Here is a 50,449-nt window from a genome sequence, read left to right as displayed (position 1 = left end):
CCCCGGCTCGTCGAGGCGCTACGGGCTGCCGAGGCTCCGATCGGTCCGCTGTCCTACGTCGCCACCGTCGACGACGTGATCGTGGGCCACGTCCTGCTGAGCGCCTGCCGGCTCGACGCACCCCACCGACTGGTGGACGTGCTCACCCTGTCGCCGCTCGGGGTGCTCCCTGACCACCAGAATCGCGGCATCGGTACGCACCTCGTCGCGCACGCCCTCGCGGCCGCCGACGCCCACGGAATACCGCTCGTCTTCCTCGAGGGGTCGCCGGACTTCTACGGTCCCCGGGGTTTCGAAAGAGCCGACACGGTGGGATTTCGTCCGCCGTCGCTGCGAATTCCGCCGCCAGCGTTCCAGGTCGCCCGGTTGCGGTCGTACGAGCCGGAGATGACCGGCACGTTCGTCTACTCGCAGACATTCTGGGACCTCGACTGCGTGGGGCTCCGCGACGGTTGAGACCGTCGTCTGCGACCGACGTCCGGTAGCTTTCTCGGGCGGCGGGGTCGGCAGTGGGGTCAGGAAAGGGCGTACGGATGGGGACGTGCACGACGTTCAGCATCATCGGCGGCGGAGGTTTCCGGGCACAGTATTTCCTCCGGATCGCCCGCGCCCTTCCCGAAACGTTTCGGGTGGCCGGGATGGTCGTCCGTGACGAGGCGTGCGGGCGGGCCATGCAGCAGGAGTGGGGTGTCGCGACCTATCGGAGCCTGGAATCCCTTCTGGCGCAGGAAGAACCGAGTTTCGTCGTTGTCTCCGTGAGCCCGGCCGCCTGCGCCGACTATCTCCGGCAGTTGGCGGCACTCGCCATCCCCGCCCTCGCCGAGACGCCACCCGCCCCGGACCTCGCCGGCCTGGTCCGGCTCCACGAGGACCTGACTACGGCGGGCGCCAAGGTGCAGGTCGCCGAGCAGTACCAGTTCCACCCGCTCAACCAGGCCCGGCTGGCGCTCATCGCCGAAGGCCGGCTTGGCCCCGTCACCCAGGCCACCATCTCGATCTCCCACCTCTACCACGCGGCCAGCCTCATGCGGGTCATGCTGGGCGTGGGTTTTGCCGACGCGGAGATCCGCGGGATGCGGTTCGTCTCCGACTGGGTGGCCGGACCGAACCGGAGCGGGCCGCCGACGGAGGACGTCCTCGTATCCTCCGAACGCGACCTGGCCTGGCTCGACTTCGGCGACCGGCTCGGGATCTACGACTTCACCGGCAACCAGCACCGCTCCTGGATCCGGTCGAACCACCTCTCGGTCCGGGGCCAGCGCGGCGAGATCTTCGACGAGCGGGTCCGCATCCAGGATCCCTCGTGTACGCAGCTGGACTACTCGCTCACGCGGGTCAACAAGGGCGAGTGGGAGAACCAGGAGGGCTACTTTCTGGCCGGGATCACGGCCGGCGACCGTTGGGTGTACACGAACCCGTTCCAGCCGGGCCGGCTCTACGACGACGAGATCGCGATCGCGACCTGCCTGGCCAAGATGGGGGAGTACGTCGCGGGTGGACCGAGCTTCTACGGACTGCCCGAGGCGTCGCAGGACCACTATCTCGGCACGATGATCGAGCGGGCGGTGCGTACGGGTGAGGTCATCCGCACCACCCGCCAACCCTGGGCGACCGAGTAGCCGCGAGGCGCCTGATGGTGCCCTGGCGCCGGTGGTCCGGCCCCAGGCGTTCGGGCCCCGGATCGAAGATCATCTTCCGGAGCGCGCGATCGCGTGGAGCGCGAACGGTGCGCCCTCCTGGACCCCCTCGACACCTTCCACCAGACCCTCGCCGGGGAACTCGCCCACGTACTCCATGCCGAGACGTCCCATCACCGCACGCGACCGGGTGTTGTGGCGTTCGGTGAAAGCGACCACCTCGTCCGCGCCCAGCGTGTCGAACGCGTACCTCAGCCCGGCCCGACCCAGCTCCGTGGCAAGCCCTCGTCCCGACGCCGACGTGCAGATCGCCCAACCGAGCTCGAGCCGCTGTCGCGCCCACGCTCGCCCCCGGTGGCCCAGCGCCGTCTCGATCCGCCGCGTCACCTCGGCCTCGGACGCCATCCGCGACAGACCGCCCCTTCCCACCAGCTCACCGTCGCCGCCCAGTTCACCGGCGCCGCCCAGTTCACCGGCGCCCGTGCGGCGACCGGACCGTTCGTACGCCATCCACTTGCAGACGCCGTCGGCCTCCCACGCCTCGCCCATGCGGACCGCGCAGCGGCGGGCCTCGTCGGTGCTCCACCGGCCGGCGTACCAGAAGGCGACGTTGGCGTCGTCGTGGAGGCGTACCAGATCGTCGGTGTGGCCAGGTCCGACGGGCTCCAGCCGCAGCCGCTCGGTGAGCCGCATCCGGACCGCTTTGCCGACGATGTCGCGGAGGCGCCGGTCGTTGTCGGTACGCCCGACCATCATCAGGTCGAGGTTGTCCGGGCCGACCCAGGCGTACTCATCGTGTTTGCCCTCCTCCAGCCGGGGCGCGGACAGGTCGCCCGTTACCTGCACGAGATAGTCGAGCTCCCGGCGTACCACCCCGTCCCACTCCCATTCCCAGTCGGCGATCATCGCCTCGATGTGGGCGAGCTTCCAGCCGGTCTCTTCGTTGAGCTCTCTGGCAAGTGCCTGCTCGGGCGTCTCGCCGGCTTCGAGGTGGCCGCCGACGACATCCCAGATTCCGGGGAGTACGCGGCGGTGTGGGCTTCTGCGCTGCACAAAGATCCGGTGGTGGTCGTCGTGGATGAAGGCGCCGACACAATCCGGTTCGCGCATGACCGGCACGCTAGCCCACACCGCCGTACCGACCCCCACCGACGACGCGGTGATCCTGAAAGTTCCCGGAACACACAAGGCGAGGACTCGTGATTTGCCGCGGCGCGGGTTCGTCCGTGAGCCGGCTCACGTGCCGGTCCTCCGGCGTAGACGTCCCGCGCGCGGCACCTTAGGATCAGCCTGGCTCGCGTGGCCGGCAACTCGGCCGCTGCCTGGCAGTGGGTGCTGAGCATCAGGCCACGTCGAGGTCACGCTTTCGACAGATTCGGGGGGACGATGGGACGGCGATCGGCGAACCTACTTCTGTCGATCTCAGCCCTGCTCACTTTCACCGCCGCCTGCGGCGGTGCGCCGCAGACCGAGGAAAACTCCCCGCCGCCTGGCGAAGAGGAGCCGGGTTTCGAGATGCCGGCCGAGCCCAAGTTCTTCGACGAGTGCCGACTGCTGCTTCCCGAGGACTTCGACGACGCCCTCGACACCAAGCCTCACCAGGTCACCGCGCGATCGGTTCGCCAGACCGAGCGTGGGTGGAGCTCGACGTGCGGGTACATGACGGGTGACAGCCTCGGCGCCTACACCTCGAGTGTCGAGGTGACCACGGATACGACGTCCGCGGACTTCGAGGCGAGCCAGCAGACGCGACCGCGCAGTGGACTCGAGAAGTACCCCGACGCCAAGCCGCGCGAGGTCGCCCAGCTCGGTGACGACGCCTGGACGCAGACGACCTACGTACCAGTCGTCGGCCGCGACAACAGCCAGCGGCTGGCTCCACAGACGGTCGATGTGCACGTGCTGCAGGGCACTGTCGCGATCGTCGTACGCCTGCACGTCGCGAAGGACGCGAAGCCGGATGTCCCGGCGGCCATCGAGTTGGCACGGACGGCCCACTTCCGGTTGCCCGATCCGCTCCGGGTCGAGCCGAAGAAGATCGAGCAGCCGTGTACGAAGGTCGACCTGAAGCTCGCCGGCACCGTCCTCGGAGCCGAGGAGTTCAGCGGGCAGCGATCGGTGCGGACGAACGACCGGAAGTTCGCCTGCGACTTCACCGCGCGAGGTGTGGCGCTCTCGATCATCAGCGGTGACTCGTCGGAGGACTCGACGAACTTCGAGGCGAGCAAGGCCGGTGGTCAGGCGCTCGACGGGATCGGCGACCAGGCGTACTACTTCGGCTCACCCATGGACGGAACGTTCGTCAAGGTCGGAGACCAGGTGCTCTCGATCTTCGGTGTGAACGCCGACCAGGCGGCCGAGACGGGCACCGACGGCGCGGGCCCGGGTTCAGGTGGTGGCAACCAGTCCGGCACCCAGGACCCGACCGAGGACGAACTCGCGTTCCTCCGTTCAGTCGCCGACGCCCTGACCTGACCCACCAGCCCACGCCCTTCCACCGCACGCCCACGCCCTGCGCCTGCTGCGAGGGCTCGGACCCTGAGCAGCGCCGTCATGGTCACCGTGCCCCGGCCGTCGCCACCTGACCCGGCAGCAGAGCGCCGTTGCAGCCACCCGTCGACGGCTGGTCCCAGCCGACCACCAGCGTGTGGCCGAGGTCGTTCGCCCCGGTCGCCGCGTCCCAGACGCCAGCGTTGGCGAGCTGGATGGCGTACGCCGAGTGGTAGCTCATCCCCGGCACTCCCGGCAAAGGCGTGTCCGACCGTAGCCGGGGCTCGGGTGCCGGCAGGTTGAGCAGCAACCGATACTCGCCCGGCGGCACGGCGGCGCAGGCCTTCACCGCCACGTCGGCCGTCGTACCCGCCGCCCACTGCCGGGGATCGGTGTCCAGCCGGACGGCGTACGTCTTGTGCTCACCCTCCAGCACGAGCTTGACGTCCCGCGGGTTGTACGGTGCGGCCCAGCCGTCGTTGCGCAAGCCGAGGTTGACAGTGAACGCCCTCCCCGGTCGTACGCCCTCGGTGAACGAACCCTCGGTCAGCGCCAACCGGTAACCCAACCGCCGCTTGGTTTCCTCGATCCCGGCCTCGCCCCAACTGCCCAGCACATCGCGGTTGTAGTCGGTGTTGAGGTAGCTGTAGTGGTAGCGCGCCATCTCCGCCGACGCACTCGGCCACTCCGATCGCGGCGGGTTGACGTTGCAGGTCTCCCCGCCCATGGGGACGAAGTTCGTCTCCTGGCCGAGGTACTCCTGGTCGAGCGTGATCGGGTCGGACAGGAACGTCCCGAAGTCGTCCGGGCTGGCCAGGAAGCAGTCGTTGTGGTGACCGATCCGGGCGGCGGGCGAGCCGTCGAACGCCTCCTCCGCCGTCAGCGCACCCTCCACACCGCTCGGCCGGCTCAGTGCCTTCTGCTTCATCAGCATGGTGCGCACCTGGATCGTCCGGTCCTTCGGCAGCGCCTTCAGCAGCGCGAGGAAGACGTCGCGCCGGTTCGCCCAGTCCTCCTCGGTGACAGTGCCGGGATCGGTCGGGTCGGCGACGAAGTGGTCGGTGTAGTAGCCCTCACCCCACAGGCCGATGAACCCGCTCTGCACGGTCGCGATCACGTCGGCGTTCTCGCGCAACACGGGCGTGAGCTGGGCGATGTGCGACAGGACCCGTGCCTTGGGCGCGTCGCCGTACGGCGGTTGGTAGGGCCAGTCGTCCTTCGGCTGGGCGTACGCGAACCGCACGATCACCTTGACGCCCGCGTCACGTGCGGTGGCGAAGTCGGCGCGGAGCAGGTCGAGGTATGCCCGGTCGAGCGTGTCCACGTCCGCGAACTTCTCCAGGTAGATCACCCGCAGGATCTGGGTGATCTGTTCGTCCTGCCGCCAGGTGGCGAGGCGTGCGCTGTCGAGCGGCACGTAGCCGGACCCGTCGGCGCGGTAGTGGGTTTCGGTGTGGTGGTAGAAGCCGCGTTCGGGGTTGGCCAGGTTGGCGTCGCTGGGTTCGTACGCACGCACGACGCGGTTGTCGGCACTCTCCTTCGGGGCGGGGGCGTCGAGTGCCACCTGCGCGGCCGTGGCGGCTGGTGCGATCGACGCACAAACCATGGCCACCCCGCAGAGCACAGCCGGAACGGCGAGCAGCTTCCTCATGACGGGCTCCCTTCCCCTACCCGCTGCGGGTGACGTCCTCACCCGGCGGCGGATCCGAGCTGAACTGGTACCCCCGCCTCGATGCTCTGGTGGATCGCGGCCACGACGGTCGTCACGACGACCGCCTCGGCAACTGTGGGTACGTCGTCCGGCCGGCGCGCACCGGTCAGCAGGTCGACGAAACTGCGGGCGATCTCAGCGGCGACGCCGATGACGCGGCCATCATCCTCCAATGTGGCGTGGTGCAGCCACTGGTAGCGGGGGCCGGCCATGGACACACCCTCGTCGGCCCCGTCGATCTGCAGCGCCGCTCGCTCGCCGACGAGTTCGTACCGGAAGTCGAAAACGCTGGGATAGGACTCGGGCAGCATCCAGTGCGACTGGAGCGTGAGCGTGGTGTCGTCGGTGAACGTCACCAGGGCGTGGATTCCGTCGTACGTGTCGATCCCGGACGCCGCCATCACCCGGCGCAGGCCGGTGGCGTAGACCGTCTTCGGCCTCTTGCCCGACAGCCACAACGCCAGATCGACGGTGTGCGGCATCAGGAACCATCCGGGCGTGGTGCGTGCCGCCCACGACAGCATCGTCCGCGGCACGAACGTGGTGTCGTTGAGGTGCGCGCACTGGAACAGCACGTCGCCGACAGCGCCGGACCTCACTTGCTGGCGGGTGAGGACGAAGCGGGGGTTCCAGCGGTTCTCGAAGGCCACCATGGCCTTGGTACCCGTTTGCTGCACAGCCTCGTGGATCTGCTCGGCCTCGGCGACGTCGGTGGCGAGCGGCTTCTCGATCAGCAGGCCGACGCCCGTGCGGGCCGCCTCGACGGCGGCGTCGCGGTGGGCGAAGTCGGGTGTCGCCACGACGAGCCCCGCGAGACCGGGCGACGCGGCGAGCAGGGCCCGGTGATCCGGATGGGCCGCGGCTCCGAACTCTGCCGCGAACGCCTCACCCGCCGCCGAGTTCGCGTCGGCAACCGCGACGATGCGTACGTCCGGGATCTGGCGCAGCGCGCGGGCGAACAGCCGCCCGCGCAGGCCCGCGCCCACCACACCGATGTCGAGCACGTACGCATCGAAGCACGTTCCGCCGACGCCGGCCAGCCGCGAGCAGGTTCATCCTTCGGCGCAGCAGGCGTGCCGGCTCTCGTGCACGTCGTTGTCCGACAGGGACGCGGCGCTGCCGAGTTTTGGTACCCCCACGAGGGGATAGCTCACTCGCCGGTCGTGCCGTCGATGCGTTCCCGGATGAGGTCGGCATGGCCGTTGTGGCGGGCGTACTCCTGGATCACCTTGAGCAGGTTCCACCGCACCGCGCGGCCATTGCCGGGACTCGTCGCGTCGAACGATGCGACACCGGCGAGGAGATTGTCGACGCGCCGGCGCTCCTCGTGCCATCGGTCGAGGGACGGCCGTGTCATCGCCGGGGTGAGGCCGACGATGTCACCGTCCGGCGCGTCGTCCGTGCAGTAGATGAGTCGAAATGGCCCGTCGTCGGCGCCGCCGAGCGCGAAGGCGAGGTACGCATGCTCCATCTCGGTCATGTGGCGGACAAGGCCGAGCAGCGAAAGGTCCGATGGCGGCGCGGACGCGATCACCAAGTCGCCGTCGCCGAGACCGTCGCACTTGGCGGCCAACGCGTCCCGGTGAAACGCCAACCAGCCGACCAGCAGGTCGCGCTCGGCGACGTCGCCGGGTTCGGGCGCTCTCTCCACCCGCGTCACCCTAGATGGCCGGCTAGTCACGACCTCGGACTGGTGGCACCTGGTCGCCGTCGACCGCGACGTTCCACCAGCGGGGGTAGTCCCTAGCTCTTCGTCCGGTAGAGCCGCATGGTGATCGGTCCGAAGACCGCGACCAGCAGCACGCAGGCGAGGAACACCCAGCCGAGCTGGCCGGTCGTCACGGTCCCGTGCATGAGCCCGCGGGTCGCCGTCGCCAGATGGCTGATCGGGTTCACGTCGACGAACGCCTGCAGCCATCCCGGCATGGTCCGCGGATCGACGAAGATGTTGCTCCCGAACGTCAACGGGAACAGCACCATCATGCTCCAGCCCATCACGGAGTTCGGGGTGCGCAGGATGAGGCCGAGCGCGGCCCACACCCAGGCGAGGCTGAACGAGAACACCAACAGGAGCAGCACCGCCAGCACGACACCGGTGAGCCCCGCTCCCGGCCGGAACCCCATGACGACGCCGAGCACGACGACGACGATCGACGCGAGGGAGTAGCGCACCACGTCGCCCAGGAGGGCGCCGACCAATGCGGCGGGCCGCCAGATCGGCAGCGAACGGAACCGGTCGAACACCCCTTTGGAGATGTCGGTGTTCAGCGCGACGCCGGTGTACATCGTGATCATGGTGACCGTCTGCACGAGGATGCCGGGCAGGAAGTACTGCAGGTAGGCGTCGGTCGAGCCGGCCAGCGCCCCGCCGAACAGATACGTGAACATCAGCGTGAGCATGACCGGGAAGGCGGTGACGTCGAAGAGCTGCTCCGGCACGTGCTTGATCTTCAGCAGGGCACGCCAGCCGAACGTCAGCGAGACCGACACCGGGTGAGGCCGTGGCGGGCGACTCCCCGAGGACAGAGCGGTGCGAAGAGCGCCGGCGTCGGCGAGCTCGGAGGACGCGGGTGCGGTCGGCGTACTCATGCGGCGCCTCCTTCGGCAGCCCCCGCGGGTTGCCTGTCAGCGTCTCCCGGCTCGGCCGGATGGCCGGTCAGGGCCAGGAACACCTCGTCGAGGCTCGGCTGGCCGAGCGAGAAGTGTCCGACCGCCACACCCGACCGGGACAACTCGGCGAGCGCCTGTGCGACCCGCTCTCCCGCTTCGTTCCCGTCTGCACCTGTGCCGACCCGCGCCGACAGTGCGGAAGGGTCGGACTCCAGATGGGCTTGGGCGCCGAGTGCGGCCGACAGCACCCGCGCCGCCTCGGGTCGCTGGGAGGGGTCGAGCAGTCGCACGTGGACCGCTCCCGCACCGACCGAAGCCTTCAGTTCGCCACTCGTGCCCTCCGCGATGATCTTGCCGTGGTCGATGACGGCGATCCGGTCGGCGAGTTTGTCGGCCTCGTCGAGGTACTGCGTCGTCAGCAGCACGGTCGTGCCCTCGGCCACAAGCGCCCGCACGATGTCCCACACCTGGTTGCGGCTGCGTGGGTCGAGGCCGGTGGTCGGTTCGTCGAGGAAGATCAGGTCGGGGGTGATGACGATGCTCGCCGCGACGTCGATCCGGCGCCGCATGCCGCCGGAGTAGGTCTTCACCTGCTTGCCGGCCGACTCGGCGAGTCCGAACGCCTCGAGCAACTCGTTCGCCCGCTCCCTCGCGCGTGGCCGCGAATAGCCCAGCAGGCGCGCGAGCAGGATGAGATTCTCCATGCCGGTGAGATCCTCGTCGACCGAGGCGAACTGTCCGGTCAGGCTGACCCGGCTGCGCACGTCATCGGCTTCGCGCACGACGTCGTGGCCGAGGACCCGCGCGGTGCCGCCGTCGGGCGGGATCAGGGTGGCGAGCATCCGGATGGTCGTGGTCTTGCCGGCGCCGTTCGGACCGAGGAAGCCGTAGACCCCACCAGGGGGTACGGCGAGATCCACGCCGTCGACCGCCCGGGTCTCACCGAAAACCTTGACGAGCCCGGACGCCTCGATGGCGAGTTCGGACGGTGGTGCGTTCATGTCTCTCCTTGCGACACGCCCGGATCGGGCGCCCGTGCCAGGTCCAGAGAGCACTCCGGCCAGGCGTTCGGAACACTAATCGATGCTGCCGACATACTCGCCGGTGAGCGCATCCGCGCGCTCCCACGGCGACCAGTCGATCTCCCGCTCGTCGAGCTGGGCAGCGACGACCTCCAGCCCGGCATGCCACCCGGCCGCCGCGGGCGCCGCCATGGCGCGGTTGTCGAAGACGTTGGTGAACACCAGGCGGCATCCGCCCACACCGTCGGCGGTCAGCTCCCAGCGCAGGACCTCAGCGTCCCAGGTGTACTCCAGCAGGTGTGGTGGATCGACCCGGGTGATCTCGCCGGTCGCGGCCTGGTCCTCGGTCATGCCGTACCTGCGTACCTGCTCGGCGGTGGGCAGGAACCGGAGCGTCGCGCCCGGTCTCAGATCGAAGTCGACCACCGCCGGGAACCACGCGCGCAGGTGCTCGGCCTCGGTGATCGCCCGCCACACCTTCTCGGGTGGGTGGGCGTAGCGGCGTTCGAAGCGCAGTGCGTACCTTCCGTCGTCGGTGGTCGCCAACGTGCCCAGCATGGTGATCGGGTCCTTCCAGTACGTACGGCGTCGAGGGGACAGGCGCGGCGGGCGGGCCTCGGTTCAGTCGGCCATGCCGCGCAACTGGGCGGCGAGCTCGTCGATGCGCGAGCGCCAGGCGGCGAGCGCGCGGGACCGCTCGGTGACCAGATCCTCAGGCCCGGTCTGGGAGAGGATCAGGCGGGCACCGTGTCCGGTCCCGGTGGTCAGCTCCCACCGGACGGTCCCGGCCACGCCTGAAGGCCCCGCTGCACCGGATGGTCCTGTGGTGTCCGCGGGTGCGTCGTCGCCGTCGAAGTACCAGCTGTACTCCAGCACCGTCTGGCGCTCCACCGCGGTGACTGCGCCGGGACGGAAACCCGCCACCGTGAACTCACCAGGAACCGCGCCGCCCACCGCCAAGGCGTCTGCCCCGTCGCTGACGAGCAGCTTCCAGACCGACTCGGCCGGCTGGGTGACCTGGCGTTCGAACCGGACCCGCCAGCCACCGGGTGTGGCCTCCACCGTGCCCTCGTCCAGTCCGAACGCCGTGACGAGACTGTCGTGCAGCTCCGCTGACGGCCGTACATGGTGGATCGGCTGCCCGGCGAGCAGCAACTCCAGGGCGTCGAGGCACTGCCGCCACCCCGAGGCGAAGCTCGCCGCGCCAAAGCGGTCGTCGAAGGTGTGGGTGAAGACCAGCAGGCACCCGTCGTCATGCGGGCGCAGCTCCCAGCGCAGCAGGTCGTCGACCCAGGTGAACGCGAAGACGCGTGGTCGGTCGAGTTCGACGATGGTGCCGTCGACGCTGGGCCCCCCTTCGTCGCCCATGTCGAAGCTGACCTTCGCTCCCAGTTCGAGCTCCATCTCCACGGTCGCGGGGAACCACTGGCTCAGCTCGGCAGGTTCGGTGACCGCCCGCCAGACTTTCTCCGGCGGATGGCCGAGGCGGCGTTCGATCCGCAGCATCGGTCGACCGTCGACGGTGAGGAGCGTTTCGTTCATGAGAGGTCCTTCTCCTGCTGCGATCCTGGAACATCGTCGTCGCGTTCCTGGGGCGACACCGGAGTGTCGGGCATCGTGTCGAGGTGGCGTTCGAGAGCGTCGAGGCGGTCGGCCCACAGCCGCCGGTACGGCGCGAGCCAGGCATCGAGCTCGACGAGGGGCTCGGGCCGCAGTTCGTACCACCGGCGTTGGGCGTCCGGACGGACCCGGACCAGCCCCGCCTCGCGCAGCACCCGCAGGTGCTTGGAGGTTCCGGGCTGGGAGAGCCCGAGCTGGCCGGTGAGCTCACCCACCAACCGGGGACGCTCGAGCAGGAGGTCGAGGATCCGCCGCCGGGTGGGCTCGGCGAGAACGTCGAAGGGCGCGGACATGACGACGAACATACCACGACGGTTATATAGCTAGACGGGTACGTACGGCAGGAACGCCGTTCTGCGGGCGTGCCTACCCGGCCGCCACAGGCCGGGGCCCTTTGGACATGTCGAGGATGCAGAGCTGCGTCCCGAACGGATCGTCGAGCAGCGCGCACCAGCCGATCCTGATCTCGAACGGCGCGACGCGCAGTGCACACCCCTGCCCGACGAGCGCGTCGCAGGCGAGGCGTACGTCCTCGACGAGGTAATGGACGTTCAGCGGCCCCGGCACGCCTGGGTCGTCGTGCAGGACGAGTTCGGCATCGGTCTCGGGAAAGCCGAGGCCGACGGTCTGGTGCCCACCGTCGGCGTCGGACCAGAGCCGCCGCAGCCCCATGACCCCGACGTAGTAGTCCGCCGCGGCGCTCACGTCCTCGACGCGGACCATGACGCAGTCGATCTTCCTCAGCATGCTCGCCATTCTGTAACGACGGCGTCGGGCGCGCTCCGGGGTGCGGGGAGTTCCCACCCCGGTCGGTTACGATCCAGTTCCGTCCCCTTCATGTCCCGGTCACGGTGCTGTCGTGCCGCGCGAGGAGGCCCAGTGGTGGTCTACGGCCAGCTGCAGGACTCGGCCCGCCCGGTCGATGCTGCCGCGCCGAGGATCGCCGCGGTCATCGTGACCATGGGTACGCGGCCCGCCGAACTCACAGCCCTGTTGGAGTCCGTACGTACGCAGGAAGGTCCGCCGGTGCGGATCGTCGTCGTCGGAAACGGCACGCCACTGCCCGGCATGCCCCCAGGCGTCGAGGCGATCGAGCTACCGGAGAACCTCGGCCTGCTCGCGGGACGCAACATCGGACTCGCCGCACTGCGGACGCACGGGAACGTCGATGTCGTGATGTACCTCGACGACGACGGCCTTCTGCTCGATGCCCGCACGGCCGAGAAGCTGCGCGAGGCGTTCGCCCGCGATCCTGTGCTGGGGATCGTGGGGTTCCGGATCGCCGACGAGCAGGGCACGACACAGCGCCGCCACGTGCCACGGTTGCGGGCGCGAGATCCGCAGCGGGCATCGGAGGTGACCACGTTCCTCGGCGGCGGCAACGCGATCCGGATGGCCGTCGTCGACCAGACCGGCACCTGGCCGGAGGAGTTCTACTGGGCGCACGAGGAGACCGACGTCGCGTGGCGCGCCCTCGACGCCGGCTGGCGGATCGACTACCGGCCCGACATCGTGCTCCAGCACCCGAAGACCTCGCCGGCCCGGCACGGATCGACCTACTACCGGCTGACCGCGCGCAACCGGGTCTGGCTTGCCCGGCGCCATCTGCCGGCCGTCCTCGTCCCTATCTACCTCGGCACCTGGATCGTGGTGACGCTGCTCCGACGGCCGCCGTGGGCGGGGCTTCGGCAGTGGTGCGCCGGCTTCGTCGACGGTTGGCGGAGCTTCTCCGGCGTCCGGCGGCCGATGAGGTGGCGGACCGTCTGGCGCATGACCCGGCTCGGCCGCCCACCGGTTGTCTGACAGTCAGGGTCCTGCCATTCCAGGTCTGCTGACGGAACGGGTCAGATGGTCGTGAGGAAGGCACGCAGCTCGGCGGCGACGGCGCCCCGTGCCTCGACCCACGGACTGTGGCCCGCGTCGGGCACCACCGCGAGTCGGACGCGGGGGATCAGGTCGAGCAGCAGCCTGGTGTTGGCGAGCGGTCGCGGATCGGCTTCGCCGTGGAGGATCAGCGTGGGTGCGCGGACCGTCGGCGCGAGTGCCTCGACGTCCGGCAGGTCGGTGGCGAGCCCGCGGTTGGCCCGCCAGTTGATGTCGTACGGCGTGACTGCCTCGGCGCGCGCGGCGGCTTCCGCCGTGGCCGGATCGGCGTAGTCGGGCAACCAGCACAGCGTGCGGTAGTCCACCTCCTCCTCCCACGTACGCTCCCCGTCTTCGAGCTCGGCCAGCCGGGTGCGCTGCTCCGGGGTGAGCCGCCGGGCGGACTCGGCGCGACAGGGCTCGCGCCATGCCGAGCCCGGCCCGACGCCGCCGCAGTAGATGACCGCACGGGTCCGCTCCGGATGGGTCCAGGCGTAGGCGAGCGCCAGCGTGGCACCCCATGAATGACCGAAGACGATCCACTGCTCGTGTCCCCAGTACGCCCGCAACGCATCGAGGTCGGCGACCGCCCGGGCAAGGCGGTAGTCGTCCGGCCCGGTCGACCGTCCGCAGCCGCGTTGGTCGTAGCGGTGGACGACCTGAGTCGGGTCGATCAGGTCCGCGACCGGGGCAAGGTTGTCCCACAGTCCAGGTCCCCCATGACACAGAACCACCGCGGTCCCGGCCGAAGGATCTGTCGTCGCGCCTGTCGTACCGCCCGCCGGACCGCCTGCCCCAGCGTCTGCCGCACCGCCCGCCGGGCCGGTCGTCATGGTCCAGAGTCGCGCCCCATCGTCAACGGACACAAGGCTTTCGGTCACTTCGCCGGTTCCACGCACTCGCAGGAGCATCCCCGCGCAAGTCGTCCATTGACCTCGATCATGGCGTGGTCAGGGTAGTCGACGCCGCCTCCCGACCTGTCCCCACCGGCGACGATCGTCGTGGTGCCGGGTACGCGCGCGATCGAGTCGAGGTTGCCTTGCCCGCCAGCAGGGTCCTCGATCCGGGTCCACTCGGTGCCGTCCCAGTGCAGGAAATACGTCGTGGTGCCGTACTCCTCCTCGACGTCCTCGTCTCCGCCGGTCGCCCAGAGGCCGCCGCGGCCGTCGGTGGCGATACCGGTGAGCTCGCCCCGTCGGCCCGGTGTCGGGACGACATGCCAGGTCCCACCGTCGTAGTGCAGGGCCAGTGGGCTCCCGTTGAGAGTGCCCACTGCCCAGATGCTCGTCGTCGAGGCCGCGGTGGCGGCTGTCAACCTTGCCTTGCCGGGCAGGTCTGGCAGCGTCACCTGCTGCCAGGATCGCCCGTTCCAGTGCGCCGCGATCGGCGTTCCGGAGACCCATGCGTCCGGGGCGTCGTGGCCCACGGCCCAGATGTCGTCAGCCGATACCGGTGCCAGTGCGGTGAGCCGGCTGTGCTTGCCGAACGTGGGTGTGGGCACCGTATTCCATGCCTCGCCGTCCCAGTGGACGATGTACGGCCGGTAGGTCTGGCTGATCGGGACGCCGTCCTCGAGGAGTTCGGTGCCGTACTCACCGACGGCCCAGACGTCGTCTGGTGCGATCGATGCCACGTCATGGAACGTCGCGTCGTGAACCGTCTGCTGCGCCTGGCCTTGCCTCTCCGTCGGTCCCTGCCCTGGCGGCCCTGACTGCTCGGGTGGCCCTGACTGCTCGGGCGGCCCTGACTGCGGCGGCTCTGCAGGAAGCTCCACTTCGGTCCAGGACCCACCGTCCCAGTGGTACGCCAGGCTGTCCCGGTCGGACTCGGCTTCCCAGGTGTCCATGCCCATGACCCACACACTGTCCTCGCCGGCAGCCGAGATGGTGTGCGCCCAGAACTGCGCTGACGTGTCCTCCGTCCACCGCTCGCCGTCCCACCGCGCGACCCGCGAGCCGAGTCCGTTATCGACATCCCCTTCGCTTATCACCCAGACGTTGTCGAGCGTGGGCGCCGAGATGTCCACCCAGGTGCTCGAGCCCACCTCGGCCTCGTGTACCCGCCATCCCGGTAGGTCCGCCGGGGGCGCGGGTGGCTGGTCCTGGGTGACGCGGCGCTCGCCCGGACGGATCGGAGCAGACTCGTCCTCGGCATGCATGGCGTCGGCGGCGCCGGGGAAACCGTACGCGGCTGCCAGTGTGACGGCACCGATGACAGCCAGCCGAGTTACCTGCCGTTCAGCGCGCACACGCGACCCCTGGTCGTCGAAGAGTTGTCCACGGAAGACGATCAAGAAGAGCGGCGAGGTTGCACGACCTCGCCGCTGTTACATGATCGTGATCGAAGCCATCCCGCGAGGATGCCGGAACCCCAACGGACACGGGCATTCGGTCACTTTGCCGGCTCCCCTCATCCCGAGACGGTAGCGTCGTCGAGTCGGCTCGAAACGGCGAAACGATCGCCATCGCCAGAGGAGAAGGACGCCACAGATGGTTCGCAAGGCAGTCATCCCCGTTGCCGGGTTGGGCACCCGGCTGCTTCCCCTGACCAAGGCGCTGCCCAAGGAGATGCTGCCCATCCTCGACAAGCCAGTTCTGCAACACACCATCGAGGAACTCGTCGCTTCCGGCATCGACGACATCATCATCGTCACGTCGAGCCGCAAGGCACTGATCCACCAACATTTCGCGCCCGACGAGGACCTCGACGTACGCCTGCGTTCCGACGGCAAGTCCGACATCGCCGACACGCTGCACGCCGTGACCTCGATGGCCCGCATCACCTACCTCTACCAGCACGGCCCCTACGGCAACGGCACGCCGGTGCTCAACGCCGCCCGCATCGTCGGCGACGAACCCTTCATGGTGTTGTGGGCCGACGACGTGTTCACCGCGGCCGTCCCGCGTGCCCAGCAACTGATCGCGGCGTACGAACGGACCCGCGCACCGGTCCTGGGCCTGATGCCGATGGAGCCGCACGAGTCCCGCCGCTACGGCGTACCCATCGTCGACGACGAGCTCGGCGCGGGTCTGCTGCGGATCTCCGGCATCATCGAGAAGCCAGCGCCCGAGGAAGCGCCGTCGAACTACGCCGCCATCGGCGGATACGTCGTCACGCCCGGCATCGTTGCCGAGCTCGAAAGCCAGGTCGAGCGGCACCGCGACAATCCCGACGGCGAGATCTATCTGTCGGGCGCCATCCACGCCCACGCGTCGGAGAGTCCCGTCTTCGGACAGGTCATCGAGGGCACCTGGTGGGACACCGGTAACCCGCTGGGCTACCTGCGGGCGCAGTTCGCGGCCGCGCTCGACCACCCCGAATACGGTCCCGAGCTTCGCAAGCTCGCCAACGGTGGAGGAGCACCAGGCCCACGGTGACCGGCGGGTTCACGTACCCGGCTGGGCGCACAGGCGTTCGATCCCGAGGCTCGCGATGAGCAGCCGTTCCTTCGCGTTGCCGAGCAGTTGTGCGGTCCAGGACGTGAAGCCGCCGTCACCGAGCTGCAGCCGCTGCCCGTCCGGAAGGGTGCCGTGGAGGTGGAAGCAGGCGCCGGTGTAGTAGCCCCGACCGCCTTCACGCTCGTCGTCGAAGGCCACCGCTACGTCCGGAAACCGCTCGGCCAGCGGTGTCAGGACCTGCTCCTGCAGCACCGGCTTACGCAGACCGTCCGCCAACTCGGTGATCGTCAGACGTACGTCCGACAATGCGGGGCCGGCGTCCTGCGCCCGGGCCAGCAGACACAACAGTGCACCCAGCTCGTCGCGCAGGCTCGTCGTCTCGAACCGGAACGACCCTTCGTCCCGTCCGGCCGTCGTCAGCGCCAGCAGCCGGAAGTGCGGCCACATTGCGGGCCCGTCGAACAGCTGGCCCCGCACGAGTCGGTGCGACGCGCACAGGCGTACCCGTGAGATGTCCCGAGGACTGGAGCGGAGCAGGGCACGCCTGCGCAGGGCGCATTCGAGCGCGAGGGAGTTCGTGGCGTCGGCGACGACCTCGGTCGTACGACTGGTGGTGAGCACGTTGTTCTGGTCCACCGTCGCGAGCGCGGCCACCGTGCCCAGCGGACTCACCGGCGACAGCTCGATGGCCTCGTAGCCCGCCGAACGCAGCGACTCGAACGCCAGCCGGTCGAAGTCCGCCAGGGCCGCGGGATCGATGCCGGTAGGGCGGACGAACCGGTTGGTTTCGTACTGCCCCAGGACCTTCGCCGGGGCGATCCGCTCGACCCGGCGGCGGTGGACCTCCAGGAGCAGCGACGAGAGGTCTGTCGGGCTGAGCCGGTCGGCGAGGACCTCGACCAGACCCGGGATCCCCGCCGCACGTTCGATCCGCTCGATCAGTTTGGTGGCCATTCCCTCATCCTGGCGGACGGCGTACCTCGAAGGCGAAGCAGCCGAACTCCACCGCCCGGACATGCACGACCGCGACGTCCGGGTCGGCGAAGAGCTTGTCGAGGGCTTCCTCGGCACGCTCGACCTGCTCGGAGGTGTGGTCGTCCAGGATCTGACCGCCGAGGATCCGACCGTCGGGGGAGTACGCCCGGAAGACCCGGCGTTCGCCGCCCATCGCCACCGGGTAACCCGACTGGCTCGGTCCTGCGCACGGCACGGGATGGATGAAGACGGGGCCGGTCTCGTCGTACGGCCCTGGTTCGGCTCCGGCCTCGGCCGCCCACCGGCGGAGAGGGGCGTACGACACGAGCGCGATCTCCTCGCCGGGTCGGCTGCGGCCCAGGCAACACCGCAACGGATTGTTGCCGCTCTCGTCCACCAGCAGCCTCGGCGGCCGACTGGCGTCGTCACTCACCCGGATCTGGCCGAGGACGTCCGGATCGATGGCGCGGTAGTCATAACGGGAGGTTGGTTGCATGTCACCAGCGTGCCGGGCTGGTGGCGCCACAGCCGGCGGGAATCAGACCTGGCGTCCGCCGCGGCTCCGAGCCCTCACCGGACGCGCACGATGACGCGGAACCTGCCACCGGAGCCCGAGCGTACGGGCCGAAAAGACGAAACCCGCCACCGGGCCGCCGCAGAAGGGCGGCCCGATGGCGGGTCCGAGTGGATCAGAGTGGGCGAACCTGGCTCGCCTGAGGTCCCTTGGTCCCCTGCGTCACCTCGAACTCCACCCGCTGGTTTTCCTCCAGGGTGCGGAATCCTGAGGTCTCGCCGCCGACGATCTCTGAAAAGTGGACGAAGACATCCTTCGCGCCGTCGTCCGGGGTGATGAAGCCGTAACCCTTGTCTGGGTTGAACCACTTCACGGTGCCCTGCGTCATTTCGTACTTCTCCTGAACAGGTGTGGTGGAAGCGGGTCCGTGGTCTTACGGACCTGCTGGTCACTCTCGAGCGGCGGAGCGCCCACCATTCCTGGCAAGGCAAAGGCCCGCATCGACTTTCCGCGGGCGTGAAAGAACAGGGCCAACACGTACACAGAAACTTGCAACCACTACCCATGGTAGCCGCCTTGCGGCGGAAGTGGCGACGACACCAGGAAACGCGGCGTTGCGAATGCGGCGACGCGCTACCCTGCCCGGCGGTCCAGGCCGGGACCGGAGGCTTCCTCGGCTGGCCACGGCTGCGCTTCGTACAGCGTCGCGAGCTGCTCGGGAGGTGCCGTGTAGCCGTACTCCGAGGCCAGGTCCTCACCGGTGATCTCGCGCCACACGCCGTCAAGCGTCGAGAGCGTCGATGCTGCCCAGCGTGCGCGCCAGCAGGGCCACACGCCATGGCACACGATGCAGGTGCGCTTCTTGCTGTAGAGGACCGGGATGACGCCCCACTGCCAGCGCACACCGACGCCGAGGCTGTCTGCTTCGTGGACGCGGACCAGGATCCGCGCCGCGGCTACCAGATCCTCAAAATCCACGGCACGTTGCACACTCACGTTGTCCCGTGAGAGCTCGTGAATGGCGGCCATTGTCGACCGGTCTCCCTCCGTCGCTGCGGTGCGGTCGATGCGGCTTTGGGAGCTGTCCCCCTACGCCGCGGGTTGGGTTGACTGGCGTTACCTGCGGGGCTGATGGGTGAGAGCTCGTAGGAGGCGCTGCTTCGCCGAGAGCCAGGAGGACGCCCAGCGGGTTTCAGGGCACGGCCAGTCGAGCGCGCATGACACGCAGCAGGCGGGCTGGCGGTGGGATCGCGACACCGGCAGGCGGAACCAGCGGCCACCGAAACCCGTGGGCGCGTGGTCCGGCACATGCGTACGGTTCAGGAGGCCGGCATGCGCGGAGAGTTCTGTCTGGGACCACTCGACCCGCCCGATACCAGGCACATGCGTCACGATCAGGGGTCGGAGGGATCCCGACTGGGTGGCGCCGAGATCAACCGAGCTGCTCATCTGATGCTCCGTTTCCGAGGTCTGAGGATCCGGATCGCACATGCGCGTGTCAGGGGTCGAGCGAACAGCCGGCTGCCGTCGGCCGTTGCGTGCGGGGGCGACCGGTTGGCTCATGGCCCGCTCCGGCCGCGGTGTGGGCGGAGCGCCGCTCTGATCGGCCTGGAGTGAGACTCCGATTTCTGGCCGTAGAAAGCGGTTTCCTGGCTACGAACGAGAGTGGTCCCCAGGTGTTGTGGTGCGACTCCGCGACGGGTGAGCGGGTCAAGGCCTGGTCACGGCCGTGTCGTCGTTGCAACATGCGCCTCCGCCTTTCCCGTCTCGGAAGTTCACGTCTTGGAACTTCCTGTCTTGGAATCTGTGAATCACACATACCGAAGCGTATGGCACGAATCGTGTCCTTGACAATCACAAGCTGAGAAGGAATGTGACTAATTAGTAGTGGAGTCGTACGGCTGCGTTGCGTAGTCGACCTGAAGTGCTGACAGCGAAGGCCATGGAGCGGCGGGTTGCGTTGAGCAGGTTGGTCGACGCCCCGGTGATGTCGTCGTCTCGCGAGGGCGGATGGCGGCATACGCCGAGGTCACGGCACTGAAACGCCGGGAGCGCACCCCCATGGCGAGGGGTAGTGGCCGGCCCCGTCTCAGATGCGCTGTGTCCTCACCACTTCATTGTCCGTTGCCGGTCGTTGTATGGTGATCATCTGCCCGCTGAGACAGGGCGTAGAAACAGCGATCCCCCCGGATCTGCGCTCCGGGGGGATCTGCTTTGTGCGAGGGCGGATCTGCTCGACCTAGAGGTCGTAGCGACCAGCCTTCACGTCTTCTAGGAAGGCCGCGAACGTACCTCGGTCCACGACGTGTGCGCCTCGGTCGGGATGCACACTGTCGCGTACTGCCGCGACACCGGGCAGGTTGGCTGCGATCTCCACACAGCCTCCGTTGTTCGCACCACTGCGCTTGGCCTTCCGCCACTGAGCCTGAGACAGGTCGATCATGCTCACTCCAGCGTTTCCGCGAGTTGTTTTAGATGCGCCGTGGTCGCCGTTGGTTCCAACGCCGCGGCGCGGGCCTGGTTGAAAACCCGTACGTACGCGTCGATCTCTTTGGGCTTGCTCACCTCCTGGAGGGCGAAGTCGGTCTCGACGTAAGCCACGCTGGGCTCACCGCCGGGGAACTCGAAGATGTTGATGGGTCCACCCATCCCGGGATGCGGGCCGTCGGCGAACCGGAGCAGGCGAATCTCTATCCCTTCGCGGCGACTCATCTCCACCAGGTGATTGACCTGGGAACGTCGCTCGGCAGATGAGCCCCAGCGGTACATCAGGGATGCCTCGGTGATGGCCGCCACCAACTCGGGCGCGGTGCCGTCCGTCCGGTCGAAGATTTCCTGGCGCCGCAACCGCGCGCCCACGGCGCGGTTGCGCCACGCGGACGGTTGTGTGGTCAGCCGCATCTGCGCCTCCATGTACGCAGGCGTCTGCAGATAGGCCGGCAGGATCAGTGGGGTGTAGGTGCAGATGCGTGCGGCGTCGTCTTCGTAGCCGGGGAACTCGTTGGCCCAGACGTCGTTGTAGTCGCGCCACCACGCACGCTTGCGGGCCAGAGAGGCGAGGTCCTCGAGTTCCTTCGCCTCGTCCTCGTCGACGCCGTAGATCCGGAGCAGGTCGCGGATGTCGCTCATCTCCGGCCGGACCCACTGGTTGGATTCGAAGCGCCCAACCTTGCCGCGTCCCCAGTTCAGCCGGTCACAGACCTGGTTGGCGGTGTAGCCACTGGCGATTCTCAGCTCGGTGAGCCTGCGTGAGAGCCGGCGCTTCGCGATGGTGGCGCCGTAGGCGTCGCTCACCTAGGCCCTCCTTCGTTCGCGCCGGCTTCTACCTCTTGACAGGACGTCGCACGCATCATACTGCTCCCTTAACTTGTGAATCACAAGTGCGTCTGTCCAAGATCCCGACTCGCGGAGTGCGCGGATTGTCTTGTGCTAGCGTGCCTCAAAGTTGATCTCGCCGGAGGTGAACTCCGGCAATTCTGGCCACCAGTCGGTGCTGCACCGTGCCTTCCGTTCCCCGTGTCGGACGTTGTCGCCGACAGCTGCCTGCCGACATCGGCACCAGGGGGTGGCCCGGTGGCTCCGGTGGCGGGCCCCGACGTGCCCAGTCGACGACCTTCGGCTCGCACGCGAGCACGTTGCGTGGTGACGGCGCGTGACCAGAACGGGATGACCCTACGACGCGGGCGCCGGATCGGCCAGGTCGCCGCGCGGTGGGGCGGTTGGCGGCGTCACGTGGCGCACGCCATGGCGAGTCGGCCGTTGTCGTACCACCCTGGCACGTGGTTACGACGTGTTGCGAGGGTCTAATAGTGGGCTGGCGCCGACGCGGCGCTGGTGGCAAGCGCCCGAACGCAACGCGGGGCCACGAAGACCGGGCGAATGAAGGGGCACAACGTGAACGCACGGCGGAAGCCGACGGTCGACGAACTCGGCATCGACCTCGACACCGTGGACTGGCATCGTTCCGGCAACTCCGCCGGAAGCATCGAAGTGGGGTTCGTCGGCTCGTGGGTCCTGATGCGCGTGGGTGGCGAAGCGAGCAACCGGGTCCTCGTCTATGACCACCACGAGTGGGAGTGCTTCCTCGACGGAGCCAAGAAGGGTGAGTTCGACGACGCGGGGAGCTGAGCAAGGCTGGGCTGCCGGACGGCTACAGGCCGGCACTGACGGGCGTGGTGGCCGCCACGACACGCCGCCCCTGCCTGCGGCTGCTCGTGTTTCACCCTCACTGGGCGACGGCGGCGACCATTACCGCGGGCATACCTCGAAGATCCAGCAATCGCTGCGACCCGAAAGAGGTGGACGATGCCCGTTCTCAACAGGCGTTCGGCACGCAGGCCGCTGTCGTCGCGCGGGTCCTCCCGTCGAGGGCTCAAGATCACCGGCATGTTGATGCTGCTGCTCGGCGGGTCGGCCGCCATCGCCGCCGTCGTACGCCGAGGCCGCCGCTGAGCCCTCCTGCTCGGAAGAGGCCAGCGCTTCGGTTGGCGGAGGTTTCGTGAGTCCGCCGGCTCAGCGGCTCAGCGTGACGGCTGAGGCGACCTGTCCGAGCAGGTCGACGTGCTCGTCGACGCTGCTGAGCCCGGCGCCCATCGTGTTGATCGAGAGGTGGGTCGCGCCCACGTCCCGCCATCGGCGGGCGTTCTCGGCGACGTCGTCCACGGTCGTACGGTCGACCGAGAGCCGGCCCTCCATGCCGAGGGAGGCCGGATCGCGGCCTGCCTCCCGGGCCCCCTCGTGGACGTGGGCGATCGCGTCCTCGAGCTCGCGCGTACCAGGCTGGAACTGCGGCATCCAGCCGTCACCGAGCCGCCCCGCCCGTCGAAGTGACCGAGGAGCGCTCTGAGCGCCAAGCCAGATCGGGATCGGCCGTTGCACAGGGAGTGGCGCGATCCCGGCCGCGGTGATCCGGTGGTACCGGCCCTCGACGGTGTGGACCGGCTCCGTCCAGAGTCGCCGGAGCACGTCGATCTGCTCGTCCATCCGGCGTCCACGGGTGCGGAAGTCCTCCCCGAGAGCTTCGTACTCCACGGCGTTCCATCCGATTCCCACGCCCAGGCGGAACCGGCCGTCGGTGAGGATGTCGACCTCTGCGGCCTGCTTGGCGACCAGAGCGGTCTGGCGTTGGGGCAGGACGATGACGCCGGTGACCAGTTCGAGTGACGTGATCCCGGCGAGGTAGCCGAACAACACGAACGGTTCGTGGAACGTGCTCACGTGCGTATAAGGACCTGACCAGCCGGGATGCTGGGAAGGGTCGGCGCCCAGCACGTGGTCGAAGGCAAGAAGGTGGCTGTAGCCGAGCTCGCCCACGCCTTGTGCGTACGCGCGGATCGCACCCCGGTCAGCCCCGATCGCGGTCTGTGGAAACACCACTCCGATGCGCATGCCATCGAGGTTTACCAGAACTCGGTCGTGCCATCGCGGCCGCCACGGTCTCCAGGCCGCGCGGTTCCCGCTGCCACTCTCGAACGCCGAGATTCCGGGTGTGCTCCAGGTTCCCGCACCGGCACGGCGGCCACGCCTTGTACGGAGGAAAGTCGTGGCCAGCACGTGAGCCAGGTCTGGACGGCGGTACGCCGGCTCGGTCACGCTGTGACCTTCGTGGCCGGGGCAGGAGGAATGCAGTCAATGCGGGAAGATCCGGACGTCCGAACCACCGTGCGGGCAAGACGTGAGGTGGAGGTCGTCGCCCATCGCGGCGCTTCCGGCACCGCACCGGAAAACACGCTCACGGCTCTGCGGGAGGCCGCCGCCCAGGGTGCGACCTTCGCCGAGGTCGACGTGGTGCTCAGCAAGGACGGCGTGCCGGTGCTGGCCCATGACCTGACGCTGGAACGTACGACCAACGTCGCGGAGATCTTCCCCGAGCGGACCACGTGGAACGTCGCCGAGTTCACCCTCGCCGAGCTGCGGATGCTCGACGCGGGCGGGTGGTTCGATCAGCGCTTCGCGGGAGAGCACATCCCGACTCTGCGGGAGGCGCTCCGGGTCTTCCGCGGCCACGGCCTCGGCCTCTGGATGGAGCTGAAGAGCCCAGACCGGCATCCGCGGCTGGTGCAGGCGGTCGCGGATGTCCTGCGCACCGCACCTGGCGGCTGGTTGACCGCACCCGACCGTGCCCGGTGGCTGAAGGTGACGTCGTTCAACTTCGACGTACTCGCCGATTTCGTACGGGAGGTCGACCACGCCGTGCCGGTCGGTGGGATCACCGAGCGCGTCCCCGACGACGCGACGCTGCGGGAGCTCGCCGCCTGGATGCAGTACTTCATCCCCAACTACCGCAGGCTGCGGCCCGGCGACGTCGTGCGGATCCGCTCGGCGGGCCTGAAGACCGGGTTCTGGACACCGAACGACCCCGTAGCCGTTGCCTCGCTGCTTGCCCGGGGGGCCGACGCGCTGATCCAGAACTATCCAGCCGTCGCACGGGCGATGGTGGAGAACCGCGACCCGGTGCCGGGCCCGGCCCCGGTCGTCATCGAACGCGTGGTCGGAGACGTGCCCGACGGAGGCGAACACGTTGTCCTGCGCAACCTGACCGCCGAGCCGGTCGACGTCGGCGATTGGTACCTCCGGGACGATCCGGGCTATCGGTTGCCGATCGGGCCGGACCGCGTGATCGCCGCCGGTGGCACCCTCGCCGTTTATGTCGGGCATGGCCACCACACCGACGGCCGTTACTACAGCGGGCTGACCTCCACGGTCTTCAGCAAGGGCGGCGACAGCGTGGCGTTGCACCGTCCCGACGGCGAGCTCGTCGACCTTGCCGGAAACAACCTGGGCGCGTGAGGTCCATCCGATTAACGGTCGCGATCGACGCTCTTGTATCCTCGGTTGTCGCTCGCCCCAATAGCTCAGTCGGTAGAGCGTCTCCATGGTAAGGAGAAGGTCTACGGTTCGATTCCGTATTGGGGCTCTGGCCGGATCCGCTCACGCGGTCACCCGGTCCGGCGGCGGTGTAGCTCAGACGGTAGAGCAAGCGGCTCATAATCGCTGTGTCGCCGGTTCAAGTCCGGCCACCGCTACGCGGTGGGTGAGGCTGCTTGCTGATCTTCGATCAGCTGCGCCGTGCTCGCTGTGTTAGCCCAGGGGGGCAACCCCCTGGAACCCCCGTGGCGGGTGGGGCTGCTTGCTGATCTTCGATCAGCTGCGCCGTGCTCGCTGTGTTAGCCCAGGGGGGCAACCCCCTGGGGCACGTGAAGTCCAGGGGCCAACCCTGGAACCTGGTCCCACCGAGCACAAGAGGCATCCCGTGGCTAGCAAAAGCTCCGACGTACGCCCGAAGATCACGCTGGCATGCACCGAGTGCCGGGAGCGCAACTACCTGACGCGCAAAAACCGCCGCAATGACCCGGACCGGCTCGAGCTGAAGAAGTTCTGCCCGCGCTGCCGCGCCCACCGGGCCCACCGCGAGACGCGCTGAGGCGTTCCGCGCTACGGTCGCGGTCATGCCCGTCGATGCTGCCCTCGTGGGGCGGACCTACACCACCGAAGCACCGTACGAAGTCGGCCGCGAGAAGATTCGCGAGTTCGCCGACGCGATCGGTGACGGAAATCTCGCTTATCGTGACGCCGGTGCCGCGAAGGCGCTGGGTCACCCGGATGTGATCGCGCCACCGACCTTTCCGATCGTCGTGGCGTTCGGCCTGCTGGAGGCCCTCTTCGCCGACCCCGAGGCGGGTCTGGCGCTGCACCGGATCGTGCATTCGGACCAGAAGTTCAGCTACGCCCGGCCGATCCACCCAGGCGACCGGCTGGTCGGCACGCTCACGATCGCCGGCGTACGCCAGGCCGCCGGCACCGACCTGATCTCCACGCGTACCGAGATCACCACCGCGGAGGGCGCGCCGGTCTGCACGGCCCAGGCGACCGTCGTCCACCGGCCCGACGGAGCCGCATCATGAGCGCGCTGACCTACGACGCGGTCGAGGCGGGCACGGAACTCCCCACGGTCACGATCGCCGTGCGGCGCTCCGACCTGGTGCGGTACGCGGGCGCTTCGGGCGACTTCAATCCGATCCACTGGAACGCCCGGGTCGCTCACGAGGTCGGCCTCCCGGACGTCATCGCCCACGGAATGTTCACGATGGCGGCGGCGGCACGAGTGCTCACCGACTGGGTGGGGGACCCCGCTCGGATCGTGGACTACTCGGTCCGCTTCACCCGCCCGGTCGTCGTTCCGGACACCGACGAGGGAGTCGAGGTTCGCTTCGGGGGGAAGGTGGTGAGCAGGGGTGACGACGGTCTCGTCCGTGTCGACCTGACCGCGTTCGCCGCCGAGGAACCGGTCGGCGACAAGCCGGCCGGCGACGGGGTGAAGGTGCTCGGAGCCGCACGGGCGACCGTCCGGCTCACCTGATCATCCGCGACTCGACAACCATGGGCTGGCCTGTGTACGAACGCTTCGACGTCCCGCTCGCGGAGCTGACCACGCTCCGGCTCGGTGGCCCCGCCAAGCGGTTGGTCGAGGTCGACGACACCGCTGACCTGGTCGAGGTGCTCCGCGCCTGCGACGCCGAACGGGAACCGGTCCTCGTCCTCGGCGGCGGCAGCAACGTCGTGGTGGCCGACGAAGGCTTTCCCGGCACGGTCGTCCAGGTGCGGACGCGAGGGATCCAGGTCGAGTCCGACAGCGCCTGCGGCGGGGCCGCCGTTCGCGTCAGCGCCGGCGAGAACTGGGACAGGTTCGTCGTCCACGCGATCGGACAGGGCTGGGTGGGTGTCGAGGCGCTGTCCGGCATCCCCGGCCTGGCCGGAGCGGCTCCGATCCAGAACGTCGGTGCCTACGGTCAGGAGGTCGCGCAGACGCTGGCGCAGGTGCGGGCATGGGACCGCGTCGATTCGGTCGTACGCACGATCCCGGTGGCCGAGTGCGGCTTCGGCTACCGCACGAGCCGGTTCAAGCGGACGCCGGAACGCTATGTCGTACTCGAGGTGGTGTTCCAGCTCGAGAAGGGTGACCTGGGCGCGCCGGTCCGGTACGCCGAACTGGCCCGCACGCTCGGCGTCGAGATCGGCCAGCGCGCACCGCTCGCCGACGTGCGTACCGCGGTGTTGGGCTTGCGGCGGGGCAAGGGCATGGTGCTCGACGCGGACGACCATGACACGTGGAGCGTCGGGTCGTTCTTCACCAATCCGATCGTGGCGGCCGAGATCGCGGCATCACTGCCCGTCGACGCGCCGCGGTGGCCGTCGGGCGACGGGCAGGTCAAGACGAGCGCCGCGTGGCTGATCGAGCGGGCGGGGTTCGGCAAGGGGCACGGCGATGGTGTCGTACGCCTGTCGACCAAGCACACGCTCGCCCTGACCAACCGTGGCGGGGCGGCGACCACGGACCTGCTTCGGTTGGCGCGTGAGGTGCGTGAGGGCGTCCGCACGAAATACGGCATCGAGCTCGTCAACGAACCTGTCCTGGTCGGCTGCGCCATCTAGCCGAGCGTGCCCTCCTCCGGCTCTGCAGAGCCCGAAGCGCCACCCCGTGATCATGATTGTGATCATGAATGTTCTGTCGACGTAGGGGCCGCAAAGCTTTCATGATCACGATCATGATCACGGGAAGGCAGGACGGGTCAGCGCAAAAGCGTGCGGAGGTCGGGGCGGCGGAGCTGGTCCACGCACCACGCGAAATGCCCGTCGCGACCGTCCGGGTCGTACGCACAGGCGCCGGCGATCGCGTAGACCGCCCGGTACAACGCCAGCAGCTCGACCGGATAGCCGAACTCGACCGCGATCCAACGGGTGAGGGTCTGGTCGATCGCGCGCGCGTCGTCGCCGTACATGTCGAAGAACCCGGCGGCGAGGCTCGCGTCGAACGCCGGATCGCCCTCCATGCTGAGGTAGCCCCAGTCGAGGACACTCACCACGTCGAGGTTGTCGCCTGGTTCTTCGCCCACCAGGAGATTCGGCGTACACAGATCGCCGTGGATGACGGAGCGGTCCCCATCCGGGAGCGCGCGAAGGGCGCCGACCACCTGGTCGAGAAGCGTGTCGAGGTCGGTGACCGCCCGGCGCAGTGGTGGCCCGAACGCATCGACGCGTCGACACACGAGGCGTTCGAGGGCGGCCGGCCACGTGTCGTCGGGACTGGCGTAGAACGGCTCGGGCTCGTCCATGACGGCCAGGGCTCGCGCCGCCGACGGCACCGGGACCTCTCGGAGAGCCGCGAGGACCTCGACGAACGTCCGCATCGCCCGCTCCGAATGCCCGCCGTCCGCCCGTCCAGCGATGCGTTCGCTCAGCGGGCGGCCCTCGAGGCGGCGTTCGACCGTGACCGGTGTACCCGCGACCGATCGGATCTCGTGGATCATCGGCGTGGCGAAGGGGAGGCCGTTGCCGTCCAGCTGTGCGTAGAAGTCCCGCAACCGGGCCAGCGTCGCGGCGTCCTGCCGGCTCCAGACCTTCGCGACGGACCCGTCGGCGAGCGCGAAGACCGCACCGTCCATGCCCGCGCCCAGCTGGCCGGTTACTGTCAAGCCGACCTTGCCTAGCTCAGCAGCCCAGTCCAACCCTCACCCCGCCTCCGTGATCATGAAGAGGAACGGTGTCCTACGTCCCGGAACGTTTCATGATCACGATCACCGGATGGGGCATGCGGCGCCGGGCCTGAGCGGTGGGTGTCCGACTCGTCGGTGAGCCATGTGTCGACACCGGCGAGCAGGCGGGCCCGCACCTCGGAGGGCGCGTACGACGAGAGCACCGACATCCGGGCCAGCTCGGCGAGTTCCGCGTCGGCAAATCCCAGCTCCCGGGCGAGCCGGTACTGCCCGGTCAGGCGTACGCCGAACAACAACGGATCGTCGGCCCCCAGCGCGATCTGGACACCCGACTCGTACAGCTTCCGCAGGGGGATCGCCGCCGGATCGGGATAGACGCCCAAGGCGACGTTGGACGCCGGGCAGACCTCGAGCGGCAACCCGGCTCCCGCCAGCCGCTCCACGAGGCGCGGATCCTCCGCCGACCGCACACCGTGCCCCACCCGCGTGGCGCCGAGCGCGTCGAGGCAGCCCAGCACGCTGTCGGGCCCGCACAGCTCGCCGCCGTGCGGCATGCTGCCGAGGCCTGCCCGGGCCGCGATCGCGAACGCCCGGGCGAACTCCTCCGGTCGTCCTCGGCGTTCGTCGTTCGACAGGCCGAAGCCGACGACGCCCCGCCCGGCGTACTGGACGGCCAACCGGGCGAGCGTCCGGGCGTCGAGCGGGTGCCGGGTCCGGTTGGCGGCGATCACGACCGCCACACCGACGCCCGTGCGCGCGGACGCGTCCTGCGCCGCGTCGAGCACGAGTTCCGTGAACGCCGTGATCCCGCCGAACCGCGCACCATAACCGGACGGGTCGACCTGGATCTCCAGCCAGCCCGAGCCCTCGGCCGCCTCGTCCTCGACGGTCTCGCGGACCAGCCGGCGTACGTCCGCCTCGCCGCGCAGCACCGACCGCGCCACGTCGTAGAGCCGCTGGAACCGGAACCAGCCCTTCTCGTCGGTCGCGAGCAGTTTCGGCGGCCAGTCCTTGCGCAGTGCGTCAGGCAGGCGTACGCCGTGCTGGTCGGCCAGCTCGACCAGCGTCTCGTGTCGCATCGAGCCGGTGAAGTGGAGGTGCAGGTGCGCCTTCGGCAGCGTGTCGAGCGGACGTGCCGCACCCACATGGCTGGCCCGGTCCGCGTGCGCCGGCACCTCGCGCGCTCAGTTCTGTGCTTCGGCGAGCAGCTTCTGGATCCGCGTGACGCCCTCGTGCAGGTCGTCGTCGCCGAGGGCGTAGGAGAACCGCAGATAGCCCGGCGTACCGAACGCCTCACCTGGCACGGCCGCGACCTCCACCTCGTCGAGGATCAGCTCGGCGAGCTCCGCCGACGTCGTGGGTCGCTTGCCGCGGATGAGTTTCCCGAGCGCGCCCTTCACGGACGGATAGGCGTAGAACGCGCCGAGGGGCGTGGGGCAGCTGAACCCCGGCACCTCCGACAGCAGCCGGACGATCGCCTTCCGTCGCCGGTCGAACGCCTCCCGCATCACGGCCGCCGCCGACAGGTCACCCGACACCGCCGCGAGCGCGGCCCGCTGGGCGACGTTGCTGACGTTGCCGGTCGTGTGGGACTGCAGGTTGACCGCGGCCTTCACGACGTCCGCCGGGCCGACCAGCCAGCCGACCCGCCACCCGGTCATGGCGTACGTCTTCGCGACGCCGTTGAGTACCAGGCACTGGTCGGCGATCTCGGGCACCTCGACCGGGAGCGAGGTGGCCTTCACGCCGTCGTACGTCAGATGTTCGTAGATCTCGTCGGTGATCACCCAGATGCCGTGGTCGAGCGCCCAGCGGCCGATCTCGCGGAGCAGTTCGGCCGGGTAGACCGCACCGGTGGGGTTGGACGGCGAGCAGATCAGCAGGACCTTCGTCCGCGGTGTGCGCGCGGCCTCGAGCTGCTCGACGCTCACCAGATAGCCCTGCGACTCGTCGGTCAGCACCGGGACGGCCCGCGCGCCGGCGAGAGCGATCGGCTCGGGATAGGTCGTCCAGTACGGCGCGGGGAGCAGCACCTCGTCACCCGGGTCGAGCAGGACCGTGACCGCCGCGAACACCGCGTGCTTGCCGCCGTTGGTGATGAGGACCTGGTTGGGTTTCACGTCGTACGCCGAGTCGCGCAGGGTCTTGGCCGCGACTGCCTCGCGGAACTCGGGCAGGCCGCCGGCAGGGGTGTAGCGGTGGTTGCGCGGGTCCCGGCAGGCCTCGACGGCGGCCTCGACGATGTAGTCGGGCGTCGGGAAGTCGGGTTCCCCAGCACCGAAGCCGATGACCGGCCGCCCCGCCGCCTTGAGCGCCTTCGACTTACCGTCGACCACCAGCGTCGCCGACTCCGCGATCGCGGCGACGCGCTTGGAGATTCGCCCCTGGTCGACCTTCGTGGCACGGCCGTCGTGCGAGGTCTTCGCGGCCTTGGTGGAAGGGCTGGGGGTCGGGACGGCGCGGGAGGCTTCTGCGGCCACCTCGTCGTGGGTGCCGCGCTCGGGGCTGGTCATAAGCCTTATCGTGGCACTTCGGTCCACTCTGGACCTCGTCTACCCCCGGCCGGCGCGCGGGTCCCTGCGCTGCGCCTGCACCGAGCGTGGGCAAGTGGCCGCACCAGCGGGCGCGGCAAGCCGGCGCCAGCCGGCGTGGGCAGGCGGGCCCCGGCGGGCGTGGGCAGGTGGGCGGCACGTCCGGGTCCGGGCGGTTCGGACGCTCCACTCGCGTGGACGGTGTTTCGCTCGAGATGACGGGTTTGCGGCGGCCTGGGCCGCGCGGGGCCGGCTCGACCGGGCGGACGCGGACCCCGTACACTCGTCCTTCTGGTGGTCCTAGGACCTCTCCGAAGTGTGCCCAACGCGAGCATCACAGCAGATGGTGCACGGACGGTTCGTACGACCTCCAAAGGGCAGTGGCTCAATTGGTAGAGCACCGGTCTCCAAAACCGGTGGTTGGGGGTTCGAGTCCCTCCTGCCCTGCCGGCCTCGGCCGTGACGGTCGGAGTCGCGCGTGTCGCTCGCGGCGGGTGACGCGCGAGGGACCGCACTAAGGGGGACACTCGTTCGTTCCTTCTATGTGCGGCCGCTGCGCCCAGGCGGAGCTTCCGGCTGGGCTCGAAGGAACCGGTGAGGACGAACAGTGACCGAGACGCGCGGGTCGACCGCGACCCCGGAACGTGCTCGCCCGGACAAGCGTGGCGAACACGGCGGGGGTCCCATCGCCCGTATCGGCCTCTTCTACCGGCAGGTCGTCGGTGAGCTACGCAAGGTCATCTGGCCGACGCGGGAGCAGCTCACGACCTACTGGCTGGTCGTCCTGGTCTTCGTCCTCGTCGTGATCGGGATCGTGTCGCTCCTCGACCTGGGGATCGGTTGGCTGACGTTCAAGATCTTCGGCTGACGAGGCACACCCACCCCACCTTCGAGCCAGCACTGCCGGGTTTCGACCACCACCGCCGTACGACCACAACCAAGCTCAAGGCAAGACCCAAGCTCACAGAAGACCCAAGCTCACAGAAGACGGAGTGCCAAAGTGTCCGACCTCGACGACGAGAACCAGGGCCAAGAGAGTCCTGCGTCGGAGCAGGCGGCCGCCGCCGAGAACCCTCTGGGTGGCGCGCCTGTCGATGAGGCCTCCGCTGACGACGCCCGCGAGTTCGAGGCGGCCGGTACGGCGGGAAGCGCCGCCGGCGAAGGCGACGAGGCAAGCCTCGACACAGGTGCCGGCCTGGACGCGGCGGATGCCGCGGACAGTGCGGATGCCGCAGATACCGCCGACGCTATGGAAACCGCCGACGCTGCCGACGAAGAGGAAGAGAAGGAACCGACCGAGAGCAACGACGTTCTCGACGAGTTCCGCGCGGAGCTGCGTGCCAAGCCGGGCGACTGGTATGTGATCCATACCTATTCCGGCATGGAAAACCGGGTCAAGGGCAACCTCGAGAACCGCATCCAGTCCCTCAACATGGAGGACTACATCTTCGAGGTCGTCGTCCCGCAGGAGGAAGTGGCCGAGATCAAGAACGGCCAGCGCCGGATGGTCAGGCGTACCGTCCTCCCCGGCTACGTCCTCGTCCGGATGGACCTCACCGACGAGTCCTGGGCGGCCGTCCGCCACACCCCGTCGGTGACCGGCTTCGTCGGCCACGCCCACCAGCCGGTGCCGCTCGGCCTCGAGGAGGTCGAGGGGATGCTGGCGCCGGTGGTCGTCGAGACCAAGGTGCCCGACAGCAAGAAGAAGAAGGCCGAGGTGCTCGACTTCGCCGTGGGCGACTCGGTCATGGTGGTCGACGGGCCGTTCGCCACCCTGCACGCCACCATCACCGAACTCAACCCCGACGCCCAGCGGGTCAAGGCCCTGGTCGAGATCTTCGGCCGCGAGACTCCGGTCGAGCTGTCGTTCAACCAGATCCAGAAGTCCTGATCCGTCGTACGGTCCACCACGGACAACGCAGCGACCACGTACTACCCACAGAGGATCCGACGAGATGCCCCCGAAGAAGAAGATCGCCTCCGTCCTCAAGCTCCAGCTGCAGGCCGGCTCCGCAACGCCCGCCCCACCGGTGGGTACGGTGCTCGGTCCAACCGGCATCAACATCATGGAGTTCACGAAGGCCTACAACGCCGCGACCGAGCAGATGCGCGGCAACGTCGTGCCGGCGGAGATCACGATCTATGAAGACCGGTCGTTCAGCTTCGTCACCAAGACCCCTCCGGCGACCGAACTGATCAAGAAGGCCGCCGGCCTCGACAAGGGATCATCGACGCCGCACACCGACAAGGTGGGGTCGATCTCGCGCGACCAGGTGCGCGAGATCGCCACGACGAAGATGCCCGACCTCAACGCCACCTCCATGGACGCGGCGATGAAGATCGTCGAAGGCACCGCACGTTCCATGGGCGTGACGGTCAACGACTGAGGCAGTTCCGGTGCCACACCCGTGGGAGGGCCACGCGCTGGCCCGCACCACAACTCCCATCACCTGACGGAATCTGAGGAGAATCATGAAGCGCGGCAAGACCTACCGATCGGCCGAGTCCAAGATCGACAAGGACGCGTTGTACGCACCCAGCGAGGCGGTGCGGCTGGCGAAGGAAGGCGCGGGGAAGAAGTTCGACGAGACCGTCGACGTCGCCGTGCGCCTCGGCGTCGACCCGCGCAAGGCCGACCAGATGGTGCGCGGGACGGTCAACCTTCCGCACGGTACCGGCAAGACCGCCCGCGTGCTCGTGTTCGCCGTCGGCCAGAAGGCCGAGGACGCGCTTGCGGCGGGCGCCGATCATGTCGGTTCCGACGACCTGATCGAACGCATCCAGGGTGGCTGGCTCGACTTCGACGCGGTTGTCGCGACGCCTGACCTGATGGGCCGGGTCGGTCGCCTCGGCCGGGTGCTCGGTCCCCGTGGCCTGATGCCGAACCCCAAGACCGGCACGGTGACCCCTGACGTCACCAAGGCCGTCACCGACATCAAGGGCGGCAAGATCGAGTTCCGTGTCGACCGGCACGCGAACCTGCACTTCATCATCGGCAAGGCGTCGTTCACCGAAAAGCAGCTCGGCGAGAACTACGACGCGGCGCTGGGCGAGGTGCTCCGGCTCAAGCCGTCGTCGTCGAAGGGTCGGTACGTTCGACGGATCGTCCTGTCGACGACGATGGGCCCGGGTATCCCCGTCGACCCCGCCAAGACCGTGGAGGACGCGGAGGCCGCGAACGCCTGATCGCGCGGTCTGTCTCGACGCCTCGCTACGAACGCCCTCCGCCGCGAATGCCTCCCGCGTGCCGGGGGGCGTTCGTGTATCCCGACCCGGGCCGCCTGTCATCGCCTCCTTGCAGTACGTACGAAGAGGAGGGCGAGCAGTAGCACGAACCCGAGGCCGACCGCGAGCGCGATGAACACGCCCGCAGGGAGCTGCGGAGGCGCGTCTCGATGTTGGTTCTCGTCAGTCGAGGAACCGGGCGATGTCTGCTGGAACACCGTCTGACCGCCGACCAGCAGTCGCCGCGTGCTCTCGTCGAATGTCGGTTCGCTGGCTGCTTTCCGCATCGCTTGCGCGGTGTCTGGCCACCGCCTGCGGAACTCCACATCCCCGACGTTGCGGCTGGGCACGTTGGTCAGGTCCACGCCACCGAAGACGTACGCCTTCGTAGGAGCGCTACCGCCGGGCCCCGGGATAGCGACCTGGAACTCTCCGTGCTCGTAGGAGTGGACATAGCGCCGGAAGGTGTCTTGCGGCGTCCAGTTCACGCGGAGCTTCCAGCGATCGATGCGCCCGGAGTCGATGAGGTTGTCGTAGGCGGTGCGTTGGTAGCCATGCCGGTCGCGGACCCACTCGGCGGCGACCCGGCTGAGGTAGACGCGACGAAGGGCGGCGTAGTCGGGCGCCGCGTTCACCGTCCGCTCCACGTGGGGGAGGACCATCCGGCGAAACAGCGCCTCGTTGTGGTCGGTGGCGGCCTGGGGCTGACCGGGGCAGGAGTCGTAGTGGCCGTTTCCGCGCTTCTTCAGGTACAGCGTTTCGGCCAGGACCTGTAACGGCGCATCCAGAATGTAGAGTTCGTCGCCGGTATCGCGGACCGTAGCCTGATCCGGGACGATCCACTGACGGATCGAGACGCACCTGTCCGGACCCTGGAGTTGTGCCCAGAATGCCTTGCCGAGCGGCCGTTTCGGATGGATCAACCTGGCGACGGTCTTCTTCAGCCGCAGGTCGGCTTCGAGGAGGACGCGGCCGGCGTTCGTGCGCCCGAAGTCCTTGTCGATGATCCGGTCCGGCTCGTTGGGGTTGAGGTTGACGGTGAACTTCTCCGGCCGCAACGCCAACCACACCATGAATGCATCCGACGCTTCGTCCGCATGGTGTACACCTTCCAAGGGACCACTCTTCCGAGCATCCTGTCCGGGAACGACGCTGAAGACATACAGGACCCGGCCCTTGTTGCCGCCAGGTTGATCGGAGAGGTATCGCAGTTCCAGTGTCGAGAAGTCCACTCCGCCCAGCGTGGGACTTGTGAATTCGTTGAACAGCTCTGTCAGCACCTCGGCGTAACTCGCTCGCGAGGCCTGGTTGAACAACAAGCTGGCCGAGCCGAGTACCTTCGTGAAATATGCAGTGTCGTTGCGTAGGTTGCGTTCGGCCGCAGATCGTTCCTCCGCTGTTCCGTAGCGATAACACGACGTCTTGGTCGCCCCGGCAAACTTGGATTGGACCCGCGGGCCGCAGTTGTGACCCGGAAGCGTGCAGAAGTCGAGCTCCGAGTGAATCCTGTTGATCGCCTGAGAATTTACTCCAAGATGGTCGAGCATCATTTCAATGAGCTCCTCGGCGTGCTTCCCGATCACCGACTGTCCATCAATGTCTGAGAGGTGTTTTTCTGACATCGGGTTGCCGCCACTGTCCTTGACCTGGATCAGGTTACCCACCTGGTTCCGGAACTCGAATATCGCCACCTTGGGACTGTTCTTGAAGCTTGACACGCTGGCGGTGGTTACGGTCACCCTTTCCCCATTGAGAATGCACTCGTAGATCGCGATGTTCCGCGCCTGGATCTGATATCGCACTCGGTACTGCGCGACTCGAAAGTCGAGATCACGGCTGGGTGCGGGCACGTTGCGGGTGGTGCCTCCAGATCGCGGGTCCGGCGTAAAGCGAGGGCCCGGCTGGGAATTGCTCGGGGCAGAGGAGTGCGCCGCCGCTGATGGGGGTACCGCCAGTGCTGAGGTGATGCCTACGTCCAGGAGCGCTAACGCCAGGAGAAGGGCGAGCACTGTGCGAGGGGTCCGTATGGCCTTCACATGAACCCCTCGTCAGCCTGTTCGAGCACGAGACTCCACCAGCTTTCTGGATCGGTCAGCGCTATTGGGTCCGTGACGGTGAACAGCCGACGCAGATGACCGGTGAGTGCGCGTGCTTCCTGCTGGTTGTCGGCATCTCGGAGATCCGGCAGGTGGTCATCAAAGTGGGCCAGCAAAAGGAGAAATCGCGGCAGGTCGGAGTTCACAAAGCGCTGAGGTAACAGGCCTTCGGGGTGCACAGCCCATATCTGGTGAGTACCTGACTTGATTCCGAGGGTTGCCTCAGCCTCGTCTGCTACGGCAGAGAATTCCGCCTCTCCAGCGGAGATCAGCTCTCCGAGTCGATCGTTGTCGCGGAACGTCACCAACGTCGGCGACCGCACGGGAAGGCCTACCTGAGCCAGGAAGAGGCGGACGTCCTCCGGCATGTTGTCGCGAAGGTGCTCGGTTGGAACGAGTGCCAGCCGGTCTCCCCACAGCCGCCGAACATCGCCCAGCAGGCGGCACGCCGGAGTCCCGTCCATGGAATCCTCCGTCCTCATGACGTGAACTCCGACAGGGCGTCGTCGAGTTGGCGGGCGCTGGGTTCGGTATAGAGCTTCGTTTCGCCATCACCGACGAACAGCATCGCCGGACAGAGAGCCTGCTCGGCGTCGGCGAGCGCGGTCCTCCCCACCTGCTCACCGGTGCGGGCTTCGTAGACCGTGACGTCGTACGTCGCTTCGTACATCGGAATCTCGTCGGATGCACTGTCGAACCGGCAGGTCTCGACCTGCTCGCCCACGCCGGTCTGGTCGAGGCAGGCGATCAGCTCGGCGGTCTCATTCCGCGTCGGATTCAGGGTGGCCGGTACGCGCTGCCCCGGCACTGGACGGATCAGCAGGGATTCGTAGTCCCCGCCGTACGCACCCTCCTTCTCCTTCCGGATCGCGATCCGTACCGGGGCTGGTCCGGAACCGTCATGGGGCGCGGCGGCAGGGAAGTACCCGCGCTCGGCACACGCCTCGGCGACGGTGGAGTTGTCAGGAAGTCCGTCCAGGGGGCGCGGTTTGGCCGACCAGGACCAGGCCGCGTAGCCGACTCCGCCAGCCACGACGACCAGAACGGCGAGGAGCACAACGACCAGCGCCCGCCCGGGTTCCCTCGATCCGCCTACCTGGCTCATCCCGATGCTCCCCACTCCGTACGTGTGGTCGAGGATGGCCAGCGCACGCTTACACCTGGCTTACAGCAGGAAGGCCGACGCTCGGTTAAGGTGACGGGCTAGGTGATCTTGGGGCGGCGGGGGAGCGCGATGTGGGCAAGCCGGTGGTTCGGGTGGGGGTGCTCGGCGCGGTCGGAGTCTGGCGCGACAACGACGCGTCGATGCTCTCCATGCCGGCCACCCAGCGCGGCCTGCTCGCAGCGCTCGCGCTCAGCGAGCCATCAGTAGACGCCGACCGGCTCCTCGACCTGTTGTGGGAGGAGGACCATCCCGCGAGCGGCCGCACCTGGGTGCACGTCGCGGTCAACCGGCTCCGCGCCTGGCTTCGTACGCACATGGGTGATGCCGTACGCATCGACCGCGATGCCGGCGGGTATCGACTCGCCATCCCGGGCGGCGAGTCCGACGCCCACCGGTTCACCGGCCTAGTCGCGACGGCCGCCGCCACGCACGATGCCGACGAGCGGTGCGCCCTTCTCACCAGCGCGCTGGCGTTGTGGCGCGGACCGGTCGCCGCCGACGCCCCGGATCCCGTACGCACCTGCGAGCGCGCCCAACGCCTGAACCGTGAACGCCTGGTCGCGGCCGAACAGCTGGCCGAGGCGGCACTCCGGTGCACCGTCGCGGACGACGCACTGCCACACCTGGCCACGTTGGTGGAGGAGCACCCGTTCCACGAGCGGCTGCACGCGCGCCACGCGCTGCTGCTTGCCAGCCGAGGGGAGCAGGCAGCGGCGTTCGACCTTCTGCATGGGCTGACGAGACGCCTCTCGGATGAGCTCGGCGTCGATCCTGGCGACGAGATACGCGAGGCGCATGAGCGTCTCCTGCACCAGTCCGTCGGCGGGCGCCGGCCGCCGCAGCGGAGGTCGTACGCCTCGACCTGGCGCGGCCCGCGCTGCCACCTTCACCGGCTCATCGGACGCGACCAGGACAAGCTCGCACTGCTGGGCCTCCTCGCCGCCCGGCGGCTGGTGACCGTCACCGGTGCCGGTGGCTGCGGCAAGACGACGCTGGCGCTGCGGGTGGCCGAGGACATGGCGCCGCGCTTCCCCGACGGTGTCGCGGTGGTGGCGCTTGCGGCTCTGGCGTCGGCGGAGGATGCGGTCGCGGCGCTCGGCGCGATGGTACGGATCAGCAACCCGCACGGCGACGTCCTCAGTAGCGTCGAACGCCTGCTGGCCGGACGACGCATGCTGCTGGTCCTCGACAACTGCGAGCACCTCGCCGAGGAATGTGCGGTGCTGGTCCGGCGCCTGCTCGGCTCCTGCCCGGACCTGACCGTGCTGGTGACCTCCCGCCAACCGCTCGGTGTGGCTGAGGAAGCCGTCTGGCCGCTCGAGCCGCTCGCCGTGCCTGCTGCAGGAAGCCTGCCCGACCCGGACACACCCGCGGTCTCCCTCTTTCTCGTCCGCGCGGAAGAGACCCTGCCGTCCCTCGCACTCACCGAGGACGACGATCTGTCACACGTCGCGGCGATCTGCCGGCTCCTGGACGGGCTGCCGCTCGCTGTCGAACTCGCCGCGGCCCAGCTGCGCGTGCTGGACGTCAACGAGCTGCACAAGCGGCTGAGGCACGGGATAGGGCTGTTGGAGCGGGCGAGCTCAGGCGGCGATCCACGGCACCGCACGCTCTCGGCGACAGTCGACTGGTCGTACGGCCTGCTGGGCGCGGACGAATGTCTCCTGCTTCGCCGGCTGTCCGGATTCGCCGGCGGGTTCCGGCTGGCCGATGCCGAACGGGTCTGCGGGTTCGCGCCACTGGACGAGGCGAAGGTGGCGCCTGTCCTTGCCAGGCTTGTCGAGCGTTCGCTGGTCCAGCCGCAGGGGCGCGGCGAGCAACGGCGTTTCCGGCTGTTGCAGGCGGTCAGCGTGTTCGCGGCGGAACGCCTCGCAGATGCGGGTGAGACGGTGGCCGTTGCCGATCGGCACCTGGCGCAGTGGCTCGACCGTGCACGCGGCCTCGACGGGTTGCTCCGGTACCGGGACCGGGTAGCAGCCGCGCGGGAGCTCGAGGCCGATGTTGTGAACCTCCGCAGTGCCTTGGACCATGCGTACGCCCGCGGCCGTGTCACCGAGGCGGGGGAGCTCACCGCCCGCCTCTTCGAGTTCTGGTTGACGCACCGGGCGTACCTTCGCGAAGGGGAGCGTTGGCTCGATCGCGCGTTGGCCTGCGTCGACGTCGCCGCGGTCCACGAGGTGGCTGTCCTGCTGCGCTTCCATCAGGCTATGCTGCGCGCGATCCGCGGTGACTACCTGGGAAACCTCGCCCTGATGAGCGGTATCACCGACGACCTGGCTCGGTTTCGACCCCGCGAACACCTCGAGGCGCAGGCAAACCTCCTCACCATTCGTTGCTCCTTGCTGGATCCCGAGGCGCTGGCGGATGCCGCGCGTGCCGTTGATGACGTGCGAGCGAGTTCGTACCCGGCCGCCGGAACGGTCCTCACGGCCACCGCGTCCGTGTTCACGACCTGGGGTCGCTACGACGAAGCCGCCGACGCCTGTGAACGTTACAACCGCGCTCCGGCACTCGCCGGCCGTCCACCCTCGCCCGCCCAGGAGGCGGTGCAGATCGAGGTTGCGCTATGCCGCGGCGACCTCGCAAGGGCGCGTCACGCGACCCACGCACTCTCCGCGCGGTTGTCCGAGATCACCAATCCCGCCGAACAGGAGCCGCCGCGCAGGGCGATCGCGCTCACCCACCTCGCCGCCGGTGAGTGCGAAGCGGCCAGGCGATTCCTCACCGAGGCGACGGACTTGATGCGTACTGCCTACCCGGGGCTCGGCGCGCGGCACGCTGCGTTGTGGATGCTGCTTGCCGAGGCGCACCGACGGGCCGGCGACCCCGCGGCCGGCCTGGCAGCGCTCGTCGACGGTCTGGATGCCAGCCTGGGACACTCCAACTTTCGCCACGCGCTGCCGGGCGTACTCCAGACGGCTTTGTTCGCCGCCGACCTCGGCGACTACGAGGCCAGCACGGTGCTGGCCGGCCAGTGGGACGCACTACGGCGACAGCTGGGCCTGCCCCTCCCGATCGGCCTGGAGCAAGCGGCGACGCGGCTCGGACTCGACGCCGAGCCTCCAGGCCCGCCCGATCCGGCGTACCGCTGGACCGACGCCGCGTTCACCACACTCATCGCCGACGCCCACGCATGGTGTACGAAAGCGATCCGCGGTGCTCCGCGCGGAGAACAGTGAGGGCGTCGGATAGCGAAGCCTCTCGCCGGTCGGTCAAGACTGCATGCTGTGAACCTTCGAAGTCCCTTCAGCTGGTTTCCCTGCTCGAGAACAACGCCGGTTTGCCAGGCGTACGAGGCGTTGGCAGAAGTCGTCCGCGAAGGGCTGACGCCGCTGTGGAGATCAGCGTGAGGGCGCCGGCCACCCCGAGCGCCAGCCAGGTGCTGTGACCGGTGTCGATGTCGTCGTACACCGGTGATTCTTCTGGACGGACCGCACCCTGCAGGTCGCCCAGGTCCACGAGACCGAGCAACACCAGCACGGCGACCGTCGCGACGATGGCGAGGGCGGCGAGTATCCGGCGCGCTGCTCCCTTCGTACCCAAGGAGAGGAGGACCAGCCCGCCGACCGTGACCACACCCCACAGATACCCGAGACCCTTGGAGCCGTACGACGTGAACCAGTACAGCTCCGTCTCCACGCGGCCGGCGACATAGGCCCGGTACTCCGCCCACGGCATCGCCAGCGACGCGACGAGCAACAGCATCCCGTAGCCGGCGCAGGCCACCAGGCGGAACCACCGCGGCAGGATTCGCAGGACCATGAGCCCGAGCACGAGGACGACCAGCTGGGAGAGGAAGAAGCCGCCCGTCGGGCTCATCCAGGCGGCGGCGTCGCAGTCGCCGACGTCGCCACGAACGACCAGGCGCTGGTTCGACCTGATGTCCTCGGCCCGGATCATCGCCTCCGCGCCGAGCGTGGCGCCGAACGCGACGAGCACCGCGACCAACCTGAGCGGCACGGCAACCGCCAGCCTGCCCGGCGCCCTCAACCTGCCGAAGAACTGGCTACCGACCAGGGCGCCGGCGCAGACGACGTAGATCACCGACCAGGGACGAAACTCGAATGCGTAGGCCGTCGACCCAGTGACCTCACAGCCGCTGGTGAACTCGGCTCCGGACATCCACGGCAGCGCCAGCCCCAGGAGCAGGAGGCAGAGGCCGGCCCCGCCGACGACGATGGCGGCCACGTCGTTCTGGCCGGCCGGCTCGGTCCTCATGGCGCCCCCTCCGCACAAGCGACCATCCCAGTGGAGCTGTGCGCAGTCGAGACTGGTCCGAACGGGCTAACAGCCGGCTTACAGGCCGTCGTACACAGGCCCTCGTACGTATCGGTCGGATCTGTTTGATCAGAATCCCGGCTGAGAGGACACCCGCACGGTTTGTTACGGTTGCCCGGCTTTGTCGCGGCACCAGATCAACGCGGGAGTGGACAGTGCGATCGACAGCGGGGTGGATGGCCGGTCTGGCAGTGGGACTCGGCCTGGCGCTGGGGGCGTGCGGCGGTTCGCCGGGCAGCACCGACCAACCGAAGAAGGACACCAAAGCGCGCCCTTCCGCGAGTGCGAGTCCCAGTGTCTCGGCATCGCCCAGCTCGGCCGCCAAAGGTGCCGACGTCGCCGCCGATGACGAGGCGGCGGCGAAGAGGTTCGTCCAGAAGTTCCTCGCAGCCCACGACCAGGCGATGGCCGACGGCGACTTCTCGGCCGTCACCGCCATGAGCGCCGACGAGTGCGGCAACTGCCAGATGTCGGCGACCTACTACTCCCAGTTGTACGAAGAGGGCGGCAAGGTCGAGGGCGGCACGTTCACCAAGCCCACGTTCAACGTCTCCGGCAGGGACCACGACTCGGTGGTCGTCGAGGTCAAGAGCACCGTGTCCGCTTACGAGATCGTGAGCGCCGCCGGGTCGAGCAAGAAGTTCCCCGCCAAGCCCAACGCCTCGACGTTCACGCTGAAGAAGGACGCGGACGGCACCTGGCATGTCGCGGGATGGACCTACGACTGAGCCTGGCCGCAGGAGCCCACGGGCCAGTACGCACGTACTCATCGAACCGACAGAGCGCAGGTCGGGCGCAACCACCGGACCTGTCCGTGCGTGTGCTGTTGCCGAGATCGCCGCTTCCGGCGGTCGGTCACGTGCTGTTACGGTTGGCCCGGTTTGTCGGACTGGGCGGCGAGCCGGGTCCGTGGGTCGGACGCGAAGCCGACTGCGAAGAGCCCGGCGACGACGACTTCATCCCGATGCAGGAGATCAGCTGGGAGGTCAACTACCAGGTCTTCCAGCAGTTGAACGCGCCGGCCATCCAGATCTCGCCGAATGCCCGGACCCTCATCAACCTGCCCACGATCGTCTCGACGAACTATCCAGCCGGGATCGGCCCACCCGCGACGGTCCTGTCGCAGGACCCGCCTCGGATCAGCATCCCGATCCACATCGACCGGCCGAACGGCGGACTGGACGGTGAGATCACCGCGGAAGCCGACCTCACCTGGACGTTCGAGGACGGAGGTACGGCAACCGGGCGCGGCAGGCCGTACGTCTCGGGACGACTGCCGGAGAACAACCCCGGCTTCTACGTCACGAACATCTTCGAACGCCCCGGCCAGAAGACGGTGACGCTCGACGTCAGCTGGACGGGAGACGTCACGGTGCCGCCGCTGGCGCCGGAGCAGATCGTCCCGGTGAACCTTCCGGCGGTGACCGAGGACGTCGAGGTGCTCGAGAACAGTCCCGTCCTGAGCAAGGACTGACCACCGGCCGGGTTGCGGGGGCGGTTTGGTCCCTTCGTGAACCCTCCCGTATCCTGGGCGCTGCCGAAGACCGCTGGTTGCTGCCCTCGGGTGGCTGAAGGTCCCGCGATGCGGGCGGCCCGCGCAGGCGTGACGTGGTAGCCACGTAGCAGGCGACGATCATGGGCGTACGCCCAGCACCGTCTCCCCGCTTCCGTGACAGCATGCCCCGTGCGTCTGCACGGGGCATTTCGCATCATTCGGGTCCTTCCACGACCGGCACCCGTCCTCGGGCCACCACACAGTGGAAGGAGAACCATGGCGAGGCCGGACAAGGCAACCGCCGTCGCCGAGCTCACGGACCAGTTCCGCGGATCGGGCGGCGCGGTGTTGACCGAGTACCGCGGGCTCACCGTCAAGCAACTGCAGGAGCTGCGGCGCTCGCTCGGCGACAACGCAAGCTACGCCGTGGTGAAGAACACGCTGACCAAGATCGCGGCGAAGGAAGCAGGCGTCGAGAACTTCGACGAGCTCCTGGTCGGCCCCACGGCCATCGCGTTCATCTCTGGGGACCCGGTCGAGGTCGCCAAGGGTCTGCGTGACTTCGCCAAGGCCAACCCGAGTCTTGTCATCAAGGGCGGCGTCCTGGAGGGCAAGACCCTCGCCGTCGACGAGATCACCAAGCTCGCCGACCTCGAGTCCCGCGAGGTGCTCCTCACCAAGCTCGCAGGCGCCATGCAGGCGTCGCTCGCGGGCGCGGCGTCGCTGTTCCAGGCGCCGCTGTCGCAGGCCGCGAGGCTTGCCGAAGCGCTGCGGGCGAAGGTCGAAGCCGAAGGTCCGGCTGCCGCCGGGTCGGCGGAGTCGGCCGGCGAGGCGGGCCCGGAGTCCGGGTCCGCGGGCGAGCAGGAGAGCAGCGACTCGGAGTGAGTCCTGACCTACGTACGACCACCCATCACCACGGCATCACACACGGAAGGTAACGCCACCATGGCAAAGCTCAGCACCGATGAGCTGCTCGACTCGTTCAAGGAGATGACCCTTCTCGAGCTCAGCGAGTTCGTCAAGCAGTTCGAGGACACGTTCGGCGTCACAGCGACGGCGCCGGTCGCCGTCGCCCCGGCTCCTGTCGGCGGCGGTGGCGGCGAGGCCGCGGCCGAGGAGGAGAAGGACGAGTTCGACGTCATCCTCGAGGCCGCCGGCGACAAGAAGATCCAGGTCATCAAGGAGGTCCGCGGCCTCACCAGCCTTGGTCTGAAGGAGGCCAAGGACCTGGTCGAGGGCGCGCCCAAGCCGGTCCTGGAGAAGGTCAACAAGGAAGCCGCCGACAAGGCCAAGGAAGCCCTCGAGGGCGTTGGCGCGTCGGTCTCGGTGAAGTAGGCAGCAGATCGCAGTACGCCGGCGGGTTCGACCTGCCGGGATGTGTTCTTCGCACCGAAAGGGGCGGCCACCAGGTTTCTGGTGGCCGCCCCTTCTGCTTGGTCTACGCCGTGCGACGTGAGGGGGTGGATGGGGCGCCCTCCCGAGCGGTAACTCGTACGTAACCTCACGGCGCGCTGCTCGTTGGGTGAGGTCAGGGCGTGCTGGCTGCTGTCCGCGGGGGACCCCGGTAGCCGAGGCGACCTCCATGACATCGAGGCCGTGAGCCTTTCCGACGGTGTGAGGAGTGGTCCCTTGGGGGTGGAGATCCGAGTCGAGGAGCTCACCAAGTCCTTTGGTGGGCAGGCGGTCTGGCGGGATGTCAGCCTGACGATTCCCTCGGGCGAGATCAGCGTCATGCTGGGCCCGTCCGGCACCGGGAAGTCGGTCTTCCTGAAGTGTCTTGTCGGACTCCTCAACCCCGAACGCGGTCACATCTTTATCGAGGGTCACGATATCGCCACGTGTCGTGAGCGGGAGCTGTACGAGGTACGCCGGTTGTTCGGTGTGCTCTTCCAGGATGGCGCCCTCTTCGGGTCGATGAACCTCTACGACAACGTCGCGTTTCCCCTTCGGGAACACACGAAGCGGCCCGAGTCCGAGATCCGGGCCATCGTCATGGAGAAGTTCGAGATGGTCGGGCTCCTCGGCTCCGAACGCAAACTGCCCGGCGAGATCTCCGGTGGCATGCGCAAGCGGGCCGGCCTGGCGCGCGCGCTCGTGCTCGAGCCGGAGATCGTGTTGTTCGACGAGCCCGACTCCGGCCTCGATCCCGTGCGTACGGCCTATCTCAACCAGCTCATCGTCGACCTCAACCAGCAGACAGGCGCGACGTTCCTCATCGTCACCCACGACGTCAACACCGCACGCACGGTCCCGGACAACATCGGCCTGCTCTATCACCGGCACCTCGCGATGTTCGGCCCGCGGGAGATGTGCCTGTGCTCGCAAGAACCCGTCGTACGCCAGTTCCTCAACGCGCAGAGGTTCGGACCGATCGGCATGGCGGAGGAGAAGGACGCCGACGAGCTCGCGGCAGAGCAGGCGTTGGGCGTCGAACTCCCACCACTGCCGCCGATCCCGCTGCAGCTGGAGCCGTCGAACGGCCAGCCTCGCTACACCCAACGCCCGGCCGGCCAGTGGTGTCTGGCGCATGGTGTACGCCCGCCGCCCGGTTCGTTCCAGCGCGACGTCACGACCGCGCCCGGAGCGATCGTCGGCGCCCCGACCGACACGCCCAGCGGCGGGGGATGGACATGAGCGAGCGGATCAGTGGACACAGCGTGCCTGGTGCCTCGTCTGTGTGTACAGCAAAGCGAGACGACGCATGAGTTGGCAGCTCACGGCGCCGCTTCGCGCCACGGGTAATCTCTGCGGTTTCGCGTGGGACGTCCTCAAGGTGGTGCCACGAGGACCCTTCCAGGTAAGGGAGTTCATCCGGCAGGCCTGGTTCCTCGCCAGTGTGACGATCGTGCCGACGGCTCTGGTGTCGATCCCGTTCGGTGCCGTCATCGCGTTGCAGATCGGCGGACTCATCAAGCAGTTCGGCGCCCAGTCGTTCTCGGGTGCGGCGATGGTCCTCGCCGTCGTCCGCGAGGCCTCGCCGATCGTGACCGCGCTGCTGATCGCCGGCGCGGGCGGTTCGGCGATCTGCGCCGACCTCGGCTCACGCCGGATCCGGGAGGAGATCGACGCCATGCAGGTGCTCGGCATCGATCCGCTGCAACGCCTTGTGGTCCCGCGGGTGGTCGGCGCGATGTTCGTCGCCGTCTTCCTCAACGGTCTCGTGAGTGTTGTCGGCGTCATCGGTGGCTACGTGTTCAACGTCGTCCTCCAAGGCGGCACGCCCGGTGCCTACCTCGCGTCGTTCACCGCCCTCGCCCAGTTACCGGACCTGTGGGCCGGCGAGATCAAGGCCCTGGTGTTCGGTCTGATCGCCGCGATCGTCGCGTCGTACAAGGGATTGAACGCAGGAGGGGGCCCCAAGGGCGTCGGCGACGCGGTCAACCAGTCGGTCGTCATCACGTTCATGCTGTTGTTCTTCGCCAACTTCGTGATGCAGGCGATCTACTTCCAGGTCGTCCCGCCGAAGGGGGCGTGAGCTGCGTGATCAGCCAGGGTCGGGGGTTCCAGGGGGTCGTCCCCCTGGGCAGACACCGCCAGGTCGTCCCGCCGAAGGGGGCGTGAGGCGGCGATGACCCAGATACACGTCGATCCCGCCCGGTTGGGAGCCCAACGCCGGGCTGCCAGACGCCGGGCCACCCTCCGCAGGCTGGCAGCGAAACCGGTCGACGGGCTCGACGCGCTCGGCGGCCAACTCGCCTTCTATGTCAGGGCGATCGCCTGGACACCCCGTACGCTGCGTCGCTATCGCCGTGAGGTGGGGCGGTTGCTCGCCGAGGTGAGTTTCGGCACCGGCGCGCTGGCGGTGATCGGCGGCACGGTGGGCGTCATCGCGTTCCTCGCGTTCTTCACCGGCACCGAGGTGGGCCTGCAGGGGTACGCCGCTCTGAACCAGCTCGGCACGTCGGCCTACTCCGGCTTCGTCTCGGCGTACTTCAACACCAGGGAGATCGCTCCGCTCATCGCCGGCATCGCCCTCGCCGCCACGGTCGGCTGCGGGTTCACCGCACAGCTCGGTGCGATGCGGATCAGTGAAGAGGTCGACGCGCTCGAAGTGATGGCGGTGCCGTCGCTGCCGTTCCTGGTGACCACGCGGATCATCGCCGGACTGGCCGCGGTCGTGCCGCTCTATGTCATCGGGCTCTTCTCGTCGTACTTCGCGACGAGGCTGATCGTCACCGGCTACTACGGCCAGAGTGTCGGCACCTACGACCACTACTTCCAGCTCTTCCTCCCGCCGTACGACGTGTTGTGGTCGTTCGGAAAGGTCGTCATCTTCGCGATCGTCATCATCGGAATCCACTGCTACTACGGCTACCACGCATCGGGCGGTCCGGCCGGTGTCGGCGTCGCGGTGGGTCGGGCGGTGCGTACCTCGATCGTCGCCATCAACGTCGTCGACCTGCTGGCGTCGATGGCGATCTGGGGCGCGACCACCACAGTCAGGTTGGCGGGGTAGCGATGGCCGGACGCACAGGGCACGGACGTACAGGGCACGGACGTACAGGGCACGGCAGGAGCGGCCACGACCGCAGGCGATCGGCACTCGGCGTGGGGTTCCTGCTGGTGCTGGCCCTCGTGGGCGTCCTCACCTACGCCTTCTTCGTCAAGGCGTTCACGCCGTCCGTCGACGTCACGGTGGAAACGTCCCACATCGGGCTGCAGTTGAGTCGGCATGCCGATGTCAAGATGCGTGGACTGCTGGTGGGGGAGGTGCGCGACGTCGAGTCGGACGGACGTGGGGCGCGCATCCACGTCGCACTGAAGCCCGACACGATCGACGCGATCCCGGCCAACGTACGCGTGCGGATCGTGCCCAAGACGCTCTTCGGCGAGAAGTACGTGGAACTCGTGGTGCCGCCCGACCCGGACCTGCGGCCGCTCGCGGCGGGTGATGTCATCGGCCGTGAGCGGGCCAGGGTCGACATCGAGCTCGAACAGGTCCTGGACGACACCTACCCGCTGCTGCGTACCCTCCAGCCGGCCAAGCTCAACGCCACCCTGTCGGCGCTCGCGACCGCCCTGGAAGGACGGGGCGATGACATCGGCGGCAACCTCACCCGCCTGAACGACTACCTCGGTGAGTTCAACCCGCACCTTCCGGCGCTGAAGGAGGACGTGTCGGCGCTCGCGGACGTCGCGGACGTCTACGACGAGGCGAGCCCTGACCTCGTACGCCTCCTCGCCAACGCCACCAGGACCGGCAACACGGTCGTGGTCAAACAGCGGGCGTTGGAGGACTTCCTCACCGACCTCGCCGGCACGAGCACGACGGCGCGGTACTTCCTTGCCGACAACGAGCGCTCGCTCATCCGGGTCGGCGAGGTGAGCCGCCCCACCCTCGACCTGCTGGAGACCTACTCACCGGAGTACTCCTGCCTGCTGGAAGGGATGGCGGGCTGGGTGCCGCGCTTCGAGGACGCGTTCGGCAAGGGCGACCACTTCGACGGCAGTTCGGGTGCGCTGCACATCACCCTCGAGATCGTCAACCAGAACAACGCCTACACCGACGACGACCGGCCGGCGTTCCTCGACGACCGGGGACCCGGCTGCCGCGGCTTGCCGAATCCGCCGTACACCCAGGAGAATCTGGCGCCGCGCAGCGGCGTCCAGACGGGTGTGGGCAACCAGCCGGGCCCGGGTTCGCGGGTGCCGGTATTCGACACCACGAGCGGGTACGCCGGAACGGCCGCGGAGCAACAGATCGTCGACGCCATCGTCGGACCGGCGACGGGGACCGCGCCGCAGGACGTCCCCGATATCGCCACCCTGCTCTTCGGTCCCATGGCCCGCGGAACGGAGGTGAGTGTGAAGTGACGTTCCCTGGTGTGCGGTTGCGTCCGCTGGACCGGGCGACGACGGCGGCAGCGGCGAAGCTGGTCGTCTTCGTCGTCGTGACCACGCTCGCCACGGCCCTGCTCGCACTCACCATCGCCAATGTCGGGTTGGGCGGCACCGAGGAGTACAAAGCCGTCTTCACCGACGTCACCGGTGTCGAGAAGGGCGACGACGTACGCATCGCCGGGGTACGCGTCGGCGAGGTCCGCGACATCGAGGTGCTCGACGCGGGAAGGGACGCCGGGGCCAGCGGCGCCGCGGGTGGCGAAGCGTCGGAGAGCGCAGGGTCGGCGGGCGGACCCCTGGCCGAGCTGACCTTCACCGTCGACGCCGACCAGTCACTGTCGCGCAGCACCCAGGCCGCGCTGCGGTTCCGCAACCTCGTCGGTCAGCGCTACCTGGCGTTGAGCGAAGGTGCCGGCTCGGCGGCGCCCCTGCCCGCCGGCGGCACGATCCCGGTCTCGCAGACCCAGCCGGCGCTGGACCTGACCGTGCTCTTCGACGGGTTCAAGCCGTTGTTCGCCGCGCTGTCGCCGCAGGACGTCAACAAACTGGCGTACGAAATCATCCAGGTCCTCCAGGGCGAGGCCGGCACCGTCGAGAGCCTCCTGGCGCACACCGCATCCCTGACCACCACGCTCGCCGACAAGGACAAGGTGCTCGGCGACCTCATCGACAACCTCAACGTCGTGCTCGCCACCGTGGCCGACCGGGACCAGAAGCTCACCCAGCTCATCTTCGAGCTCCAGCGGTTCGTCTCCGGGCTCGCCGCCGACCGGGAGGCGATCGGCGACTCGCTCGGCTCGATCGTCGCCCTCAACGAGCAGACCGCCGGCCTGCTGGAGGACGGCCGCGGTGACCTGAAGGCCGACATCGCCGAGCTGGGCAAGGTCGCCGGCACCCTCGAGGACAACGGACCGATCGTCGAGCGCACGTTGCAGAACATGCCGCCGAAGCTCACCGCGCTGACCCGCACAGCGACCTACGGCTCGTGGTTCAACTTCTACCTCTGCGACTTCGACGGCAGGGTCGTGCTGCCCACCGGCCAGGAACTGCCGCGCGCCGGGCTGCACGTCGACGCCGCGAGGTGCCAGCGATGAGGGGCCGCGCCGCGCGCAACCCGGTGACGACCGGGGTGGTCGGCCTTGCCGTCATCGCCGCCCTGCTGTACGCCGCGTTCAACGCCGCGGATCTGCCGTTCATCGGAGGTGGCACGACGTACGCCGCCCAGTTCACCGAGGCCGGCGGGATCCGGGTCGACGACGAGGTACGCGTGGCAGGCGTCAAGGTCGGTGCCGTCCGCGCGGTCGAGTTGGCCGGCGACCACGTGCGGGTCGAGTTCAAGGTCGAGGACCGGGACGTACGCCTCGGCGCCGAGACCGGTGCCGCGATCCGGATCCGGACCCTGCTCGGCCGCAAGTACCTCGCCCTCGCCCCCGCCGGCACGGGCGAGCTCGACCCTGACAAGGAGATCCCGCGCTCACGCACGGT

53 protein-coding genes and 3 tRNA genes (1 of these 56 cut by a window edge) are annotated in these 50,449 nt (G+C 68.5%); 30 read left to right on the top strand and 26 right to left on the bottom strand.

Going from position 1 to position 50,449, the window contains the following annotated elements; all coding sequences use genetic code 11:
* Both ABN028_RS25740 and ABN028_RS25735 read left to right on the top strand, forming a co-directional pair.
* Nucleotides 1–456: GNAT family N-acetyltransferase (locus tag ABN028_RS25740; RefSeq protein ID WP_349698402.1), on the top strand; the 456-nt coding region annotated here is incomplete at its 5' end.
* A 77-nt stretch (nucleotides 457–533) separates the two neighbouring features.
* Entirely contained in the window at nucleotides 534–1,619 is a 1,086-nt protein-coding gene (locus tag ABN028_RS25735; RefSeq protein ID WP_349698401.1) for a Gfo/Idh/MocA family oxidoreductase, read from the top strand.
* A gap of 69 nt (nucleotides 1,620–1,688) precedes the next feature.
* Here ABN028_RS25735 and ABN028_RS25730 read toward each other — a convergent pair whose 3' ends face one another.
* Complete coding sequence (locus ABN028_RS25730) at nucleotides 1,689–2,747, bottom strand: GNAT family N-acetyltransferase (RefSeq protein WP_349698400.1); 1,059 nt, start codon at nucleotides 2,745–2,747, stop codon at nucleotides 1,689–1,691.
* A 276-nt stretch (nucleotides 2,748–3,023) separates the two neighbouring features.
* On the opposite strand from ABN028_RS25730, the gene ABN028_RS25725 reads away from it, so the two are divergent.
* Nucleotides 3,024–4,112, top strand: coding sequence for a hypothetical protein (locus ABN028_RS25725; protein WP_349698399.1), 1,089 nt, complete (start codon nucleotides 3,024–3,026; stop codon nucleotides 4,110–4,112).
* 82 nt (nucleotides 4,113–4,194) lie between these two features.
* On the opposite strand, the gene ABN028_RS25720 is transcribed toward ABN028_RS25725, so the two are convergent.
* The 9 genes from ABN028_RS25720 to ABN028_RS25680 form a co-directional block, all read right to left on the bottom strand.
* Complete coding sequence (locus tag ABN028_RS25720; RefSeq protein ID WP_349698398.1) at nucleotides 4,195–5,778, bottom strand: DUF4832 domain-containing protein; 1,584 nt, start codon at nucleotides 5,776–5,778, stop codon at nucleotides 4,195–4,197.
* 38 nt (nucleotides 5,779–5,816) lie between these two features.
* Nucleotides 5,817–6,842 carry a Gfo/Idh/MocA family protein gene (locus tag ABN028_RS25715; RefSeq protein WP_349326655.1) on the bottom strand — a complete coding sequence of 342 codons (1,026 nt, stop codon included), beginning with the start codon at nucleotides 6,840–6,842 and terminating at the stop codon, nucleotides 5,817–5,819.
* 146 nt (nucleotides 6,843–6,988) lie between these two features.
* Nucleotides 6,989–7,489 (bottom strand): DinB family protein, encoded by a 501-nt coding sequence (locus ABN028_RS25710; protein ID WP_349698397.1) that lies wholly within the window; start codon nucleotides 7,487–7,489, stop codon nucleotides 6,989–6,991.
* A 92-nt stretch (nucleotides 7,490–7,581) separates the two neighbouring features.
* Entirely contained in the window at nucleotides 7,582–8,427 is an 846-nt protein-coding gene (locus ABN028_RS25705; protein WP_349326657.1) for an ABC transporter permease, read from the bottom strand.
* Nucleotides 8,424–9,449, bottom strand: coding sequence for an ATP-binding cassette domain-containing protein (locus tag ABN028_RS25700; protein ID WP_349698396.1), 1,026 nt, complete (start codon nucleotides 9,447–9,449; stop codon nucleotides 8,424–8,426). Before ABN028_RS25700 ends, ABN028_RS25705 begins: the two co-directional genes overlap by 4 nt.
* A gap of 75 nt (nucleotides 9,450–9,524) precedes the next feature.
* Nucleotides 9,525–10,028, bottom strand: coding sequence for an SRPBCC family protein (locus tag ABN028_RS25695; RefSeq protein WP_349698395.1), 504 nt, complete (start codon nucleotides 10,026–10,028; stop codon nucleotides 9,525–9,527).
* 63 nt (nucleotides 10,029–10,091) lie between these two features.
* Nucleotides 10,092–11,012, bottom strand: a complete 921-nt coding sequence (locus ABN028_RS25690) for an SRPBCC family protein (protein ID WP_349698394.1) — start codon at nucleotides 11,010–11,012, stop codon at nucleotides 10,092–10,094.
* The gene (locus ABN028_RS25685; RefSeq protein WP_349326661.1) at nucleotides 11,009–11,383 is read right to left on the bottom strand and encodes an ArsR/SmtB family transcription factor; all 375 of its coding nucleotides are present in this window, start codon (nucleotides 11,381–11,383) and stop codon (nucleotides 11,009–11,011) included. Before ABN028_RS25685 ends, ABN028_RS25690 begins: the two co-directional genes overlap by 4 nt.
* 73 nt (nucleotides 11,384–11,456) lie before the next feature.
* Nucleotides 11,457–11,837, bottom strand: coding sequence for a VOC family protein (locus ABN028_RS25680; RefSeq protein WP_349326663.1), 381 nt, complete (start codon nucleotides 11,835–11,837; stop codon nucleotides 11,457–11,459).
* Between the two features lie 132 nt (nucleotides 11,838–11,969).
* Here ABN028_RS25680 and ABN028_RS25675 point away from each other — a divergent pair, with 132 nt between their 5' ends.
* Nucleotides 11,970–12,893 (top strand): glycosyltransferase family 2 protein, encoded by a 924-nt coding sequence (locus ABN028_RS25675; RefSeq protein WP_349698393.1) that lies wholly within the window; start codon nucleotides 11,970–11,972, stop codon nucleotides 12,891–12,893.
* 41 nt (nucleotides 12,894–12,934) lie between these two features.
* Here ABN028_RS25675 and ABN028_RS25670 read toward each other — a convergent pair whose 3' ends face one another.
* Nucleotides 12,935–13,786, bottom strand: a complete 852-nt coding sequence (locus ABN028_RS25670) for an alpha/beta fold hydrolase (RefSeq protein ID WP_349698392.1) — start codon at nucleotides 13,784–13,786, stop codon at nucleotides 12,935–12,937.
* A gap of 44 nt (nucleotides 13,787–13,830) precedes the next feature.
* Nucleotides 13,831–15,201: a hypothetical protein gene (locus ABN028_RS25665; RefSeq protein ID WP_349698391.1), complete on the bottom strand. Its 1,371-nt coding sequence runs from the start codon at nucleotides 15,199–15,201 to the stop codon at nucleotides 13,831–13,833.
* Nucleotides 15,202–15,442: 241 nt separating this feature from the next.
* Here ABN028_RS25665 and ABN028_RS25660 point away from each other — a divergent pair, with 241 nt between their 5' ends.
* Complete coding sequence (locus ABN028_RS25660) at nucleotides 15,443–16,330, top strand: UTP--glucose-1-phosphate uridylyltransferase (protein WP_349326670.1); 888 nt, start codon at nucleotides 15,443–15,445, stop codon at nucleotides 16,328–16,330.
* 9 nt (nucleotides 16,331–16,339) lie between these two features.
* On the opposite strand, the gene ABN028_RS25655 is transcribed toward ABN028_RS25660, so the two are convergent.
* The 6 genes from ABN028_RS25655 to ABN028_RS25630 all read right to left on the bottom strand — a co-directional run bounded on the left by ABN028_RS25655 (nucleotide 16,340) and on the right by ABN028_RS25630 (nucleotide 21,134).
* Complete coding sequence (locus ABN028_RS25655) at nucleotides 16,340–17,305, bottom strand: hypothetical protein (protein WP_349698390.1); 966 nt, start codon at nucleotides 17,303–17,305, stop codon at nucleotides 16,340–16,342.
* 4 nt (nucleotides 17,306–17,309) lie between these two features.
* Nucleotides 17,310–17,822 (bottom strand): DUF1203 domain-containing protein, encoded by a 513-nt coding sequence (locus tag ABN028_RS25650; RefSeq protein ID WP_349698389.1) that lies wholly within the window; start codon nucleotides 17,820–17,822, stop codon nucleotides 17,310–17,312.
* A gap of 193 nt (nucleotides 17,823–18,015) precedes the next feature.
* Nucleotides 18,016–18,228, bottom strand: a complete 213-nt coding sequence (locus tag ABN028_RS25645; RefSeq protein ID WP_349326673.1) for a cold-shock protein — start codon at nucleotides 18,226–18,228, stop codon at nucleotides 18,016–18,018.
* A gap of 245 nt (nucleotides 18,229–18,473) precedes the next feature.
* Nucleotides 18,474–18,869 carry a hypothetical protein gene (locus ABN028_RS25640; protein ID WP_349326674.1) on the bottom strand — a complete coding sequence of 132 codons (396 nt, stop codon included), beginning with the start codon at nucleotides 18,867–18,869 and terminating at the stop codon, nucleotides 18,474–18,476.
* Nucleotides 18,870–20,079: 1,210 nt separating this feature from the next.
* Nucleotides 20,080–20,283 (bottom strand): DUF397 domain-containing protein, encoded by a 204-nt coding sequence (locus ABN028_RS25635; protein ID WP_349326676.1) that lies wholly within the window; start codon nucleotides 20,281–20,283, stop codon nucleotides 20,080–20,082.
* 2 nt (nucleotides 20,284–20,285) lie between these two features.
* A complete protein-coding gene (locus tag ABN028_RS25630; RefSeq protein WP_349326677.1) occupies nucleotides 20,286–21,134 on the bottom strand; it encodes a helix-turn-helix domain-containing protein in 849 nt (282 codons plus the stop codon).
* 600 nt (nucleotides 21,135–21,734) lie between these two features.
* Between ABN028_RS25630 and ABN028_RS25625 the strand changes: the two genes are divergently transcribed.
* Together ABN028_RS25625 and ABN028_RS25620 are read left to right on the top strand one after the other, a co-directional pair.
* Nucleotides 21,735–21,968: a DUF397 domain-containing protein gene (locus ABN028_RS25625; RefSeq protein ID WP_349326679.1), complete on the top strand. Its 234-nt coding sequence runs from the start codon at nucleotides 21,735–21,737 to the stop codon at nucleotides 21,966–21,968.
* Nucleotides 21,969–22,145: 177 nt separating this feature from the next.
* Entirely contained in the window at nucleotides 22,146–22,292 is a 147-nt protein-coding gene (locus tag ABN028_RS25620; protein ID WP_349326680.1) for a hypothetical protein, read from the top strand.
* A 60-nt stretch (nucleotides 22,293–22,352) separates the two neighbouring features.
* Here the strand turns inward: ABN028_RS25620 and ABN028_RS25615 are convergent, their stop codons facing one another.
* Nucleotides 22,353–23,228 (bottom strand): LLM class F420-dependent oxidoreductase, encoded by an 876-nt coding sequence (locus ABN028_RS25615; RefSeq protein ID WP_349326681.1) that lies wholly within the window; start codon nucleotides 23,226–23,228, stop codon nucleotides 22,353–22,355.
* Nucleotides 23,229–23,471: 243 nt separating this feature from the next.
* On the opposite strand from ABN028_RS25615, the gene ABN028_RS25610 reads away from it, so the two are divergent.
* The 7 genes from ABN028_RS25610 (at nucleotide 23,472) to ABN028_RS25580 (ending at nucleotide 27,272) form a co-directional block, all read left to right on the top strand.
* A complete protein-coding gene (locus tag ABN028_RS25610) occupies nucleotides 23,472–24,629 on the top strand; it encodes a glycerophosphodiester phosphodiesterase family protein (RefSeq protein WP_349698388.1) in 1,158 nt (385 codons plus the stop codon).
* Between the two features lie 54 nt (nucleotides 24,630–24,683).
* A tRNA-Thr gene (locus tag ABN028_RS25605) sits at nucleotides 24,684–24,756 on the top strand.
* 36 nt (nucleotides 24,757–24,792) lie between these two features.
* Nucleotides 24,793–24,865, top strand: a tRNA-Met gene (locus tag ABN028_RS25600).
* A 227-nt stretch (nucleotides 24,866–25,092) separates the two neighbouring features.
* The gene (gene rpmG, locus ABN028_RS25595; RefSeq protein ID WP_349326683.1) at nucleotides 25,093–25,263 is read left to right on the top strand and encodes a 50S ribosomal protein L33; all 171 of its coding nucleotides are present in this window, start codon (nucleotides 25,093–25,095) and stop codon (nucleotides 25,261–25,263) included.
* 25 nt (nucleotides 25,264–25,288) lie between these two features.
* Nucleotides 25,289–25,744 carry an FAS1-like dehydratase domain-containing protein gene (locus ABN028_RS25590; protein ID WP_349692201.1) on the top strand — a complete coding sequence of 152 codons (456 nt, stop codon included), beginning with the start codon at nucleotides 25,289–25,291 and terminating at the stop codon, nucleotides 25,742–25,744.
* On the top strand, nucleotides 25,741–26,199 hold the full coding sequence (locus ABN028_RS25585) for a MaoC/PaaZ C-terminal domain-containing protein (RefSeq protein ID WP_349326685.1): 459 nt from the start codon (nucleotides 25,741–25,743) through the stop codon (nucleotides 26,197–26,199). The genes ABN028_RS25590 and ABN028_RS25585 overlap by 4 nt, the downstream gene beginning before the upstream one ends.
* A 20-nt stretch (nucleotides 26,200–26,219) precedes the next feature.
* A complete protein-coding gene (locus tag ABN028_RS25580) occupies nucleotides 26,220–27,272 on the top strand; it encodes a UDP-N-acetylmuramate dehydrogenase (RefSeq protein WP_349698387.1) in 1,053 nt (350 codons plus the stop codon).
* A gap of 137 nt (nucleotides 27,273–27,409) precedes the next feature.
* Here ABN028_RS25580 and ABN028_RS25575 read toward each other — a convergent pair whose 3' ends face one another.
* Genes ABN028_RS25575 through ABN028_RS25565 form a run of 3 tightly spaced genes read right to left on the bottom strand, consistent with a single transcriptional unit; the run spans nucleotide 27,410 to nucleotide 30,846 of the window.
* On the bottom strand, nucleotides 27,410–28,312 hold the full coding sequence (locus tag ABN028_RS25575) for a phosphotransferase family protein (protein ID WP_349698386.1): 903 nt from the start codon (nucleotides 28,310–28,312) through the stop codon (nucleotides 27,410–27,412).
* Between the two features lie 53 nt (nucleotides 28,313–28,365).
* Complete coding sequence (locus ABN028_RS25570; RefSeq protein WP_349698385.1) at nucleotides 28,366–29,508, bottom strand: adenosine deaminase; 1,143 nt, start codon at nucleotides 29,506–29,508, stop codon at nucleotides 28,366–28,368.
* 9 nt (nucleotides 29,509–29,517) lie between these two features.
* Nucleotides 29,518–30,846, bottom strand: a complete 1,329-nt coding sequence (locus ABN028_RS25565; RefSeq protein ID WP_349698384.1) for a pyridoxal phosphate-dependent aminotransferase — start codon at nucleotides 30,844–30,846, stop codon at nucleotides 29,518–29,520.
* A 392-nt stretch (nucleotides 30,847–31,238) separates the two neighbouring features.
* Between ABN028_RS25565 and ABN028_RS25560 the strand changes: the two genes are divergently transcribed.
* The 5 genes from ABN028_RS25560 to rplA all read left to right on the top strand — a co-directional run bounded on the left by ABN028_RS25560 (nucleotide 31,239) and on the right by rplA (nucleotide 34,050).
* Nucleotides 31,239–31,311 (top strand) — tRNA-Trp (locus ABN028_RS25560).
* Nucleotides 31,312–31,471: 160 nt separating this feature from the next.
* The gene (gene secE / locus ABN028_RS25555) at nucleotides 31,472–31,732 is read left to right on the top strand and encodes a preprotein translocase subunit SecE (RefSeq protein ID WP_349326690.1); all 261 of its coding nucleotides are present in this window, start codon (nucleotides 31,472–31,474) and stop codon (nucleotides 31,730–31,732) included.
* Between the two features lie 132 nt (nucleotides 31,733–31,864).
* Nucleotides 31,865–32,755 carry a transcription termination/antitermination protein NusG gene (nusG, locus tag ABN028_RS25550; protein WP_349698383.1) on the top strand — a complete coding sequence of 297 codons (891 nt, stop codon included), beginning with the start codon at nucleotides 31,865–31,867 and terminating at the stop codon, nucleotides 32,753–32,755.
* 64 nt (nucleotides 32,756–32,819) lie between these two features.
* Entirely contained in the window at nucleotides 32,820–33,251 is a 432-nt protein-coding gene (rplK, locus tag ABN028_RS25545; protein WP_349326693.1) for a 50S ribosomal protein L11, read from the top strand.
* Nucleotides 33,252–33,336: 85 nt separating this feature from the next.
* Complete coding sequence (gene rplA / locus ABN028_RS25540; protein WP_349326695.1) at nucleotides 33,337–34,050, top strand: 50S ribosomal protein L1; 714 nt, start codon at nucleotides 33,337–33,339, stop codon at nucleotides 34,048–34,050.
* Nucleotides 34,051–34,148: 98 nt separating this feature from the next.
* On the opposite strand, the gene ABN028_RS25535 is transcribed toward rplA, so the two are convergent.
* The 3 genes from ABN028_RS25535 to ABN028_RS25525 all read right to left on the bottom strand — a co-directional run bounded on the left by ABN028_RS25535 (nucleotide 34,149) and on the right by ABN028_RS25525 (nucleotide 37,290).
* On the bottom strand, nucleotides 34,149–35,828 hold the full coding sequence (locus ABN028_RS25535; RefSeq protein WP_349698382.1) for a nucleic acid/nucleotide deaminase domain-containing protein: 1,680 nt from the start codon (nucleotides 35,826–35,828) through the stop codon (nucleotides 34,149–34,151).
* A 293-nt stretch (nucleotides 35,829–36,121) separates the two neighbouring features.
* Nucleotides 36,122–36,649, bottom strand: a complete 528-nt coding sequence (locus tag ABN028_RS25530) for an SUKH-4 family immunity protein (protein WP_349698381.1) — start codon at nucleotides 36,647–36,649, stop codon at nucleotides 36,122–36,124.
* A 14-nt stretch (nucleotides 36,650–36,663) separates the two neighbouring features.
* The gene (locus ABN028_RS25525; protein ID WP_349698380.1) at nucleotides 36,664–37,290 is read right to left on the bottom strand and encodes a hypothetical protein; all 627 of its coding nucleotides are present in this window, start codon (nucleotides 37,288–37,290) and stop codon (nucleotides 36,664–36,666) included.
* 131 nt (nucleotides 37,291–37,421) lie between these two features.
* Between ABN028_RS25525 and ABN028_RS25520 the strand changes: the two genes are divergently transcribed.
* Entirely contained in the window at nucleotides 37,422–40,529 is a 3,108-nt protein-coding gene (locus ABN028_RS25520; RefSeq protein WP_349698379.1) for an AfsR/SARP family transcriptional regulator, read from the top strand.
* A gap of 67 nt (nucleotides 40,530–40,596) precedes the next feature.
* On the opposite strand, the gene ABN028_RS25515 is transcribed toward ABN028_RS25520, so the two are convergent.
* Nucleotides 40,597–41,568: a hypothetical protein gene (locus ABN028_RS25515; RefSeq protein ID WP_349698378.1), complete on the bottom strand. Its 972-nt coding sequence runs from the start codon at nucleotides 41,566–41,568 to the stop codon at nucleotides 40,597–40,599.
* Nucleotides 41,569–41,783: 215 nt separating this feature from the next.
* On the opposite strand from ABN028_RS25515, the gene ABN028_RS25510 reads away from it, so the two are divergent.
* The 10 genes from ABN028_RS25510 to ABN028_RS25465 form a co-directional block, all read left to right on the top strand.
* Nucleotides 41,784–42,356, top strand: a complete 573-nt coding sequence (locus ABN028_RS25510) for a DUF6318 family protein (RefSeq protein WP_349698377.1) — start codon at nucleotides 41,784–41,786, stop codon at nucleotides 42,354–42,356.
* A 131-nt stretch (nucleotides 42,357–42,487) separates the two neighbouring features.
* Nucleotides 42,488–43,102, top strand: coding sequence for a hypothetical protein (locus ABN028_RS25505; protein WP_349698376.1), 615 nt, complete (start codon nucleotides 42,488–42,490; stop codon nucleotides 43,100–43,102).
* A 297-nt stretch (nucleotides 43,103–43,399) separates the two neighbouring features.
* Nucleotides 43,400–44,008, top strand: coding sequence for a 50S ribosomal protein L10 (rplJ, locus tag ABN028_RS25500; RefSeq protein ID WP_349698375.1), 609 nt, complete (start codon nucleotides 43,400–43,402; stop codon nucleotides 44,006–44,008).
* A 60-nt stretch (nucleotides 44,009–44,068) separates the two neighbouring features.
* On the top strand, nucleotides 44,069–44,458 hold the full coding sequence (gene rplL, locus ABN028_RS25495) for a 50S ribosomal protein L7/L12 (RefSeq protein ID WP_349326707.1): 390 nt from the start codon (nucleotides 44,069–44,071) through the stop codon (nucleotides 44,456–44,458).
* Between the two features lie 294 nt (nucleotides 44,459–44,752).
* Complete coding sequence (locus tag ABN028_RS25490) at nucleotides 44,753–45,757, top strand: ABC transporter ATP-binding protein (protein WP_349326708.1); 1,005 nt, start codon at nucleotides 44,753–44,755, stop codon at nucleotides 45,755–45,757.
* Nucleotides 45,758–45,824: 67 nt separating this feature from the next.
* Complete coding sequence (locus tag ABN028_RS25485) at nucleotides 45,825–46,598, top strand: MlaE family ABC transporter permease (RefSeq protein ID WP_349326709.1); 774 nt, start codon at nucleotides 45,825–45,827, stop codon at nucleotides 46,596–46,598.
* Between the two features lie 93 nt (nucleotides 46,599–46,691).
* On the top strand, nucleotides 46,692–47,579 hold the full coding sequence (locus ABN028_RS25480) for an MlaE family ABC transporter permease (protein WP_349698374.1): 888 nt from the start codon (nucleotides 46,692–46,694) through the stop codon (nucleotides 47,577–47,579).
* Between the two features lie 92 nt (nucleotides 47,580–47,671).
* Nucleotides 47,672–48,937: an MCE family protein gene (locus ABN028_RS25475; protein ID WP_349326712.1), complete on the top strand. Its 1,266-nt coding sequence runs from the start codon at nucleotides 47,672–47,674 to the stop codon at nucleotides 48,935–48,937.
* Nucleotides 48,934–50,058, top strand: coding sequence for an MCE family protein (locus tag ABN028_RS25470; RefSeq protein ID WP_349698373.1), 1,125 nt, complete (start codon nucleotides 48,934–48,936; stop codon nucleotides 50,056–50,058). The genes ABN028_RS25475 and ABN028_RS25470 overlap by 4 nt, the downstream gene beginning before the upstream one ends.
* Nucleotides 50,055–50,449, top strand: the beginning of a protein-coding gene (locus ABN028_RS25465) for an MCE family protein (protein ID WP_349698372.1). 640 nt of this gene lie beyond the right edge of the window; only the first 395 of its 1,035 coding nucleotides appear in the window; the start codon lies at nucleotides 50,055–50,057; its stop codon lies off the right edge, out of view. Before ABN028_RS25470 ends, ABN028_RS25465 begins: the two co-directional genes overlap by 4 nt.

The sequence above is a fragment of the Actinopolymorpha sp. B17G11 genome (assembly GCF_040196095.1).
GTDB lineage: Bacteria > Actinomycetota > Actinomycetes > Propionibacteriales > Actinopolymorphaceae > Thermasporomyces.
This window is presented reverse-complemented; position numbering and strand designations above follow the sequence as displayed.

Excerpts from the sequence above, each read along its gene's own strand:
- ABN028_RS25735 (WP_349698401.1), top strand. The coding sequence starts at position 534 with ATGGGGACGTGCACGACGTTCAGCATCATCGGCGGCGGAGGTTTCCGG.
- ABN028_RS25730 (WP_349698400.1), bottom strand. The coding sequence starts at position 2,747 with ATGCGCGAACCGGATTGTGTCGGCGCCTTCATCCACGACGACCACCAC.
- ABN028_RS25725 (WP_349698399.1), top strand. The coding sequence starts at position 3,024 with ATGGGACGGCGATCGGCGAACCTACTTCTGTCGATCTCAGCCCTGCTC.
- ABN028_RS25720 (WP_349698398.1), bottom strand. The coding sequence starts at position 5,778 with ATGAGGAAGCTGCTCGCCGTTCCGGCTGTGCTCTGCGGGGTGGCCATG.
- ABN028_RS25705 (WP_349326657.1), bottom strand. The coding sequence starts at position 8,427 with ATGAGTACGCCGACCGCACCCGCGTCCTCCGAGCTCGCCGACGCCGGC.
- ABN028_RS25700 (WP_349698396.1), bottom strand. The coding sequence starts at position 9,449 with ATGAACGCACCACCGTCCGAACTCGCCATCGAGGCGTCCGGGCTCGTC.
- ABN028_RS25695 (WP_349698395.1), bottom strand. The coding sequence starts at position 10,028 with ATGCTGGGCACGTTGGCGACCACCGACGACGGAAGGTACGCACTGCGC.
- ABN028_RS25690 (WP_349698394.1), bottom strand. The coding sequence starts at position 11,012 with ATGAACGAAACGCTCCTCACCGTCGACGGTCGACCGATGCTGCGGATC.
- ABN028_RS25685 (WP_349326661.1), bottom strand. The coding sequence starts at position 11,383 with ATGTCCGCGCCCTTCGACGTTCTCGCCGAGCCCACCCGGCGGCGGATC.
- ABN028_RS25680 (WP_349326663.1), bottom strand. The coding sequence starts at position 11,837 with ATGCTGAGGAAGATCGACTGCGTCATGGTCCGCGTCGAGGACGTGAGC.
- ABN028_RS25670 (WP_349698392.1), bottom strand. The coding sequence starts at position 13,786 with ATGACGACCGGCCCGGCGGGCGGTGCGGCAGACGCTGGGGCAGGCGGT.
- ABN028_RS25660 (WP_349326670.1), top strand. The coding sequence starts at position 15,443 with ATGGTTCGCAAGGCAGTCATCCCCGTTGCCGGGTTGGGCACCCGGCTG.
- ABN028_RS25655 (WP_349698390.1), bottom strand. The coding sequence starts at position 17,305 with ATGGCCACCAAACTGATCGAGCGGATCGAACGTGCGGCGGGGATCCCG.
- ABN028_RS25650 (WP_349698389.1), bottom strand. The coding sequence starts at position 17,822 with ATGCAACCAACCTCCCGTTATGACTACCGCGCCATCGATCCGGACGTC.
- ABN028_RS25645 (WP_349326673.1), bottom strand. The coding sequence starts at position 18,228 with ATGACGCAGGGCACCGTGAAGTGGTTCAACCCAGACAAGGGTTACGGC.
- ABN028_RS25640 (WP_349326674.1), bottom strand. The coding sequence starts at position 18,869 with ATGGCCGCCATTCACGAGCTCTCACGGGACAACGTGAGTGTGCAACGT.
- ABN028_RS25635 (WP_349326676.1), bottom strand. The coding sequence starts at position 20,283 with ATGATCGACCTGTCTCAGGCTCAGTGGCGGAAGGCCAAGCGCAGTGGT.
- ABN028_RS25620 (WP_349326680.1), top strand. The coding sequence starts at position 22,146 with ATGCCCGTTCTCAACAGGCGTTCGGCACGCAGGCCGCTGTCGTCGCGC.
- ABN028_RS25615 (WP_349326681.1), bottom strand. The coding sequence starts at position 23,228 with ATGCGCATCGGAGTGGTGTTTCCACAGACCGCGATCGGGGCTGACCGG.
- ABN028_RS25610 (WP_349698388.1), top strand. The coding sequence starts at position 23,472 with ATGCGGGAAGATCCGGACGTCCGAACCACCGTGCGGGCAAGACGTGAG.
- ABN028_RS25590 (WP_349692201.1), top strand. The coding sequence starts at position 25,289 with ATGCCCGTCGATGCTGCCCTCGTGGGGCGGACCTACACCACCGAAGCA.
- ABN028_RS25585 (WP_349326685.1), top strand. The coding sequence starts at position 25,741 with ATGAGCGCGCTGACCTACGACGCGGTCGAGGCGGGCACGGAACTCCCC.
- ABN028_RS25580 (WP_349698387.1), top strand. The coding sequence starts at position 26,220 with ATGGGCTGGCCTGTGTACGAACGCTTCGACGTCCCGCTCGCGGAGCTG.
- ABN028_RS25565 (WP_349698384.1), bottom strand. The coding sequence starts at position 30,846 with ATGACCAGCCCCGAGCGCGGCACCCACGACGAGGTGGCCGCAGAAGCC.
- rplK (WP_349326693.1), top strand. The coding sequence starts at position 32,820 with ATGCCCCCGAAGAAGAAGATCGCCTCCGTCCTCAAGCTCCAGCTGCAG.
- rplA (WP_349326695.1), top strand. The coding sequence starts at position 33,337 with ATGAAGCGCGGCAAGACCTACCGATCGGCCGAGTCCAAGATCGACAAG.
- ABN028_RS25530 (WP_349698381.1), bottom strand. The coding sequence starts at position 36,649 with ATGGACGGGACTCCGGCGTGCCGCCTGCTGGGCGATGTTCGGCGGCTG.
- ABN028_RS25525 (WP_349698380.1), bottom strand. The coding sequence starts at position 37,290 with ATGAGCCAGGTAGGCGGATCGAGGGAACCCGGGCGGGCGCTGGTCGTT.
- ABN028_RS25515 (WP_349698378.1), bottom strand. The coding sequence starts at position 41,568 with ATGAGGACCGAGCCGGCCGGCCAGAACGACGTGGCCGCCATCGTCGTC.
- rplJ (WP_349698375.1), top strand. The coding sequence starts at position 43,400 with ATGGCGAGGCCGGACAAGGCAACCGCCGTCGCCGAGCTCACGGACCAG.
- rplL (WP_349326707.1), top strand. The coding sequence starts at position 44,069 with ATGGCAAAGCTCAGCACCGATGAGCTGCTCGACTCGTTCAAGGAGATG.
- ABN028_RS25485 (WP_349326709.1), top strand. The coding sequence starts at position 45,825 with ATGAGTTGGCAGCTCACGGCGCCGCTTCGCGCCACGGGTAATCTCTGC.
- ABN028_RS25480 (WP_349698374.1), top strand. The coding sequence starts at position 46,692 with ATGACCCAGATACACGTCGATCCCGCCCGGTTGGGAGCCCAACGCCGG.